We start from the raw sequence: 46,652 nt of genomic DNA, 5'->3' as shown, positions 1-46,652 counted from the left end.
GTCTCATTGAGACAACGGCATATCAGTACTTTCAAGACTTTTCTACATCACTAAGCGTGGGGGCTAAGAACTGTTTAAGACTTATCTAGCAGCCTTGCAGCTTTCTTGATCAATCAGCTCTAAAGACAGAGTGTTGGCGTTCAGCTTGGATTTTTCCACGTTATAATAAGTACCCATGAACTGGTCATCGTATATTCCCCCTAGCGTGTCAGTAGAGTGAAGACCCTCAGAACAATGTTCACCGAGAACCAACAGCAAGACACAGACCGGCTTTCTTGCATCTTTGCCGATCAGTGTTGCGCTTTAGAGAAGCTTTTCGTGAGGTCTAGCCAATTTTAGCTTGCTGCTACCACTGGGTCGGAAGTTTGCTGCTAAGCAAGCGACACTTAGGTCAATTTGCATCATGGATGTCGCAAAGCTGAGCTGCATAAAGCATGCAGTGTTGAAGCTGGTCTTGAGCATCACGTACCCGTAAGCGGTTGCGGGAGCGGCGGTTTAGTTGTTGGTAGATAGGTGCAATGGCCATCCACTGGATGCTGGTGTTAGGGCTCAATTTGGTTTTCAGGAAGGTGATGCTGTCGTGGTAGCCCCATACTGCCAGGTATCTCGCGAAAGCCTTTTGTCAAACACCATTTGATCGTCAAACAGCAGCCGGTCGCGTACAGAGTTTTCCAAGTGAAGGGGTGAAGTGATGGGACGAATTTTTCTCTGGGCTGAACAAGGAAGCCCCATTGATGGCGACATTGATACAGCCTTCTTGGCGCGGCTGCATCACCAGAGCGCTGGAGAGCTAAAAGGTCAAGGCTTTTCGGTTTTAGAAGTGCCGGTGGGACTGAGTTTGCCAAAGGCGATCGCCTGGATTAATGTGCGAGCACAACCCGGCGATGTGGCTTTAGCGCTTGAAACCGCGACCTTCCCCAGTGCGAATGTGCGAGGCACCAGCGTTTTTTATCTCGCTAACAACACGGAACGGCGGACTCAAGCCGAACACCTTTTGCAAGCGCTGGCGCAGCAAGTGCCAGCGCTGGTCAGTCGTGGGGTGCAACCCGATACAGCCACGGCAAGCGGCAGCTTGGCTTTCACTCGCCAGATCAGCATTCCTTCACTAGTTTTAAGTCTCGGCTTTGTCACCAATTTGAAAGACCGGGATCTCATGTTTGAGCGCTTCAACGAATTAGCGCACGGTCTTTTCAAAGGTTTGTTGCAGTGGAGTCGCCGTTTAGCCGAGCCGCGCACCGGTTTGCCCTTGCCGCCCATTCCAGTCAGTATCAACGGACAAATGTACAGCGAGCAGGGCATCCTGGTCGAAGGCAATGCCTATGTGCCTGCTGAGCTGATTGATCAATATGCCATTGCCATACCCCGTGCGACAACAGCGGGATGGCGTCACTATGGCGGTGTCACTTACATCCGCGCCATTGAACTGCGTGAAGCTGGCGTGCTGGTTGGTTGGGAGTCCGAAACAAGTACAGCACTGCTACAGACGCTCCTGTCCTTTCAGCCAGAAGCGTTGGGCGACATTATTGGTCCTGGCTATCTCCTGCCCTCAGACTATGAGGTGTTTCTCAAGCAGGTAAACCCCGAAGGGTTGCAGAAGTTGCCTGACATCGCCCAACTTTATCAAGCAGAGGCGTCGATCGAAGGTGTCAATCCTGATGTCGCCTTTGCGCAAGCTTTGTTAGAAACTAATTGCTTTGCCTTTAGCAGTTTGTTGCCACCGACTCAAAACAATTTTGGTGGTCTCGGCGCAATTGGTGGGAGTCGCGAATCGGCTAGCTTTCCGAATGCCCAGATTGGAGTGCGCGCTCATATTCAGCACCTAAAAGCCTACGCCAATGAGGCACCGTTGGTGCAGGCAGTGGTTGATCCACGTTTTTCCTTTGTGACCCGAGGCGTCGCTCCCAGAGTCGAGCAACTCAGTCGGCGCTGGTCAGCCGAGGCTGACTATGGTGCCAAGATTCTCGCGTTGCTCAGACGCTTGTATGGGTCGGCAGGCTTACTCTAGGGGCGCGATCGTCGGTATCAAGTGCCCCTCTGCCAGTGCAAAAAACACTCTTGGCTGAACAACCGCTTTCAGTCGTTGGCAATCTCGATGGCAGCAGTACGCCTTTATTGCTGCAGATGGGCATGATGACCAAGGGGGATGCTTGTGCCAGACTCGATGAGGCAAGCGACTAAATTTTCTTATGAGTGCCACGCAAGCAACGCCAGAGCAGGGACAACTGGTGAGAGTCCGGCAGCGACAGTATGTCGTGACGGCTGTCCGTCAAACCACGCTGCCCGCCAGTCCCCTCCTGCCAACAGCAACACCACCCCAAAGCCTAGTCCTGCTCTCCTCGATTGAGGATGATGGACTGGGGGAAGAACTGCAGGTGATTTGGGAATTAGAGCCTGGGACGCAGGTGTATGAGCGGGTAGAGTTACCGCAACCGACTGGTTTTGATGATCCGGCTCGCTTGGATGCCTTCCTTGATGCTGTGCGCTGGGGTGCGGCATCTTCGGCAGATATTCGCACACTGCAAGCTCCCTTTCGCAGTGGGATTGATATTGAGGATTATCAACTTGACCCAGTGGTACGGGCCATTCAAATGCCCCGGGTCAACTTGCTGATTGCAGATGATGTGGGACTGGGGAAAACGATCGAAGCGGGATTGGTCGCCCAAGAACTGATCATTCGTCATCGCTGTCGCCGGATGCTGATTGTGTGTCCGTCATCGCTGCAAGTGCAGTGGCGCGATCAGATGCGGGACAAGTTTGGGCTAGAGTTTCGGCTTGTCGATAGTACGTTGATGAAGTCACTACGACGGCAACGGGGCATTCATGTGAATCCCTGGGTGCATTTCCCGCGACTCATTACCTCGATCGACTTCCTCAAGCGCGATCGCCCCCTGCGACTGTTTCGAGAAGTGCTGCCAGCCGAAGGGGAATCGCTTTATCCACGTCGCTTTGATCTGCTGATTGTGGATGAAGCCCATAACGTGGCTCCTTCAGGCAGTGGGCAATATGCGATCGACTCACAGCGAACGGCGACTATTCGCTTGCTGGTGCCGCACTTTGAGCACAAGCTCTTTCTCACTGCCACCCCTCATAATGGTTATCCCGAAAGCTTTACAGCCTTGCTCGAACTGTTGGATGCTCAGCGGTTTGCGAGAGGGGTCGAACCGGATCGCAACCAACTGCAAGTGGTGATGGTGCGGCGCTTGAAGCAGGAGATGAAAAATTGGGATGATTCCCCGATGTTTCCCGAACGGAAGTTGGTGGCGATCGCGGTCGACTATCCGCAGGCAGAGCGTCAGGCGCATGCGTCCCTGAAGCGGTATACCGAACTGCGAACAAAGGGCGCTCACGACAACCTGGAAAAGTACGCCACGGAGTTTGTCTTAAAGCTGCTCAAGAAACGGCTGTTTTCCTGTCCACAGGCATTCCTCACAACCCTGACGCAGCACCAAGAGTCCTTAACGACCGCACGGCGGCGGCAAACCAGTAGCCTATCGAAACCAACGGAAGGGCTATTGCGGCGACAACTAGAGCAGGTGGAAGAAGAATTTGCTGACGATGCCGTGTATGAAGCGGTGACAGATGAGTCGATCAGCCATACTAGCCGTTTATTTCGGACGTTGACAGCAGAAGAACAAGGCTTGCTGCGAGAGATGCTTCAGTGGGCGGAAGGGGCAGCCCAACAGCCCGACGCTAAGGCAACCCAACTGCTCGACTGGATCAACGCCACCATTCGTCCCCAAGGGCAGTGGTCAAACGAGCGCGTGATTATCTTCACCGAGTATCGAGCCACGCAGAAATGGCTCCATAACCTGCTAGCAGCCGAAGGGTTGGCGCAAGGCGATCGCCTGCTGACGCTTTATGGTGGGATGCAATCGGACGATCGCGAAGCGGTGAAAGCAGCCTTTCAAACGCATCCCGATGTGTCTCCCGTGCGGATTCTGCTGGCGACTGATGCGGCTTCCGAAGGTCTGGACTTACAAAACTTCTGTTCGCGGCTGATCCACTACGAAATTCCCTGGAACCCTAACCGGATGGAGCAGCGGAATGGGCGGATTGACCGTCATGGACAGCGAGCGCCTGAAGTACGGATTTACCATTTTGTGGGCAAGGGCTACCAGGAGCAAGCCACGAGCGGGATTCGTCCTGGTGATTTAGATGGGGATCTAGAGTTCCTGATGCGGGCGGCGCTCAAGGTAAACAATATTCGGGAAGACCTGGGCAAAGTCGGTCCGGTCATTGCAGCCCAGGTGGAAGAGGCGATGTTGGGGCGACGGGTGACACTCGACACTGCTAGGGCAGAGCAAGAATCGGCACCGGTGCGGCGGATGCTCAAGTTTGAACGCAAGGTGCGAGAGCAAATTGAGAAGCTGCGCGAGCAGTTACAGGAGACGCGGCAAAATCTGCGGCTGACACCAGAAAACGTGGAAGCAGTGGTGCGGATTGGCTTGGAGTTGGCCGATCAGCCCCCCTTAATCGAGACAACAGTTGAAGGGGTGAAGGGTCCAGTGTTTCATTTGCCACCCCTGAAGAGTAGCTGGGCTGTCTGCGCGGAGGGGTTAGAGCATCCTCACACCAAAGTAATGCGTCCGATCGTGTTTGATGCTGATGCGGCACATGGACGCGATGATGTGGTGCTGGCACACCTGAATCACCGTTTGGTGCAGATGTGTTTACGGTTGCTGCGGGCAGAGGTCTGGTCTACAGAGGGCAGAAAGCAACTGCATCGAGTGGCTGCCAGAGTGGTGTCCTCGAAGGCAGGGTTAGAAACGCCAGCAGTGGTGGCGTATGGGCGACTGGTGCTGCTAGGAAGTGACCAGCAACGGCTGCATGAAGAGGTGATTACGGCAGGTGGGGTGTTGAAGGAAGGGCGCTTTAGCCGTCTGGGTGTGATGCCGCTACAGGCGGCGTTAGGAGCAGTGGCTGCTGGTGAAGTGCCCGCAGCAATGCAGCAGCAGTTGGCGGCGCGGTGGGACAAATGCGCCGAGCCGCTGATGCAGGCACTCACAGTGCGGCAGGGCGAGCGAACCGTCAGCCTGCAACGGGATTTGCAGAACCGGGCAGAGAAGGAGATGGCTGACATTGCTGCCATCCTCACTGAATTGCGAACCAGCATTCTCAGGGAGTTGGACGAACCGCAGGTGGAGCAATTGACGCTCTTTAGCAACCCAGAACGAGAGCAGTTTGAGCGAAATATGAACAGCCTCAAAGCCAGAGCAGCCCAAATTCCACAGGAGATTGAACAGGAAACGAGTCTGATCCAGAAGCGGTTTGAAAACCCGACAGCACGGCTGTTCCCTTTGGCAGTTATGTTCCTAGTCCCACAGAAACTGGCAAGATAAATGCATATCATGGATTGTTTACCAAGCAGGTTGAGATATGTGGGTTGAGAGAATTGCGCTTGAAAATATTAAGCTTTTTAAGAAGCAGGAAATTTGCTTCGGCTCAAAATCAAAACCATCTTTGTGGATAAATTTGATTGGTACAAATGGAGTAGGAAAAAGTACGCTGCTTCAGGCTCTAGCTTTACTTCTTGCAGGACCAGAAGCTACCAGAAAGCTTTTACCGCAACCAAAATTCTGGGTTCGTGAGCCAACAATTCCAGGAAAAATAAAAATTACTTTACACAGAGATCCTGTTGACAAAGCTAATTCTGGTGAAAATTCAAAAGAAAAACAGTTTTCATATTCTTATCTCATTACTGGGAGTCAACAACTTGAGGTATCTAAAGAGTGGTATTCGCAACCAACAATCATACCTGGGAAGGAAAAAGGTTTGAATTGGCTTAGGAAAAATGCATTTAGTTTTTATGAACATGGATGGTTCTCAGCAGGATATGGTATTTTTCGCCGCATGTCTCGTAGTTCAGAAGTGGTAATTCCTGGAAAACTCGAGAAACCAAACCGTGCTGGCAATTTTATTTCTCTCTTCAATGACGACTATACGTTCAGTTCTTTTGAACAGTGGATGGTCTATTTAGATTTTCGACTTGCAAAAGCCCCAGATGATAATGAGGCGAAGCGTATGCGCGATCTGGGAGAGGCAGCAATAGAACGAGTTTTACCTGGCAATATAAAAATTGCTGAAGTTACACCTGATGGACTTATTCAGTTTGATGTCGATGGTAAGAGGGTTTCAGCTTTAGGACTGGCAGATGGTTACAGAAGCATGATTGCATTTGCTAGCGACTTGATTTGGCGAGTATTACAAGCATTTCCTGGGTTAGAGAACTTAAAGGAGGCAAGAGGAGTGGTTTTGATTGATGAATTGGAAAGCCATTTGCATCCAGCTTGGCAAAGGAAAATAGCTGATTGGTTAAGAGATGTATTTCCAAAAATTCAATTCATAGTTGCTACTCACAGCCCACTGATTGTCGCAGGTTCAGGAGATGATGCTTTAACTTTACTACTAGAGGTAATCGATGGTGAATCAAAGGTGACTCCAATCACAAACATGGAACTTTCTGCCCTTGATGCTGATCATCTTCTGAGAAGCCCTGCTTTTGGTTTGGAATCTACACATTCTCCAGAAACACAAAAGAAAATCGAGCAATATCACGAACTCTCTAGAAGAAAAGATAGATTGAACGAACATGAGAAAGAAGAGCTTAAAGAGCTTAGGGAATTCATGAAAGAAGCACAGCCAATAGGTGGGCCTCCTGAACCAAATAGTTTAGAAGCACGGATCAATGCTTTTCTTGAGGAGACTTTACCTCAATGATTCCTGTAACGCGAATACCTGAGCCTAAAGCAATCACAAGAAATGGTGTTAGATGGCTGAGGAAGGTGAAAGAGACAAGAGATAGCTTAAACAACGCACTTGCTGATCCTTCCAAGAAGAATGAGATCAATAAAGCTCGGAACAAGCTTAAACAGGCTATAGAAAAGTACAGACATGATGATATAAAAAAAGCCCTTGTAAAAATGTTTTTGGGTAAGTGTGCTTACTGCGAGAGTAGAATCCCCCACATCACCTACGGTGCAATTGAACACTTTCGACCCAAAAGTGATCCAGCTTTCGAACATCTAGCTTTTGAATGGACGAATCTTCTTCTCTCTTGTGATATCTGCAACGATGCTGGACATAAAGGAACAAAGTTTCCTGTTGATTCTAGTGGTAACCCCTTATTCATTGATCCAACAGATGGAGTGATAAATCCTAATACCCATCTTGACTTTTCCTGGGATGAAGTTGCTGAACTTGCAAGTATTTATGGTCGTGATGCTAAAGGACAAGAGGTTGAACGGGTTTTCGAGTTAAACCGTAAAGAGCTACTAAAAATTCGCAGTCAACACATCAAATTATTAATTGTCCTACTCGAACTTGCTAAAACTGGTCATCCAGGAGCAATAGCACTTTTGAAAGAGTCGTGTGAACCGGGTGCTGAGTATAGTGCTTTTGCTCTTATTCATATTTGTCCTCACCTCCCTTAATATTCATGTCTACTGCACGTCATCACGCTGAATGGTTGTCGCTGGTTGAAGCATCGGGTCCATTTCTGAGCTTGCCGGTGCTGCTCAAGGCGTTTCCAGCAGGGTTGGATGCCCATGAGCCGGAGCCTTTGAAGCTGTTGCGATCGGCTTACGAAGAATGGCAGGACAGCCAGTTTGGGTTGAAGCCGGAGCCAGCGATCCATCGGGCGTGGGTGGAGTTTGTGCTGAAGCAAACGCTGGAATTGCCGGAGGACGTGTTGCTGAGTGGGCAGCAGATGCCACCGGGGTTGAGCGTGGCCATTGCCGAACAAAACGAAACCCTACGTCCGGATTGGGTGATCGTGAATCCGGCAGGGACAGCGGAGGCGGGGAAGCCTCGGTTACTGGTGCAACTTGTGCCATCAGGGCAGGCTTTAGAGAAGCCGTTAAAGGGATCGCGGTGGGCGGCGAGTCCGGCGACTCGAATGATGGAGTTGCTGCACGCCTGTAATGCGCGGTTGGGACTGGTGACGAATGGCGAACACTGGATGCTGGTGAATGCGCCGAAGGGAGAGACAACGGGGTTTATTTCCTGGTACAGCATCCTGTGGGTAGAGGAGCATCTGACGCTGCGGGCGTTTCGGAGTTTGTTGGTGGCGCGACGGTTCTTTGGGGTCGAGGACTCCCAGACGCTGGAGGCGTTGCTGACCCAGAGCGTGGCGGATCAGCAGGAAGTGACCGACCAGTTGGGCTATCAGGTGCGGCGGGCTGTAGAGGTACTAGTGCAGGCGATCGCTCGTCTCGACCAGGATCAAAATGGAGCTTTGCTGAAAGACATTGCCGAGTCTCAGCTTTATGAGGCGGCTCTGACAGTGATGATGCGGCTGGTGTTTCTCTTTTGTGCGGAGGAGCGGGGGTTGTTGCTGTTGGGCGACCCGATTTATGACCAGCATTATGCGGTGTCTACGTTGCGGGAACAGTTGCGCTCGCACGCCGATTTGCATGGGGAAGAAGTGTTGGAGCGGCGATCGGATGCCTGGTGTCGCTTGTTGGCAACCTTTCGGGCAGTGTATGGCGGCATTTTTCACGATACATTGCAGCTTCCAGCCTATGGCGGCAGTTTGTTTGACCCCGATCGCTTTCCGTTTCTGGAGGGGCGGGGGCAGGGGACGCATTGGCAGGAAACAGGGGCTGATCCGCTGCGGATCAATAACCGGATTGTGTTGCACTTGCTAGAGGCGCTGCAAATCCTGCAAATTCGAGTACCGGGCGGTGGCGTGGAACCGCGTCGGCTGTCGTTTCGGGCGTTGGATATTGAGCAGATCGGGCACGTCTATGAGGGCTTGCTGGATCATACGGCGGTGCGGGCAACCTCGACGGTGTTGGGGCTGGTGGGCACGCGCTATGAGGAACCAGAGGTGGCACTGGCAGAATTAGAGCGGTTCCAGGCGCAAGGTGAAGCGGCGTTGCTGGCGTGGTTGAAGGAGCAGACGGGACGATCGCTCTCTGCGTTGAAGAAAGCCTTGGGTGCGGAGCTTGAGCCACGCGACCAGCAGCGTTTGCGATCGGCTTGCAACAATGACTCGGCACTGCTCGATCGCGTCCTTCCCTTCGCTGGGTTAATTCGGCAGGATACGCTGGGCTACCCGGTGGTGATTCCGGCAGGGGCGGTGTATATGACGGAGGGGGTCGATCGCCGTCAATCTGGGACGCACTACACGCCGCGCAATCTGACGGAGGAGATTGTGCAGTATACGCTGGAGCCGTTGGTGTATGAGGGCGTGGCAGAGGGCAAGCCGAAGGAAGAGTGGCGGTTGCGATCGGCGGCGGCATTGCTGCAACTGAAGATTTGCGATATGGCAATGGGCAGTGGGGCGTTTTTGGTGCAGACCTGTCGCTATCTGGCTGGAAAGCTGGTGGAGGCGTGGCAGCAGGCGGAGGCAGAGCATCCGGGGCAGGTGGTAATTGCGCCAGAGGGCACGCTGTCGGGGGCACGTCCAGAGGAGTGCCCGATTCCGAAGGATGCGGATGAGCGGTTGGCGGTGGCACGGCGGATTGTGGCGGATCGCTGTCTCTACGGAGTCGATAAAAACCCGTTGGCGGTAGAGATGGCGAAACTGTCGCTGTGGTTGGTGACGCTGGCGAAGGGGCGACCGTTTACGTTTGTGGATCATGCGCTGAAGTGGGGCGATTCGCTGCTGGGGATTACCAGACCAGAGCAAATCGAGTTTCTGAAACTGAATCCTGAAAAAGAAGCGGTACAACTGAGAACGGTGTCCGATCGCTGGAAACCCTTTGTGCAACGAGCGATCGCCAAACGGCAAGAGCTAGAAAACTTTAGCGTGTCCGATATTGCCGATATTCAGAAGAAGGAACAGCTCAACCGTGAGGCAGAAGCAGCGATCGCCCATGTGCGGCATGTGGGCGATTTTTTGGTGGCGGAGGCATTGGCGCAGGCGGGCAAAACCTCTGACCTGACGGATGAGGAAATTCAGGTGTTGGCGGAGGTGGTGATTGAGGCGTTGGATGAACCCGATGCGGAGAAGCAGAACCGGGAGATTGCTGCGATTCTGGCAAAGACTGAACGCATGATGAATCTGGGCAATCCAGCCAATCAACCGCTTCGCAAACCGTTTCATTGGCTGTTGGAGTTTCCTGAAGTGTTTTTGCAGGACGATGCACCGAGGGGTTTTTCCGCCATTGTGGGGAATCCACCATTTCAAGGCGGAAAGAAAATAACTGGAGCTGTGGGCACTGACTACCGAACACTCTTAGTGGAATATTTAGCAAAAGGTGCGCGAGGAAATGCCGATCTCTGCGCTTACTTCTTTTTGAATGCCGGGAACCTGATTGCATCCGGCGGCAATCTCGGACTCGTCGCTACCAATACCATCGCCCAAGGCGACACCCGCGAGGTGGGATTGGATCAATTGGTTGCCCAGGGCTACACGATCCCCCGTGCTGTGCCCAGCCGCCCATGGCCGGGAACCGCAGCGCTAGAAGTAGCCTATGTATGGTTGCATAAGGGGGACTGGCAACAGAACTTTGTGTTGAATGAAAACCCTGTAGACGGAATAACAGCATTTTTGACTGCTCCGGGGAAAGCGTTAGGTAGTCCCCATTGCTTATTAAGCAATGAAAATAAGTCTTTTATCGGTTCTTATATTTTAGGAATGGGCTTTGTGCTGGAACCGGAGGAGGCTCAAGCTTTGATAGCTAAAGACCTCAAAAACAAAGATGTTCTGTTTCCTTATCTCAATGGACAGGATTTGAACAGCAATGCTGAACAATCACCAAGCCGTTGGGTAATTAACTTTTTCGATTGGCCTCTGGATGCTGAGCATGATGATCCCAAAAAGCCTAAAGGTGCGCCCTATGCCGCTGATTATCCCGATTGTTTGATGATTGTCGAAGCGAAGGTTAAACCTGAGCGTACACGAAAGAAAGATGATGGAGACTTTGCCCTTAGAACTCCACTCCCCCAAAAATGGTGGATTTATGCAGATAAAAGACCAGCACTTTATGAGGCGATTTCAGAATGCGATCTGGTTTTGGTAGCAGCTAGAGTGAGTAAGTTGCTTATGTTTGCACTTGTACCAAAATTGCAGGTTTACAGTGAACAGTTAGTTGTGTTGGCAATTGCAAATAATGCTAGTTTTGCTCTTGCTCAATCATCGATTTATGTTTTCTGGGCTTGGGAATATTGCTCAACAATGAGAGATGCCGGAATTCGCTTTTCTCCGACTGATGGCTTTGAAAATTTTCCCTTCCCCACACCCGATCCTTCAGATCTCAGCATCCAATTCCCAACTCTCAACACGATCGGCGAAACCTACTACACCCATCGTCAGGCAGTCATGCGCGATCGGCAGGAAGGGCTGACCAAAACTTACAACCGCTTCCATGATGCCAACGAGACGGCAAGTGATATTCAGACATTGCGAGAGTTGCATGTTGAGATGGATCAGGCAGTAGCCGCTGCCTACGGTTGGCAAGACCTCGCCTTAGAGCACGGTTTTCATCAGACCAAACAGGGCGATCGCTTCACCATCAGCGAAGTGGCAAGACGGGAAGTGCTCGATCGGCTCTTGGAGTTAAACCATCAACGCTACGCCGAAGAAGTCGCCCAGGGTATGCACGATAAGAAGAAGGCAAAAGGGAAAGGGCAGAAGGCAAAGGGTAAAACCAGTAGCAAGCAAGAAGATGCTCAAGCTGACGATGGGCAGATGTCTTTGTTGTAGATTCGGTCTGTGACAGTGATTTCAGCGCTCGTAGATTCGGTCACTCACACGTAGATACTCTAAGAACTTCTCAATGCACTGCATCCCTCTACAACTCTACAACTCATATCTACCGCAATTTTATCTAAAGAATTATGAGCTAAAAAAGTAGACACTGTAGTTCTTATGTACTATATTCAAAAAGCAGGTTGCTCTATAGTGTTCAGCAAGGACTGCTAACTGTGCTTTGCTGAACTGTAATTCTTTCCAATTCAAACTTTCTAACAGTTCTTCTTCTTTCTACACAGTCAAATCTTGAGTTAGACCAACAGATTGTCCGGACTCAAGGTGAGCTTTTCGTATAGAAAAGAAAAGGCTTTGAGGAAAGTTTTATGCACGACTTGTCTAGTATCAGAAGCAAATTGAAATATATGCACCATCCAACCTTGCCATCCCTTCAAGATATCGAGAGACAGATGCAACCACATGTTGCTGATGTTGCAGAAGTTTTGCGCTTGTATACCGATGCAGTAGACAAGTATTACGAAATGAATAAGCCCTTCACCAGTAAAGATCCAGCTAAAGATCTCACCAGTTTTATCGAACTGGTTGGATTTTCTACAATTACTGGCAGTTACTACTTGCTAGAAAAATGGTGCATTCACAATTTGCAAGTGAGTAATCTAGCAAAACCATTGGCTTACTATGCGTCAAAGATAGAACAATTGGCGAAGAGTCCTACTGACTTTAAGTTAGAAGCTGGAGCTAAGCCTTACGCAGAGCACCTTGCTAAGCGTCTTAAGTCGCTAGTTTCAGTCGCTTAAAACGACAGTTTATTCTAACTCACCCTGTTAACGTCCTAGCATCAGCTTAAGCGTCTGTCTCCATAAGTTTTTCGGCTATGTCGGCAGCATTTTCAACAGTTTTAATGCCGGCATCAATTCGACTTGCAACGTCAGATGTAGAATCGATCTTGTGACGTATATCCTCGGCGAGTGTTGTCAGTTGATGGATGACAACACTCGCTTTATCACTACTCATTTGACCACCACTAGAATAGTGATTAATGCGTTCTTTTATTTCCTCAATTCTGTGATCAACGTCAAACAAGTAGCTGTTGGTATTAGAAACTAACCTTGTGTAATCCTTTCTCAAATCCTCTGCTTTTAGCTGCCACTCGTTTCTCTCTCGTTTAATCTTCCCGAGCCGCGATATACTTGATTTCGTCCAATAGCTGAACACTAAATATATTAGCAATACTATAAGAATCGTTGCGAACCATACAAGTACTCGTGCTTCTTGTGGTACTAGCGGAATCACTACAATTAAGAGCGCAAGTATTCCAACCAGTAAAGCGCCAATTAACTTTTCTCCGGGGCCTAATTCTTTAATGAAGTTCCCTAAACCATTGAGGTAACTTGCACTAGTTTCAGATGGCTTGTTATTTTCCAGTGGTTCAGTGGTCATGCTTTCTACCCTAATCTATTCTCTTTACATAAGTTAAGCTAAGAACACCCTGAGCACACAGTATCAATACCAGCTACTCGAAAAGCTAACTAGATACACATTTTGCACAAGCTTAGCCCTAAGGACAGTACTTTGTCTCCTCTTCCAAGATTGTTACAGTCAGTAGGCATGCAGAGGAGTTTAAAGCTGCCTAGGTATCATGCTTTGCCCTGCTGATATTCTTATACACTCCGTTCTGAGTACTGAATAATGGCTTCAAAAATTTTCACTTAAAACGTCAAACCTCACAATAAAGCCAATTTGGGGCGATCCCTATGCCTTGAGGCGAATACGAGTAGCCTTCAAAATGACTCGATTTTGCAATGCTTGGTAAAGCTCAATCTGCTCTGACTCATGCCAAAGCACAATCACCAAGCCATACCTTTGCAAGGAGTCATCCGCTGGAAAACGTTGCTGGCACCGCACTACAAAATGAAGAACAGATTCAGATTCGCCGTTAGGAACCGATAATGATGGTCTCCTTTGCCAAGTCTTGCTGCGAACCTGAAGCGTTGACCACTGGAGCTTACTCTTTGTTGGGCGCATGTCTATTTCTGCACCAGTGGGTAACGAAGATTCATCCTGTTCTTCCTGCCTTGCTCGGTAAAGCTCTACCTCCTCAGTAGTCAAACCCTGAAGCACTTCGACCAACATCGTGCGTGCCAAATACTCTCGACGACTAGCACGTACTGGCGGATCATACGCTAGAGCAACACTGATTCCTCGTTTACCCCGCGTAGCCAGAAAAATCTCAGGAACTTCAATTCGGTAAACGTGCAGTTTATTGTCTTCGATCGCATCCTCAGCAATGAGCCTTACCCGATTTTTGCGAGACCAAATTAAGTCTTCAGTTGAACAAACACCATAGCCAACCAGACGCAAAATATCGTTCTCGTCACCTAGCCATCCCTCTGGGCAAGACGGTAAGGTTGCTGCACTAGCGACTAAGGCACGGATTAAATTAGCTGAGGGCGTTCGTCCCAGAGAAGATTGAAGGCTTGCCATTGCGATCGCGGCTGCATGAGCACCATGAGGGGCCGCAAACGAAGTACCGACACTTGTCCCAATAAAGCGTCCATTTTGTCCTAAACAAAGCGTTGGTTCCCCCAAGTTCAGGTGAACTCTTGTCCATCTTGGATCGCCTCCAGCAATCGTTTGCAGTGCATAGTTGCCTCCGTAATCTACTAAATCTGGTTTGACTGGCGGAGAACTGGAATTAGACGCATAGCCAGGTCCAACACGAGTAAACGGAGGCGGGGCAGCCAGTGGTGCAGCTGCAAAAGCATCGCGCAACCTGACTCCACCTTCCGAATCATCCCGCCCAAGTGCATCTGAACTTGCGATCGCTCCTACTGTCAGAGCTAATGCTGCCGTTGCAGGGTTGCAAAGCCGTTGTTCTACATCATTTAGAAGGCGATCGCGCACCGCTTCCTGAAATTGCTCACGAGTCAGCGCATCTTCTGGAATAGGAGGATTGCGGCGATTTCCAGAAGAGACAACAATCACAATATCGAGTTCTCTTGCTAACTCATCTAATTTCTCTGCCCACGCAAACTGTCGTCCATCTGCATAGACCTCGTATTCCGTGCCCAATGAAAGGTTAAATATCTTGCACTGTCGCTCTTGAACGAAATAGCGAATCGCTTCTTCAGTAATTGCTTCAACACGCCGCTCATCGGGAAAAACTGGACAATTGAACTCATCGTTCCGCAAGACCTTGGCACTACAAATCCTGACCCTTGGCTCCCAGATTTGCGTTTCCAAACACTCCGCAATACTGCCATAGACTACCAATCCAGCAACCGCTGTACCATGACCATTTAGGTCTGTTGGGGTTTCTTCACCTGTACCAAAATCATGCTCTTCAATGACCCAATTAATTAGAAACGGATGCCCAGACAGGACACCACTATCAACCACACAAACCATTGGATCATCTTCAGTGGGCAGAGGCAGATTTGGTGGAGAAACTGTATTTAGAATCTCCGTATAAGCAGGTGACAGGCGCGGAGGCAAGTCTACCCGTGCGACAAGATCTAGATCGAGCAATGCCTCAGCTAGCTCTCGATTCGCTCGAATCTTCGCCAACAACAGACTTGAGGTACGCACCTCCTCAAGCACGCTACCGTTTAAGTTACGGCAAAGCGTCCGAACCTGATTTCTTAACTCCTGAGTTTCCTCGTTACTGGGAGGATGCCAAAAATCAACGTCAAGATAAAACGGCTCTTGTTCAGGAAATCCTTCTTGCCGTAAGCGAATACCAGTGCGCTCATCACGAGAGGGCTGGCGGGCCGGCAGTTGCAGTGCATCAAAAAAATTCCGCCTCATCCCTGGCGGTAACGTTACACTCTTTTCTGATTCGGTTGAGTAAAGTCGCAGATCATCAAGAAAGAGTTGACGCGATGTTTCTGTTGGAAACTGAATGAGAAAACGGTAGTTCTCATCCTCTCCATCTTTCGCAGAATACTCCTCAACTATCCAAGCTTGATAACGCTCAATAATTTCCCGTAGATCAAGGTTGACGCTATTAAACTCCAGCACGAAGAGACGACTGGGATCAATACCAACCCGCATTCGAGTAGCAGCAACTTGCTCATTTGCCTCAACAAACCCGACATTAACCTCCTGAGCATGGGTTACGCGATCGCTTGGAGTTGGAGGTCTACGAGGGGTAAAGCCACGAGTTCTGCGATTGGGTTGTAGATCGGGTACTCGTTCAAACCGTATATGAGAGAATTCGCCCTGGCCCGGCTCAATAGGCATTGCGACTAATTACTCCTTATCAATCGTTGGCATAGCCCCTGTCATTGAGTGGTCGAGAATGTTCCGTCGATAGGCATAACGGGAGAGCGCATCTGCGACATCCTGGTTGTGGACTTTGCGTATTCCCTGCATGGCGCAAGATTTACGAATATCGAGACACGTTCGCTCCGCGTCTGCGTAGGTTGCCCCACTGAGACCATCAGTTAACTCATTGATATGAGTATTATCAAACTGTAAAGGTTGTAACCGCTTTTTGATCAGAAGCTTAAGCTGCTCTGAAGACGGTTTTTCAAAGCGAATGATGTCATCAAATCGCCGCCATACAGCCGGGTCAATAGCCTGCTCAAAATTCGTTGCCGCTATGACGAGAGACCTCCCTCCAAAGTTGTCTAGGATTTGCAGAAAGGAGTTAACGACTCGTTTAATCTCACCATGCTCGGTCGGATCATCACGAGATCGCCCAATGGCATCAAATTCGTCAAAGAACATGACCCACTGTCCACGTTGGGCATAGTCAAACACTTTTCTCAGATTTGTAGCCGTTTCACCCAGTAGAGACGATACGACTGAATCAAAGCGCACATATAGCATTGGTAACCCAAGCTCTGAAGCGATCGCCTCGGCGGTTGCTGTTTTACCACACCCCGATGGTCCACAGAATAGAATACGCTGTGTGGGCTTTAAGCCATTTGCCTCCAAAATCTCCCAAGAGCGAAATTCCTCTACCAAGTGGTCAATTGCTTTGCGAATCGGCAATTCTAAAACTAGCTCTTCCAAGTAACGCTCTGGATTCCTTACCTCAAGCAGGGGAATTCCTTTATCGGAATCTTGGGGAGGGCGCTCAAGAGCATGAAGACCATTTGAACCGTTTACAGCCGAACCATTATTCAGAAGTTGCTCTAGCTCATTAGCCAGTACAGGGTGGTGCTTCTTCCGCTCCTCCTCAATAATTTGAGCCACAGTTTCTCGAAAGGCGAGATCGTCGCCCTTCTTGTGACTCAGAATCAATTTTTTGAGGACATCGGCTCTAGTCATGACCTACGATAATTAGCACACACCTTATACAAGCAGCAAATAAATAGCTTTTATTTATAGTTCAATTGTACTATCTACCAAGGCAGCGATCTCTCCTTCAGCAGCATACCCATGAACATTGTCAACTATTTGCTGGACATCCTAATAGCTGGCCAATAAATTAACGTGCTAAGTCTTTGATGCTAGTACGGATACCCTTTGAAGTCATCCATCAACCTACCTTCGGCAATCAACCCGTTGCCATCTTCAAGGAGCAAGCCATCCAGATTTTGGAGAAAACCAAGATTTTGCAAAATGACTCAAAACCCCACAGTAGTCTGAAGAAAAAACTGCTGTACGGTTAACCAAACTCTTTTTTTTGGTAATTGCTGCACTGCTGATTGTAGCTCTGTGTATCTAAAGCTACCCAGTAGATCAGGCTTAGCCTCGCAGTATAACGATGAGCATTGACATAGAAGCAGTTAAACGAGCAATGGGTCTTCCAAAGATCGAACAATGTGCAATCTTTGAAAATGCTTTATTGCACCCGTCATATATCTACGAAACAAACTTGCCAAGGCAAGTGCAGGACCTTAAAGAGAAAGAATACAGACGCTTGGCGCATCTTGGCGATGCTGTCATTGGTGCGATCGTGACCGATCACCTTTATAGTTCGTACCCTGACCTTAACCAGGGCGAGCTCACAGAGGTAAAACAGTGTCTTGTCGATAAAACTCAACTTGCCGAACTTGCTGATGAACTGAACCTCCATCAGCTTTGCAAACTTGGCAAAAGCCAACAAGGGCAAACACCAGAAACGCAGGTAAGGCTATTTGCTGAAATGTTTGAGGCAGTCTTTGGCGCACTTTATTTAGAGTTCGATCGTGACTTCGCGCGATCGCGCCATTGGCTAGTTGAACGGATTAGAGAAATTGCTGCGGACTTACTTGAGGATGAGGAAGATGATGAGTACGACGAAGCAGCGTTTAGCCATCAGGTAACGACCCGTCAGTATCTGGATATGATTGGCCTGTATGATTTTCCCGACATGTGGGCACCCGGTGATGACGACTATTAAGACTAGCCAGACGGCATTGCCTCTTCACTGAATGGTTAAGTTTGCGCCAGCCAGAAGTGGGCATGCTAGAAGGTGGCACTCAACAGGTATGGTTAATGGCTCGAAAATACCGTTTCTCTTGGGACGCGTTTGGTGAAGGGACGGTAAAAGCGATCGCCCATGCAAATGGCTACTCCTCTCATCTGGAGTCCGATCCACGAACCTGGCTGACCAATAAATATAGCCGCCCGGATGAATACTTCGTTGAGCGCATGAAGTCAACGTTAGAACAATGCTGGCTACCCGACTATGAGGGAACTCCTCAGCTTGTGGAGCAGTTAATTGACGCAGGCATCGGTCCACTTGGCAATCCCAAAACTCCAATGGATTGTGTTGCTTACGTTAGAAAATGTCGTAACTCCAAAACAGTGCGGCTGCGACTGTTGGAAGCCATGCTGCGCTACGGTGACCAGGATCGCCAACCGGATGATCCGCTTCTGTTTCCTACCGATGGCTCTGTGCCTCGGTTTGCCATTCTCGATCCGACGAAACAGCCTGTAGATTGCCGTCAGCCCTACGATTATCAAATCGAAGCTTGGGACAAACTATCGGTTCATTTCGCAGAGTCTGAAGTGACCAAAGTTTTTCAGGGTCTTTTGGTCATGCCTACGGGGTCAGGGAAAACCTTTACCAGCGCCCGTTGGTTGATGCAGAACGTGATTAATCGTGGCTATCGTTTAATCTGGCTGGCGCATCGGCATGAATTGCTAGAGCAAGCAGCACGAGAGTTTCACAATTTGGCGAGCTTCGCAACCCAACTCGAAAAGGTGAGAGTTCGGATTATTTCCGGCATTCACTGCTCGACCACCCAAATTGATCCGGCAGACCACATCCTGATTGCCTCAGTCAGCAGCCTTGCCCGTCGCCCTGACCTGATTGATCAAATTCTTGCTGACCCAAAGAGCTTTCTGGTCATCGACGAAGCGCATCACTCCACAGCAAAAAGCTACCAGGCTCTGATTAACCGACTTGGAACAATTGATCGTCGCCGTATTTTGGGCATCACTGCCACACCCACGCGCACAGCAGAAACTGAGCGAGGCACCCTTGCCAAACTCTTTGGCAACCGGATTCTTCACGACGTACCCATCACAACCCTGATTGAACGCCAGTTTCTGGCTCGTCCCTTACCGGTGCGGGTCGCAACGGAGGCTGATGTGGAGGCAGGAGTCACGTCGCAAGATGAGCAATTTCTCGCTCAATTCCATGACTTGAGTGAAGCTTGGCTCCAGCGCATTGGTCACCTGGAAGAACGGAACCGCCTCATTGTCGATCACTACCTGCAAAACCACGAGAAATATGGCAAGACCTTAATTTTCGCCATTGATGTGTCCCATGCCGCACTCCTGACGGAACGGTTGCAAGCCAAGGGTATCAAAGCAGACTATGTTGCTAGCTATCGGCTTGACGGGGAACCGACCAACAATCAGGAAAGGATGCATCGTTTCCGTGACAAAGATGGTGAAGACGCGATCGAGGTACTGGTGAATGTCCAGATTCTCACTGAAGGTGTTGATATTCCTGGCATCCAAACCGTCTTTTTGACTCGTCCAACGGTCAGTGAAATTTTGATGCGCCAGATGATTGGACGTGCATTGAGAGGTGAGAAAGCTGGCGGCACGAAGGATGCTTACATTGTCTCGTTTGAAGACCACTGGGAACGCTTCCGCGAATGGCAACGCCCACTGGCGCTAGTTCCAGATATTGTGCCTCCAGAGCCTGATGCTGAAAAATCTACAAAAGTGGTGCCGCCAACATTGGTTTCGATGCTGCCTTGGGATTTAATTCGAGCAGCAGCGGCTCAAGTGGCAACGCAAGGGCGGGGTTTTGAGGCAGATGTCTTTGAAGCAATTCCACATGGTTGGTACCTGCTCTCCCGCGACCAGGATGGTGAAGATGTTTATCAAGTGATTGCCGTTTACGAGCACCAACATTCATCCTGGGAAGCACTGCTGAAGTATCTATGGACACTGCCTCAAGCGGCGCTTGAAACGATGCCAGCAGACACTGCCTTTGATGAATTCTTTTGGGATTCTGATTATCCCCTCCCCTCGCAACATGACGTGCAAAAGGTCATCGCACATCGGCTGGCAGGTGGAGACTACCCAGAGTATAACGACCTCGCCGAGCGCGAAGCGTGCGATCCTTACCGCCTTGCAAACCAGATTTTTGAAGCCGACTTAGGAGCCAAAGCGCAGAATACTTTAACTGAGGACCGCTATACCGCTTTAGCTCAAGCGATTTACCCTTCGCTTCGAGACTTTCGAGCCGCGATCGAGGATGCTCTCTACGAAAGGCAACATCCAGACGCTAGCACTCGCGCTCAGCGTGCAGTGCCAATTTTCCACCCCAGACCCGAAGAAACACTACAACCAGGACCGCACCACAATTTAGATCATCTCATGATCAAAGTGCTGGAGTTGGCTTCCGGCTTGCTAGGGATCGATCAGCCACTGACGCAACGGCACTCTGTGGTGTGGACAAAGCGCTTAGTGAAAGGTTGGTATGGACAGGCTTACTGGGAACCCGGTCAGCCTCATGGGCAAGGTAAAATCCGGCTTAATCGCCTGCTTGATAGTCCTGATGTCAGTGAAGACGTGATTCAATACCTGCTCTGGCATGAGTACTTGCACCTCTATCTGCAACAGGGACACACCCAGACTTTTCGAGAGTACGAGCGTCGGTGGGCAACCTATCAAGAGTGCGATCGCTTTCTAGACAATCTGAATGAGCGCTTTGGCGTTCAGTTTTGGTAAAGAGCCGACTTAAACGAGCCACTCCTGAGACGTAGTGACGATTCACTGTGGAATGGCTTTACTAGAGAAGGGCAGTCTCAAAGCATGGGCGGAATCATCTTTGGAAGGATGTTGTGGCTGAACAAAAGAAGCTCAGAAGCCTCACAGACGACTGTTCATCTTTGAGAGCTTGATTCAGCGCGACAAACTTCCCCAACACCGTCTTCATTTATGCCCTTCGAGATCATCCACAAGCCTACTTTTACCAACCAACTGCTCGCCATTCCCAAGGAGCGAGTCATGCAGATTTTGGAAAAGATTGAGGTCTTGCGGGATGACCCCAAGCCCCACGGCAGTCTGAAGAAAAAACTGCATGGGTACAAAGGCGACATCTACCGCCTGCGTTCTGGCGATTTTCGCATCATCTACACCTACAGCGACGGTTGGGTGGCGCTCTTGGGGGTAGATGCCCGCAAGGATGTTTATAAAGGCGACAAATTGGTCGCGGAAGAGACTGAGGTTGATATCACCGCCCTTGCCAGGCTGGATAATCTGTTGACCCCAGAGCCGCCGCAGTCGCCTGAGCCCAAACCGTCTCAAGCCGAAGCTCTTTTACCCGTTGAGTTAACGGCAGTGCTACTTGAACGCCTACTCATTCCCAAAACCTGTTTCCCAGCACTGCTGACCTGCCGTACTTTCGATGACTTGTTAGAAGCCGATGTTGATGGTACTGTCCGCGATCGCCTTTTCGATTGCATTACAGCCCCAAATTTTGATCAAGTCCTCAATCAACCCAGTTTTGTCACGGGTAGCCCTGATGCACTGCTGCGTTTCAAAGAAGGGAATTTACTCGGCTTCCTGCTCAAGCTGAACCCTGAGCAAGAGAAATTTGTCACCTGGGCAAGCAATGCTACGGGTCCTACCTTGCTCAAAGGCGGTCCCGGTACAGGCAAAAGCACGGTGGCGCTTTACCGTACCCGCGAAATCCTGCAACAACTTCGAGCCAACGGTGTCAACCAGCCCCGGATTCTCTTTACCACCTACACGAACGCCCTTGTTACCTTCTCAGAGCAACTGCTGCAAGAGCTTTTGGGTCAAGACGCTCAGTTCGTGGCGGTGAAGACGGCCGATGCCTTGATCTACTCGTTGGTCTGTCACGCCACAGGAGCACCGAACCTTGCTGCCACCAAAGACCTGCTGAAGCTGGTGCAACAAGCCGTACCGCAGGCGATCGCAGCCTTAGAGGGCAATGCGTTGCAGCAGCAGGCACAACGGTTGATTCTGCAACGCCTGCAACCGGCATATCTGCTAGAAGAACTGACCGAGATGATTGATGCGAGAGGCATCGAAACGCTAGACGCTTACCGCGCCACCCCTCGCACCGGGCGCAGCCTGCCACTCAACAAAGTGCAGCGGCAGGCCATCTGGCAACTACGGCAGCACTGCGATCGTCTCCTGGCAGACCAGGGTATGGAAACCTGGGCACAGCTACGCAAGCGTGCATTAGCTTTACTGCAAGACGCGCCAGAGCCACTGCTATATGATGCGGTCATCATCGATGAAGCGCAGGACTTAAGTCCGACCGTGCTACGGTGCCTGATCCAACTGTGCAAGGCACCGAATCGCCTCTTCGTTACCGCCGATGCCAACCAGTCCATCTACGGTAGCAGTTTCCGCTGGAGTGAAATCCATGAGTCCCTCAAGTTTGTGGGGCGCACAGGCATCCTCAAAGTGAACCACCGCACCACCCAAGAAATTGGCGAAGCGGCCATTGCCTACCTGCAAGAAGGCATGCTGGATGAAGACGACAAGGAACAGCTCTATGTCCATACAGGACCACCGCCAGCGGTACGTGCCATCCCCGATCGCGCCTCTGAAGGCAGTCTGCTGGCTCAGTTCTGCCGTACCGCCGCCCATGAATTTCGTTTAGGGTTGGGAGCCTGTGCAATCCTGGTGCCAACTGAAAAAGCTGGTAAAAACATCACAGGACAACTAAACTATCTGAGCCTCGACGCGCGGTTTATGACGAGCAAAGACCTGGATCTTAACTACAAAGGAGTGAAGGTGTTACCACTCAAAGCGGCAAAGGGCTTGGAATTTCCGATCGTGGCGATCGCAGGCTTTTTAGAAGGTGCCTACCCGACGATCGCCAAAGGCACTGCGCCAGAGGCAGTCGCGGAAATAACAACCCGTGAGCGGCGCACGCTTTATGTGGCGATGACAAGAGCCATGCGTGCCCTGCTCGTGCTGGTGCCTGTCAAGCAGCCACCACTGCTGCTCCAAACGTTTGATCCGCGTCTCTGGAATCTTGGCAACGCATGAACATTATCAAACTCCCAGCCATACTTCCAGGTACTTTAGACCTGGCAGCGGTCAACCAACAGTTGCGTGAGCGCACGGCACAACTGGACTGGAGTGCTGTCGTTTTGGCCCCTGAGCCGCAGCTCGCGGTGCTGCTGGCAGGGCTGGATCTGTCCGATGATGCGGATGTACTCGACTGCGAAGACAGCACTCTATCAGACACGATCGCCAAGAAGGTGGTGCAGGCGCTGCAAGCCGCACCGAAACAGACCAAAAGAGTGAAAGCAGCAGCAGTCTCTGCTAAAGTAGCGCCTACGGTTTGGCAGCAACCCAGTCTGGTCGAACCTCAATTTGTGGCAAAGACCCAGGAAGGGGGTGCAGGACAAGGCAAGTTGATCGAGATGCAATTTGTGCCCGTGAACACTCAGGAAGCCCAGCAAACCGCTGCTGAGGCTGTTGGTAGCCAAGAACAACCGCTACCGTCCGATCCTCCACCCATCCTGAAGCCACCCTCTCACTATCAAATCCGAGCCGAGTTAGAACAGGCAGTACTAGCAGATTTATTGGGTCCGGCGGGCGGCGAATATGAAGAAGTAGATGAGGCACGCGTTAGCGATCGCTACCTGGTTGGTTTATTGGCTCCCCTCCACCGACGCAATCGTTCGGCTCCAACCAATGAGCAGGCAGAGCCAACAGACGCACTCGCTACCGCCCAAACTGGCACTGTGGATGAGGGCACCGAACAGCTGGATGAATTGGCTGTGGGTGGCACGGGAACGATCGACGACGGCACTACCGAAACGACCAATCCAGTCAGCGAAACCATGTTCCCCTCTTCGCTGGGCTTGAGCTTTTGTGTGAGCGGTACGGCTCAAGCCATCACCATCAAAGCGGGCTGGGGACAATACGAGCGTGCCAAAAGTGAAGCGTTAGAAACGCCCACTGGCACACCGAAAAAAGTTTGGCGTAGATATCCTGTCGTGGGGCAATCCCCACCGATACCGCTGCAAGCGGGTGGCATTGCACCCTGGCGCATTGACCCAGATCGCGAGGTTTATGTGCGCGGGCAAATCCGTGCCTGTGACGATGACTGGATTATCAGTTTGTTCCTGGTCAACGAACAGCGAGAACCAGAGCGTTCCCCCGATCAGGCATGGCTCTTTCAGCCTGAATTGAGTGTAGAAGCCGCAGACTCAAACCAGCGCGATATTTTCATCCGCAAAGCGCCGCAACGCTCGCTGGGCAAGCTCGATCCGGTGCAGTACGCCGAAGAACAGGCAATGGCCATGCTCTATCGGCATCAGGTTGAATTTGTTGTAGGACTCGGGACGGGTGTTCATGCGGAGTTGGCAGACGGCAGCACCGATCGCGCCGTGCGGCTATGCACACGGGTTGTGCCTACTTACGAAGTCCCTAAAACGGATGCGCCCACACTCGACGAGATCCCTGGATTAGCAGGACTCGTTTTGGACATGCAGGTGTTAGCCGAGGCTCCCTCGATCGCACTGCTGGAGCAACTGAAGCCCCTGGTCACGGCTTATGCCGCCTGGATTATTGAGCAGGCGGCTCGTGTCACTGACGCCAGTGCCCAACTGCAAGGCTATGAGACGATCGCCAACGACACGTTGGCAAACTGTACCCGCACCTTAGAGCGCATTCAGGCCGGGCTAACGTTATTGCAAGCGGACCCACAAGCCCTGGAAGCATTTCAGTTCGCCAACCGGGCGATGTGGCAGCAACGGGTGCATTCACTCTTTGCCGAGCAGAAGCGACGGGGCGAGGAGGTTGAACTAGACACTGTTGATGTACCAAAAAACCGCTCCTGGCGGCCGTTCCAGCTTGCCTTTATTCTGCTGAACTTACCCAGCATTACTGACTTACACCACCCCGATCGCAGCCACGAAACCGAAGCGATCGCCGATCTGCTCTGGTTCCCCACCGGGGGCGGTAAGACAGAAGCTTATTTAGGGCTGACCGCTTACATGATCGGGCTACGACGCTTACAAGGGACGATCGCCGGACGGTCTGGAGACGCGGGTGTGGCGGTGTTAATGCGCTACACCCTACGCTTGCTAACGTTGCAGCAATTCCAGCGAGCCACAGCTTTGATTTGTGCTTGTGAAGTGATCCGTCGAGAAGACACGGCCAAATGGGGCAATGAGCCATTTCGGATTGGCTTATGGGTCGGTCAGAAAACGACTCCTAATCGCACAGAGCAAAGCGAAGAATTCCTCAAGCAAAAGCTGGGGCAATATCAGCCGACCAGCAGTGGTTCTCCCCACCAACTCACGAATTGTCCCTGGTGCGGCACTAAAATCGACCCTGGTAAGCAACACATCAAGGTGGAGTCCTTTGCTAAAGGACAGGCGCGTACCTTGATTTACTGCGGTGATGCCCTCGGTCGCTGTCTGTTTACCCAGAAACAAGCCCCGACCGAAGGCTTGCCGATTGTAGTGGTGGACGAAGAAATCTACCGTCGTCTACCGACGCTGCTGATTGCGACCGTCGATAAGTTTGCCCAGATGCCCTGGAATGGGGCCGTGCAAATGTTATTTGGACAGGTCGACGGCTACTGTCAACGACATGGGTTTGTCTCGCCTGAAATTGAGGATTCGCCGAGCCATCCTGCCAAGTATGGTCAGCCGCTGGCTAAAACCCTCCCTTCCAATCCCTTGCGTCCCCCGGATCTGATTATTCAGGACGAATTGCACCTGATCAGTGGTCCTCTGGGAACGCTGGTGGGTCTCTATGAAACGGCAGTAGACAAACTCTGTTCCTGGACGGTGGATGGTAAAACCGTCCGTCCTAAGGTGATCGCTTCCACAGCAACCATTCGGCAAGCCCGCGACCAGATCCATCATCTCTTCCTGCGCCAGGTGCAGGTCTTTCCACCGCAAGGGTTAGATGTCACCGATAACTTCTTCTCCCTCCAGCGCGAGCCAGGTGAAGACTATCCGGGACGACGCTATTTAGGTATCTGTGCCACAGGGCGCAGGCTTAAAGCCGCCTTGATTCGGGTCTACACAGCCGTGCTGGCTGCCTCACAGGCACTTTACGGCAAATATGGTGAAGCGGCTGACCCCTGGATGACGTTGGTGGGCTACTTTAATTCCATGCGGGAACTCGGTGGTACACGCCGCCTGGTCGATGACGACATTCAGTCACGCCTGGGCAAGATGGATCAACGCGGACTGGCCAAGCGATCGCGCCTGGAAGTGAAAGAACTGACCTCTCGGGTTGCCTCCACCGATATCCCCGTTGTCCTGGATGCGCTGGAAGTGCCCTTTAGTCCCCATCGCGAGAAGAAAGCAGACACACGCAAACCTATTGATGTGCTGCTGGCAACTAACATGATTTCGGTGGGTGTGGATGTGCGGCGGTTAGGTGTCATGGTGGTGACAGGGCAGCCGAAAACAACAGCAGAGTATATTCAGGCCACGTCTCGTGTGGGACGTACGTTTCCGGGTCTTGTCTTCACCGTTTACAACTGGGCACGACCACGGGATTTATCCCACTATGAGCAGTTTGAACACTATCACACGACCTTCTACAAACACGTCGAAGCGCTGTCTGTCACGCCCTTTGCGCCTCGCGCCATTGATCGCGGGCTAGCAGCCTTGTTTGTCTCCCTGGTACGGTTGCAGGGCATCGAACTCAATCAGAATGAAAAAGCGGGGCGTATCGATCGCAATCATCCGTATGTTCAAGCCGCCATCGACACGATCGTGACGCGTGCCGCCAATGTCGATGGTCTGAAAACCAGGGATTTGGTCAGGCAGGCCTTAGAAGCAAAACTGGACTACTGGCTGGAGCAGTCAGACAACTTGCTGGGTGGAGCCGTGCTAGGCTACAAACCCAAAAAGGACGGCATCACGACGGGCTTATTGGCGCAACCGGGGCAGGGAGACTGGCAACCCTTCACCTGCTTGAATTCACTGCGTAATGTGGAGCCGACGATTGGGCTCATTTTGGACGATCGCATTCCAGAGGATGATTTCCGCGCCCCTCAGCCCATGCCCAGTTCGACCTGATTGAGAAGCTTCCATGGCACAAGCACAACCCCGCAGCAAAGTTGGTGAACTCCGTCCGAGCCAAATTCTCTTTTCGGCTGGCATTGGTGCCGTGATTGATTTGCCGAACCTCTCCACGATGGTGATGGGATTGGATGATTGGGATCTGACCCATGCGGCTGAACTGGGCGAAGAACGCTTATTGGCCGTCGTGCGGCGATCGCTTAGCTACTCGGTCAAGCGGTTACTCTCGCCGCCCGTGCCGCCAGAAGCCGAGACCCTGTCGCCGCTCTTAGACGAGAGCCAGCGTGTGGGCATTCCAGTCTCACCGTTCCCGACCTGGATGCTTTGCCCCAGTTGCCGCCTCCTGGCTCCACTTCAATCCGGACTCTTCGACCTCAAGACCGATCGCTTTCGCTCGGATCAAAACTGCTACCGCCACACCAACTGTCCTAAAGGCAAACACCCACCGACTGTCATTCCTGCCCGTTTTTTAGTGGCTTGCCGACACGGGCATCTGGATGATTTTCCCTGGCGCTACTTCGTCCATCGCGGGGCCGATTGCCAAAGGGGCACCTTGCGGCTGTATGAGTATGGTGTCTCTGGCTCGGCAGCTGATATTGAGGTCAAATGCGATGGCTGTGGTGCCAATCGTCGCATGTCGGATGCCTTTGGGGAGTTGGGTAAAAAATATCTGCCGCAATGTCGCGGTCGCCATGTCCACCTGCGTCATTTTGCTGACGGGGGTTGCGACCAGCAAATGGTGGGCATCTCCTTGGGAGCGTCCAATAGCTGGTTTCCGATTACCCTTTCTGTCCTCTCCATCCCCACGACGGTTGATCGACTGGCGCAACTGGTGGAGAAACACTGGACGGTGCTAGAAAAAGCCGTCAGTCTAGAAGTGCTGGCTGCTTTCCGGCTGATTGGTCAACTGAAAGAGTTTACGAAGTATACCGACGCCGAACTCTGGGTACAGATACAGCAGCGGCAATCGGCGGCAGCAGACAACGCGGAGGATGAAGCCAAAGACATCAAAACGCCCGAGTGGCAGGTTTTCTCTCAAGCAGATACCAGCCTTAATTCGGCTGATTTTTGGCTTGCGTCTGTGGCCGCACCCAAAGGCTACGAAGCTTATTTCAGCCAGGTCGTGTTGGTCGAACGCCTACGGGAAGTCCGTGCCTTGGTTGGTTTTACCCGCATTGAATCGCCTGGTGACTTTACGGAAACGGGCGAGTTGCCGGAATCTTACTGGGCACCTCTGAGCCGCCAAGAGCCCAAGTGGGTGCCAGCAACCGAAGTGCGCGGTGAAGGTCTCTTTCTTCAGTTCAACGAAGCGGCGATCGCGCAGTGGGAACACTTGCCACAACTGCAAGCCTACAAAAAGCAGAGTGTCGCAGCCCATCGCCGTTGGCGCACAGCGCGATCGCTGGATCCTGATGCCAACTATCCAGGTGTCCGCTACCTGCTGCTGCATTCGTTTGCTCATGCCTTGATGCGCCAGTTAGCCATTGAATGTGGCTATAGCGCCGCCAGTTTGAGGGAGCGTATTTATTCCAAGTCCCCGGATGACGAGAACGGACCGATGGCAGGCATTCTGCTCTACACAGCGGCACCCGATAGTGAAGGCACTTTGGGCGGCTTAGTGAGCCTGGGCGCACCAGCCACACTCGGTCGGCATGTTGACCAGGCTTTAGAGCAGATGCGGTTATGTGCCTCTGATCCGCTGTGTGCAGAGCATAGCCCGCTCCAATCCCTGAACGCCTTACATTGGGCTGCCTGTCATGCCTGCCTCTTCAGCCCAGAGACCTCCTGCGAACGGGGCAACAAATACCTCGACCGGACGCTCCTGATCCCAACGGTGAAGACTGAATTAGAGTCCCTTGCCTTCTTTCAGGCGGTGGTTTGACCTGTGGCTATCCTCTCTACCAAACTGCTGGAACAGCTGCGCTGGGTCGCTCAGGAAGTGCCAGCCTCCACCCTGGACTCCCTGCTGCGAGTGCTCATGACGGTCAGTTTGGGTGAGGTGTCCACGTTAAAGCACAAACTGCTGCCCTTACTGCCGAGAGCCTCATGGCGACAGTTAACCAGTGACTTGCTTGATGTGTGGCAGACCGAGGCAACTCTGTTAGATGGCAACGCGATCGCGACCGCCCTGGCAACTGCCGCACACTGCCAAAATAGGCTCCAACAGGAGCTAACCGCTGAACTGGTGTGGACTGGACCCAATCCAGACGCACTGCCGCTGCGGCGCACCGATCAAGCCTTGTTGCAATTGATTCGCGCTGCACGGCAGGATCTCCTGATTGTCAGCTTTGCCATTTACAATATTCCTGAAATTGTTCAAGCCTTAATTGCCGCGATCGAGAGCGGGGTTAACGTTCGCATTATTGCTGAAACCCCTGAATCTAGCGACGGTAAAATCTCTTTTGGCATGGCAGCTACTTTTGGATCTGAGCTTTTAGAGCGTTCTCGAGTCTATGTTTGGCCCAAAGGGAAACGGCCTGTGGATGAGCAAGGACGCTTTGGCTCTCTGCATGCCAAATGTGCAGTCTGCGATCAGCAACATCTCTTTATTTCCAGCGCTAATCTCACTGCCTATGCCATGTCACTCAATATCGAAATGGGTGTCCTGATTCATAATCGAAACCTCTCAGAACAGGTGACTCAGCAGATCAACAGCCTGATCTCATCTGGTGTCCTGACTCACTGAGAGCGCAATCTCACCTTCAACATTGCTGTTAGCAAAGGCAGACAACGTCTTAACGACTAGCTCTTTGACTCCATTCAGTGTGTTACTCGAAAGCGCTCCATTACCCTGTGGACGTCCAGCTTCTTTACGGTCGAAGTGTTGCCTCTCAAATTTGTCGTCTATTGCTTGAGTCAGGAAAGACCAAGCAGACTGAGAGTGACCAAAAACGTGGCGAGGAGATGGTCGTAGCATCAGGATATGGAACGCCAGCAAACGGTTGCAACCTTATTCTTCAGGCGCTCTAGTTCGAGAGACTGATGACCAAGCCAGGCATTTTCGGCTTCACGTTGCTCCAAGGTTTTCTGATGAACTTTCTCCTGTTGCTCTAGCAAGGTTTCGTACATGGAAATTGCTCTTGCAACCACCGCATCCACTCGCTCAAGTCTTTCACGAAAGGTCATACCAATAATTAATTTCATCAATATTCTCAAACGTTTTACTCAAAGATTCAACAAACTGTTCACAGCCGTTCTCGAAGACTTTGGCTCTGATATCGGCATCAATGCCTAAGACGCCACCGACACCAGTGCCGAACAAGCCACCAGCGACTAAGCTACCGACAGTGAGCAAGATGGGGCCAGCGAGGATGATCGCTGGTACAAAAACGGCAACGTCTAAGCCAGCTAGTCCCAGGTTTCCAAGAAAACCAAAGTCACCCAAAGCAGCACTATCATCCTTGTAAAACACCCAATTTGAAGACTGGCCTTGCTTCAAGACATCAATGCCTTCAATACCAGCCTGAATCGCGCTCAACTCTTTTTGGATTTCAGCATCAAGACCGTCTAGGGAAGGTTGCAGGATAACTTGCTTCAGCTGCTTTTCGATCCAATCATTTAGTTCCGCTGACAGATCATTATTAAACTGCTTGGCATAGTCAGCGATCAACTGATCCCGGCTCCAAAGGGCTGAATGTTCAGAAGACCACTGCTCCGCTTTCTCAACTAGACGCTCCTCAAGTCTCTCAATCCATTGTTCCCACGACTCATTAGTCTGCTCAATGACTGAATCCAACAACTGATCCCATAAAAGGCGAAGCTTGACATCTCTTCCACTGGCTTCGCCAATTTGCTCTAAAACTTTTTGACTTTCAGCCTTAGAAAGTGCAACTTCACCATCTGCAAAATTTCGCGGTAGCTCGGCACCAGATTCTCCGGATGCTTCGGGCTCATGGCAACTTTTGGTGATCCGATGTTGGGATGCTACCTGGACTAGCAGGAACTGATTCAACTGGCTAATACGGCGGTTTGCATTCAGATGGGGGACAATAAGGGATTGCAAAAGTAGGTAACGAATGCAGCCGTATTCCATCGACTTGCGAGAGCGAGTTGTCAGTGCCATTGAAAAAGGAGATGGCTCTTTCAGAGCAGTAGCGCAGCGCTTCTGTGTCAGCAAAAACTGCGTCGAGCGGTGGGTCACTCAGAAGCGGGCCCAAGGTCATGTGGTGCCACGCAAGCAGGGTGAGTCGGTGAGTTCGGTGATGGCGTATCAAGACCAGTTGATGGCCCTCTTCGAGCAGCAGACCGATGCGACCTTGGCAGAATATTGTGAGTTACTGTTTGCGGAGACTGGACTATGGGTGAGCCAAAGTACCCTGTGTCGGACATTCCAGCGACTAGAGTTACCGCGCAAAAAAAAGCTCCGTGCCAGCCAAGCGACGAGCGAACGAGTCCAACGCTTGAGAGTGGAGTATTGGACACAAGTGCAGGGGATAGACCTCAAGGACTTAGTGTTTCTCGATGAGATGGGCGTTTTACTGGGACTCATGCGAACGCATGCCCGTGCGGTGCCTGGAGCACGCGCTTACGACTTCAAACCCTTTTATCGAGGCAGTAAGGTCAGTGTCATTGGTGCGATCTCGGCCTCAAAAGTCTTAGCTGTGATGACAATGGATGCTTCGATGGATACGACTGCCTTTAAGGTCTATGTCTCCCAGTGTCTTGTCCCCCAACTCTGGCAAGGGGCTGTTGTGGTCATGGCTAATCTGCCTGCCCATAAGGTAGAAGCCATTACACTGTTGATTGAGGCCGTGGGGGCGAAGGTGCTGTACCTGTCTCCTTACTCGCCAGAATTTAATCCCATTGAGCATTGGTGGTCACAGTTAAAGGCTTTCCTCAGACAGTTTGCGCCAACAACCGCAAAAATGGTCGATACGCTCATTGCAACAGCGATAGATTTAATCGATCCGAAGCATTTTCGCAACTGATTTGCACACTGCTGTTACTGTCCCTCATGAAACTGCAATCCGCTGTATGTTCCCTACTTTAATCCACGCCTCCATAATACTGTCAGATAGTAATAGAATTTATGAGAAGCGACTAAAAATCGAGTCTAATTGCGATTGATTAAATATAGGCTTAGCTTGAAGGTTAGCATATCGTACTAAAGCTTTCGCTTCATCTAAGGAAACAGTGAAAGTATTTTTTGAATTAAGCTTCTCTAGATAAGAAACAACTTCTGTCTCAGTAGTTTTTCCATCAAAAAGACATAATAATAAATACATTTGTGGAGATAGCATGTACAGATTTTCCCGACGATTTAGACAACGTAACTCTAACTGATTATCTTGGTAGCTCACCTCAACGTCTAAATTCAAGTGCGGTAGGACAGGTTCTTCTAAGAAGGTAGATACACTGGCAGAGCTTCCTATAAGTCCTTCCGATAATTGCTCTCTCTGAGAGTCCAAAAGACTGTACTCTGCCCAAGGAAAAACCCTCCTTGAAAAGGCAACTATCTGCAATGCATGATCAAAAATTTTAGTGGGTACGTCATTTTGAATGGCACAATGAAGTTTAAGGAATGTTTGTACTGGATCTAGCCCATCGATTCGTCCAGGTATTTGCATATCCCAGTTTTTGGGTAAATCTTGTAATAAGCGAACTCTCCACTTTGGATAAGGGTTTGTACGGCGGTATCCTGCTAAAAGAGCATCAATTGTGTGTCCAAGTAACTCTTGTGCTGCAAATAACATTGAATAATGGTCGCCTACAGTTCTAAACCCATCTAAATCTACCTGAATAGTACTAGCAAAGTGTCTAGCGAAGTCTAATTTAAGACGAGCTAATTCAGTTGGGTTAACTTGGTTCCTTAACTGTCCAAATAGAGTTTCACCATATATTGGCTGTCCAGTTCGAAGTCGATGGAGAAGCATTCGTTCGGCTTCAGTGAATTGTTTTGCTCTCCGCGGTTCTCTAGGCTGTTTAGACCACTGATCAAAGTACATCAAAAGATATTCCAGTTCAGCAAACTGAATTACCCGAATATCAATGATGCAATCGCCTACTGTTACAGTAACGTCATTCAGGGATGTGTACTGAATGTCGTTTCGTTGAGTAATGAGGATTAGATCCAAATCTGACCTATAGTTCCCTAACCCTTCCACAACCGAACCGGCAGCAAACAATACATCTCCAGTCACAAGTTCTAGTGAAGCATTTGCTTGAGAAAAAACATCATCAAGAGAAATTTTATTCCACTCTAGAAATCGACTAAGATCCATCTTCCAGTTAATTAGATTACACAGTTAGTTCTCTAAGAACTACTGAAAATTTCCTCCATTCTCGGACGTATCACCTGCTTGAGTACTTGCTCAGTGATTGCTTGTTTTGAGCTAAGCGATAGATGACCATACTTCTCGAAGGAATCATATTCATCTTCTTCTACAGGTGAAGCATGTGTTACAGGTGAAGCATGTGTTATGGAGTGGATAAAGGCATCTCTCGCGATAGATCTTAATTCTGGGTATGCCTTGAGTATCCAGTGAACAGAACGCCAAGACAAATCCGCGTGCCTAGATTCATCTTTAGCAATACGTAGAATCACTGCACGGATATTGATGTCTTCAGTACGCTCGGAAGCTACTTTTGCACAAGCTGCTGAAATTGTTTCTCCAAAACATCCCTCAATAATCGCCAATTCTAAGATGGATTGGGGATCGTCTGCTTGTTCTAGAACATTCGAAAGATTCATTCGCCCCGGTCCAACTGCTTGACCTGTAAACTCTGAAGCTAATCCAAAGCATAGACGTGCGTGCTGAACTTCATCATCCATAGCTTTGATAGTATCTCTAATCAAGTCAGGAGGCGCTCCCAACCCGAGTAATTGCAATACAAAGCGAGAAAATGCAGCTACCGATGCATGTTCCCCTAGTCCCATTTTTAGCCAAGCGTTTCCCAGTCGTATCCGCTCTTCAGGTGTCATTGTCTAGAAGAATGTCTTGAATATCAACACACCAATTATTGTCTTGAACCAGTTCTGCCAAACGTATGCTTCCTCTAACACTGAAAGGACGTCCAACAACTGTTGAAAGTATTTGAGAACGTATGAAACTACTATTGAACTTTGGTAAGAGAGCTTTGCTCTCCCTACCTAGAGAGAGCACATGATGAAGATCTGCAAACCGAAGGTTATTAGCAAATTGTGGAGCAAGTTCGACAGCTTCATCTTGATTACCCGTAGCTAGATAAACCTGAGCTAATCTAGCAGGAGTGTAGTTACCCTGAGGATTAATTTTAATGGCAATTTTATAGGCTTCTATAGCATCTTCTAAGCGCTCGCTAGCGGCCAAAGCATCACCTAAAATTGTCATTGCAGAAACGACTTCGTCTGTAGTTTGAGCTCTAAATTCAAAGTTAGGATTACGCGCAGCCAAAACCATAGCATTCTTAAGTGCTGCTTCGACATATCCTGCCTTGAGCTGAGTTATTGCTAATCGAATAAGCGCATCATCCAAATCCCTGTCTAAGCTAAGAGCGTCACTAAAGCAATCAATCGCTTCCTCATGTAAACCGTATAAGGAGAATAGACGCCCTCTAGCTAAAGCCCCTCCTGCTGTCTGATCAGTCAAACTAGAATCTATTTCGTTAAGTGATTGAGATGTCCGTTCCTTAAGAAGAGATGCAAGCTCTACAAGATTCGTCTGGCTATAGCGTTTCATGTGCCCCCATGAATTAATTAAGATGGAAGATAAAAGTAACCAAGACTCATCAAGAAGCAAGAATGAAGAACTTTCTCGGAATGCTCATAATAGAAATTTGGTTAATTCTAGATACAAACAGAAAAATCCTTAAAGGGAATTACTCAAAATTTAATTGAATAGTAATCTAAAACTGCCATAAGAGGAAAATACAGTCCTAAAACGACACATTAGTATACAAAAGTTAATAATTTCATATATATATATATCGCTAAATATATTTGAATGAATTAGCAAACGGTTTCACTAGTTAATGGAATACTATCCTCTATGAAATCTGAAAATAGCTTCTACTTCTAAAACAGCTTCTATTTATGCCAACAGCTTTGATATGCATTTGATATGCAAAGGTTACTATTTACACCTGGTCCTACCAATGTACATCCGTTAGTACAGCGGGCTCTCCTAGTAGAAAACATGAGCCATCGTGAGCCTGTGTTTGCAGCTATCCTTGAACGTCTTTGTCAACGGCTAGAAGGGATTGTGGGAGGAACCGAAACGCATAGCTGTGTACCTTTTGCAGCTTCAGGCACAGGAGCAAATGAAGCGATTTTAGCAAGCCTAGAGGGAAAACTTCTACTCCTTGACAATGGGCGATATGCTAAACGAATTGGTGAGATTGCTCGACGCCATCAGCTTAATGTCCGAATAGTAGCTACATCACCAATGGAGCCAATCAACCTAGAGGCCATTCAGTTAGCACTGGATTCGGACCCATATATTAAATATATTTTTGTAGTTCATCTTCAGACGACTACTGGGTTTTTGGCTCCCCTTCAGAAGATAGGTGAAATAGCCGACCGCTACGGTTGTCAGCTATTAGTAGATGGAATAGCAAGTATTGGTGGGCACGAGTTTGACATAGTTGCTCATAATGTAGCTTTTTGCTCTCTTAATGCCAATAAGTGCTTAGAGGGCTTACCGGGAGTCTCCTTCGTAATAGGCCGTACTGATCTCATTTCGGCGAGTGCAGGTAAATCTCGTAGCTTCTATCTAGACATTCATGAACAATGGCGTGCGTGTAAAGAGAATCGCGCAACCCCTTATACTGCACCAGTCCAGTTACTGGCTGCGGCAGATATAGCTGTTGGATTGTTAGTAGAAGAAACTGTTCCAAAGCGAATCTGTCGTTACCAAACTCTCCGAGATCAGCTTCAACAAGGATTGTTAGATCTGGGTTTAGAGCTTGCCTTAGTGAGTCCCGATGTGCAGTCCAACATCCTTAGCTTGTTCCGTATTCCTCACAATGTAAACTATTCAGCTCTCCAACAAGAACTAAATCAGCGAGGTGCAATAGTACATACTCATCAGGAAATTGTGGATGCTGGCTACATGGCTATTGCTACTCTTGGACATATGAACTCAGAAAACGTAGCATGGTTCCTTACGCAGCTTTCAGAAGCCCTTCCTAAGGTAGGTAAGCGATGAACACAGTTTATCAAAATCCTCCTCCTATAGCTCTGATCCTCGCAGCAGGACTGGGAACACGGTTAGGACAGATCACCCATAATTGTCCTAAATGTTTAGTACAAGTAAATGATCAACCTATCCTTAGCCGAATTCTTCAATCTCTGGAGGATTGTGGTGTTAAAGAGATAGTAATAGTTTTAGGATATCGTCACGAGCAGGTTCAAGAGTTCCTTAAGAATCTTGAGAGCACTTTATCTATTAAAACTGTTGTTAACCAGCGTTTTGCTGAGACCGGCACTGCTATTTCTCTTCAAATGGGACTTACTCTAGTTCCGCGACAACGTGACGTACTGGTAATTGAAGGAGATATGGTATTTGAAAGTGAACTTGTGGCTCGTGTACTTGCAGTAGAACGTAAAAACTTAAGTGTGCTCGCCCCGTACTCACCGGAAATTGATACAAATGGGAGTTTTGCTAAGTGTTCTTCTGATGGATATGTAATTGGTTTATATCACGCGAGTGCCAGACCATTAGACTTCTCTTTTGAAAATGCTTGGAAGACAGTGAATCTGTACCTTTTACGCGAGGGGAATTGGGAAACCATTCTTCTAACTGCAATAGACACAACCCTCAAGCGATGGGATTCAACTGCTCCGCTGGAGTATGCGATGCAAACTTGGATTGAAGCCGGGAAGTTGCCTCTAATGGCATTTAATGTAGGTTTAAGCCAGTGGTTTGAGATTGATACTCCATCTGATTTAGCAGAGGCAGAGCGACACTTTATATGTTCTAATTAAGGTATGTGCGGAATCGCTGGCGTAGTAGCACTTGACCACCAAGTTCGGCTTGAACCAGAATTGGTTGTTGCAATCCTGAATGGGATGACATATAGAGGACCGGATGCTTCGAGGATTCAGCAGTTAGATGGTGCAGTTTTAGGGCATTTACGTCTGGCAATTTTGGATACTCACCCTCGCTCCAACCAACCAATGTCTGATGCTACAGGCACGGTTTGGGTTACGTACAATGGAGAAATTTTTAATTTCCTAGAGCTGAAGCATGAGCTTGAGATTTGTGGTCACCACTTTCGTACCAAAACAGATACTGAGGTTTTAGTTGAAGCTTACCGTGAATGGGGAATTAATTGCGTTTGCCGCTTTGAAGGACAATTTGCGTTTGCACTTTATGATCTAGAAAAGAGAAGGATTTACCTCGTTCGCGATCGCTTCGGAATTAAGCCCCTTTACTATGCATTCATTCGTAGTACCATCATTTTCTCTTCTGAGTTAACAGGAATTGCAAACTATCCTGGGTTTGAACGTCGTCTGAATCCTCTAGCTGTATCTTCTTTCCTCTCGTACCGCTATGCTATAGGCGAAGAGTCCTACTTCTATGGTGCCAACCGTGTGCCTCCGGCTACTATCTTAGAAATCGGAGAAGGCATACATCGCCGTCATTGCTATTGGCAGCTAAATCTTCACGAGTTACCACTTCTGGGTCGAGCTGACTTGCGTGCAGACTATATCTCCTCACTTATAAATAAATCTGTACGTCAGAACCTAATTGCAGATCACCCCGTATCCTTATTTCTTTCAGGAGGTCTCGACTCTTCCATTATAGCGTTGGAAGCGAGGCGAATTGCGTCTTGCCCGTTGTTATCGTTTACTGCCCAGCTTAAGGAAGACGCTTATAACGAGAGTGCATACGCACATGAAGTAGCAAGTGCTCTTGGGCTAAGCCATCACTTAGTTGATTTGGATGAACACGACCCTATTATGGTTGCGGAGGATTTGGTTGCTAGAAGAGGTGAGCCCACAGCAATGCATAACGAAGTAGGAATGTATCTTTTAGCGCGCGAAGCAGCACGCTACAGCAAAGTAGTGCTTTGTGGGGAGGGAGCTGATGAGCTCTTTGCTGGCTACAGTCGAATCTATCGTAGTTTATATGACTATCAGCGCGCTAAGTTTGCTGCAATGCTACCAACTCAATTCTCTAATGCTCTACGAGCGCGACTTAGTATAGAAAATGATGCTCATTGTTTGTCAGAAGTTGATTTCTTCTTAAGGCGCTATAGCTATTTCCCTATTTTAGAAAAGTTACTACTCTTTCGTCCAGAAATACGTGTACAGGTAGATACAGATGCTGCACTCAACGTTGAATTTGCTAAAGTTTTTGAGCGCAGTAGTCATCTCCAACCTGTTAACAGAATTATGTTGGTTTTTCTTGAGCTTCATTTACCAGGACTTCTTGCGATGCTAGATGCTACGACTATGGCTGCTGGAGTGGAAGCACGTGTTCCTTTTCTTAACCATCACCTTGTACAAGCGGCTGTAAATCTTCCGGTAGAAGATCGGTTGCGTTGGCGTAATCCTTTAGGATGTGCAATTGCTGCAATGAAGCCAGTCAGCTCTTTTAGCGAACGGTTTGACGAGACAAAAGTAATTTTAAGACGCGCTTATGGCTCATCTATTCCCATCTCGGTACTTCGTCGTAAGAAAATGGGGTTTCCTATGCCCTTAGGCCAGTGGCTAGGAGTGGAAAGACTAGGTCAAATTCGTGAGCGGCTTCTTTCACCTAAAGCGCGCACAGCTGAATTATTCGAACCTAATCATCTCAAAGCTTGGCTTGAGAAAGGAGCCGCATGCCCAAGTGATGCTTTTGGAAAACGTCTTTGGCTTCTCTTTAATCTCGAGCTTTTTCTTTCGCAATGGTAATCAAGCAGGTATAGCAGTAAGGTGATTTTTTGACGAGATTAAAGTTTTTTAAGAACAGGGAAAGAATTCTTTGGAGACACTTGAACTTGCGTACCTTTAAATTCTCAGCTAGCTCTAGGGATTACTTGACCAGTTTATTCAAGTTGAATGGCTTGAGTGTATTGAAGATTTGAAATAATTAGAATCTTATAGAGGTGAACCATGAAGTCTAATAGGGACGATCCTACTTATGAAAAAATTGGAAAGGGATATAATCTCACCCGTCAAGCAGATCCTTACCTTGTGAACTGTATTACCCAATTGCTTGACCCTCGTAACAGCAGTCATTACCTAGATATAGCTTGTGGTACTGGGAATTATACCCTTGCTCTTGCAACCAAAGCAGGTAAATGGACTGGGATTGATCACTCATCAGTAATGCTTAAAAAGGCATCAAGAAAATCGCTAGATATAACTTGGTGTGTTGCTGACGCAGAAGATCTACCTTTCGATAGTGAAAGCTTTGATGGAGTTATTATCACGTTAGCACTACATCACTTCGAAAATTCTGTGCGAGTTTTTCGTGAATCGGCACGTATTCTTAAAGTTGGCTCTCCTCTTGTACTGTTTACGTCTACGGCAGAGCAAATGGAAAATTATTGGCTGAATCACTATTTTCCGAAGGCAATGCAGCGATCAATTACGCAGATGCCAACACTACCCGATACATTAGATAGTCTCCAGCAAGGAGGCTTTTACATTGATAAGCTTGAGCCCTACTTTGTGTTGCCTGATCTTCAAGATTTCTTTCTTTACAGCGGAAAGCATCGACCCGAGATATACCTTGATGAACGTATACGTCGAGGATCATCGACCTTTGCTACTTTGGCGGATCAAGACGAGGTATCTGAAGGATGTGCAAAACTTTCTGATGATATTGTTTCAGGTCACTTTAAGCAAGTTTGCAATCAATATTATGATGATCAAATTGGTGACTACATTTTTATACGTGCAATCAAATCATAACTGGAACTGAATTTTAATTAGCAACTAAACAAATACGGGTAAAAAATATAGAAGAACAAGTAAATTCAAGGAAGCCTAAAGAAATGAAAAATTACAATGTTATTCAGCAAGCACTTCAAGAACTTTTCCCAAACTGCCCAGAAACCTTTGCTTTAAATTTCCTTGCACTGCTTGAAGCTCCAATTGAAGAACTTGCTACTCAATCTATTTTTATTTTGGAGAAACCCTATGGACGTAACCACATCCTTATAGACCAAGGAGATTTTGGGCTGTCCTGCGCTTGGCTGCTTCCTGGGCGCAGTACTAGTTTGCATTACCATAACACTCGAGAGGAATTCTTCTGTGTACGTGTGGGGAAAGTCACTCTAACTTCTGGTACTAGTGTCTGTAACTTACATTCACTTGAGCATGGAAAATCTATACCAGGCATTCCACACTCATTAGCAAACAGTGGTATTCAACCGGCAGAAGTTCTAGAAGTATTTGCACCAGCAATTTTAGATGACAAGTGCCGTATCTCAGATCCGTATGCCCGACGTATAGGAAAGGTTGGAGTATCTGAATGACTTTACTCTCTGTTGAGACAGAGCAGCATCTAATTACAACTGCTCGCCGTATCAGGAAAAATGTACTGACTGCAATTCATGCAGTAGGAACTGGACATGCGGGGAGTTCGCTCTCCTTAATTGAGATTCTTGTTATGCTCTATTTTCGGCATCTTAAGATTGATCCTAAATGCCCTAACTGGGAAGATCGAGACTGGTTCATTCTCAGTAAGGGGCATGGTTCACCAGCTCTGTACGCAACACTTGCTGCTGCTGGATACTTTTCCGAAGAGCGACTTCAGTCTTTGCGTCAATTTGGGAGTGGGCTTCACGGGCATCCAGTTGCTGGGCAACTTCCAGGAATCGACGTATCTACTGGTTCACTAGGACAAGGTCTTTCTATTGCTGTGGGACTTGCTCTAGGATTTATGCGACAAGGACGTACTAACCGTGTAGTTTGTATTCTCGGTGATGGTGAGCTTCAGGAGGGTCAGAATTGGGAGGCAGCAAATACTGCTTCTACCTTCGGGGTTGCCAATCTCTGCTGCATTGTAGATCGTAACGGACTTCAAAACGATGGAGATACTGAAACAATTATGCCTTTAGGCGATCTTTGCGCACGCTTTCGAGCTTTTGGGTGGCAGGCTATGGAGATAGATGGACACAACTTTCAGGCCATTGATAAAGCTCTATGGTATGCGCGCCAAAGTTCAGTTCCGTGTATTCTTGTGGCTAAGACAGTTAAAGGGCGGGGTGTCTCTTTTATGGAAGGAGTGGTAAAGTGGCATCACCATCCTATTGATAACAACCATCTTGTCCTTGCCCTATCTGAGCTTGATGGAGCCTTGATGTAATGTTAGAGCGTGCTACGAGGGATGCTTATGGCGAGGCCTTACTTGAACTTGGGAGTTGTGATCCACGTGTAGTGGTTCTAGATGCAGATCTATCCCGTTCTACGTATACTGACCGATTTGGAAAACGATTTCCAGAGCGTTTCTTCAATGTAGGAATAGCTGAGCAAAACCTTATTGGTGTTGCTGCTGGTTTATCCATGACAGGGCTGATTCCTTTTGCCACTACCTACGCAATTTTCATCGGTCGGGCGTTTGATCAAATTCGCCAATCAGTGTGCTTTGCTGGGACGAATGTGAAGATTGTTGCTACTCATGCTGGTCTCGCAGCCTCCCATGACGGTGGATCGCATCAAGGTGTACTGGATATTGCTCTAATGCGCTCACTGCCTGGAATGACAGTAATTTCGCCTGTTGATTACCATGCTGCTCGTCATGCAGTTTTTGCAGCAGTAGAACATAGTGGTCCGGTCTATATTCGTCTACAAAAAGAACCTGTTCCCATTCTTACGTCCCCTAATGAAACCTTCCAAATTGGTCCTGCTCGAAGATTAAGTGAAGGACGCGACGTAGCAATTTTTGCCACAGGATCAATGGTTCATCCAGCAATAATTGCAGCAGAATCATTGCTAAATCAAGGTATTGAATCCAGCTTAGTTGAAATTTGCACTCTAAAGCCCATTGATATAACTACTATACGAGAAGTATGTTCTTCCTGTGGATGTTTTGTCACTGCTGAGGAACACAGTCGATATGGAGGTCTTTATGATGCTATTCTCCATGCTTTAGCAGGGGAAGTACGCTGTCCAGGTACTCCTGTAGCACTTAACGATTGCTTTGGAGATACTGGTAGCTGGCAGGAGTTGCGTATCCACTTTGGACTCTCAAACATTGATATTGAACGAGCTGCTCTTCGAGCATTGGCACTGCGTGATTTCCCCCTTTCGTCCTCCCATCTATAAACTTCTCTCTATATTAATCTATGAGCAATCAATATTTAAGCTATGCCGGAATGTACATCGATTTGGAAGCTTCAGAAGATGTCTTAGAAGGGATTGCAAACCAAGTTGAGCCATTTTTCCAGTTCCGTAATGACAATGTTGGTTCATTAGTACTTAATCTGAAAGTACAGTTGACCGAACCGCCAGAACATATAGCTAAAACCATTAAGACTAAAGGGAAAGAGGTAGTTGTTGATACTAGCCTCTACGCTCATTTAGCATCTAAAGGAAGTCGTTGGAATATAGAGAATGGTTACATAGTATGTATTGACCTTACCAATACCCTTTTTCATTTTCACGCGAAGACTGCTACGGTAATACTTTACCAACAAAGACAAGAGCACGCCATATTGGATGCTGTGCGTGCAATTAAATCCTTTTTTACAGCATCAGTCGAACAGTCTGGGGGAGTACAATTGCATGCTGCAGCTGTGCGGCATGAGGAGCAAGCCACGATAATTATGGGAGATATGTGGCAGGGCAAAACGACGTTACTCCTTGAGTTGTTATCGGAGTTCGAGGTTGATCAGTTAAGCTGCGATACCACTGTCTTGCTTGCAAGTCAAAATGGACAGCTTCGAGCTTATGGTTGGCCGTCACCATTTAGTGTTTCTCATGGCACTATGGCAGATCATCAACCTTTGGCACCTTGGTTTCCAAAAGAACGTAGGGGTATTCCATACGAAACCTTGTGGAATGAGGGTAAAAAGGCAATATTAACATCTCAAAATGTTGTATCCGCCTTCAATCGGCGACTTGTTCCGTCTGCTGATCGAGTTTCTACTTGCATCTTTGTACACTTTGCACCGGATCTTCCAACACAGATTCAGCGTATCTTCGAAATAGTATCGCTTACAGAGTGTTTGCGAACTGTGTATCTAGGGAGCCGAGATCCTATTTATCATGATTGGCATGGCTATCTTCCCACTGGCAACGAACTTATTGACCAAAATATTGATGCTGTAGCCTGTAACCTCTTAGACCAATGCGAGTTTTTTGAGATGTGGTGGGCACCAAGTGCGAGCAGTTTAATGAAACGAATTCCATCTCTGGCTGCAGCTCATCCCTATCTTCGAGAAATAATTGCTGATTAAAAAAATAAGCAATGATAGACTACCGTTTCACTTACTTCAATCTTGATCTCAAGGTTCTTCTTCCTAACCTTGAAGGATCCCTTATTCCTTTTCTTAAGGCATACTTCGAACCATACATAAAAATAAGTCCATCACAAGGACAAGCAACTTACACACCTATTGCTTGTATTGGTGTTGAAGTGGGAATGCCGCCAATTGAGGTGCCAAACAAGAATGGAAGTATTGAAATCGATATTGATCGAAGCAAAGCATTCCTTCAGTGTACTGGTAAATATATAGATCAGGGAGAAATTCGCTGGGTCTGGATGCTGCCGAGTAAGGCAATTGTACGGATTGATCGAAATACATCTGAAATAAAAATTTGGGGACCTACTCAAGATTCACTACGTGTTCCTGTTCTACGAATAGTGGAAGATCTTTTGTCGAATGCGATTCAGCGCCGTGAGGGTGTTATTATCCACGCTAGCGGAGTTGTAGCAAATGGGCAAGCCGTCATAGCTATTGGTAATAAGGGTGCTGGTAAAACTTCTATACTTTGTCGGCTACTTCATAGCTTCAATGTAGCAAAGCTAGCTAATGACAATGTCTGCATCGCAGTACGTAAAGATCATCTCGTAGCACGTGGTTGGCCAGCTTTCTTCAAAGTTGAAGTAGCAACTGTATCTTCGTTGCGTGAGCTAGCGGTGGATTTTCCAGAAGAACATCGTGCAATTCTAAATAATAGTGATGCACTATGGAACGTCTATAACAAGGTAGCTCTATACCCATCACAAGGAGCATCACGCTTTAGTGCTGGAATTGAAGTAGAAGCCCCTCTTGGGGCTATTATTCTACCTAACTTCAGCAAGGATAAATCTCCAGAGTTGCATCAAGTAAATGTTGAAGAAGTTGCCTCGCAGCTTCCAGAATACCTTCAGGGGATTTTTAACCCTAATCACTCAGATTGGTTAGCAATCAACTCTGTTACTTCTAACTTGGTTCTAAAGACTCTTGATAGCGTAGTTGATGCAATAAAGTCCTTTAAAGTTCCATTGTATCGGCTGAACTGGTGTCCCTCATTGGATGACCTACTTGGACAGGTACCTGAGTTAAGAAAAACTCAATGGAGTCTAATTGACTGCCAAAAAGATTCTGAGAATCTGCACGACTACCCTCCCCTGCCTACCATTAGTCCAGATGATCGCTGTTAGTTTAAGAGCCACTGATGACGTACCTTGGTGCGATTTAGCAAAAACCACTGAAGAGCTAATAGTGTAGAAGCATTAGCACAGGATGCTTCTGTAAGAAGATTGGGAATTTTCTCACAAGATACAATACAGGGACGTACATTTTCCTGCTCATAAGCATTACCACGTTCAACCAGAGTTTTAGGAGCCTTGACACGAGCACAAAAAAGCTGCACTAGTGCTGCATTAGACGCTGGATCAGGCAAGTACTGAAAAATTTCAATAATATCCTCTGGTTCACATCCAATTTCTTCATTAAGTTCCAATCGGGCTAATGCTTCTGGCTTCTCACCATCTGTAAGTGTCCCCATTACAATCTCAGTTGTCCATCCTAAACCTTCCACTGAAGCCCTGGATACATAAGCTCCTACCCGAAATTGTTCAACAAGTACAACGCAATCGGATATTGGGTCATACGCAAGCACGCCCACAGCGCGTTTGCCTACCCCCACCACAAAATAATCTTGGGTGGTGCTCATATGACCATCAAATTTTTCGCAGCGTAGTTTCAGGTGATCCATTCCCGGACCAACGTTCGTAATTCGAGAGTGTTTCAAAATCTCAACTTTTCTACACATACGAGAAAGTTTCTATGACATTTATTGTGCGAACTCCCATCCGCCATTCACATAAACCACATTAATTTCTACATGCCTAACAAGGGAATTTATTAACTCATTAATTTCAATCAGTTGATTTGTATTCGAACTGAGACGGGTCAATTCTTCATAAAGTGCTTTTATGCCATGGCCACGGAAGCTCATAATTCCTGTCCACATACCATGAGTGCATTCATAAGATACCTCATGTCCTATTTTTAGGAGTTGCTTAGGAGTGTCAACAACACCTAAGCCTGATGAATTGGTACAATGCACACACCAAGAAGAAGGTATTTTTTCAGGACTTTGGGTCGCATTGACAAGGATGAGCGCTTCACAATGGTATGAGTAGATAAGATTAATTAGATAGTCTTCTAAAGCGGTAGCAGTCGTTAAGATAACAAATGCGTTCGTTGATGAAGCAATCCTAGCGAGAATACTTTGGATTTGCACGATACTGTTCTTGTCTAGACATAGAACGTGCTGATCGTTGAGTGAGGCTCTTGTGGACGTATTGATATTGCATATTTCAGATTCTCCAAAGCTTTTTAATTGCTTATTCCAACGGGTAATTACATCACTAGAAGTTAGTGGAGAAGTGTAAAAGTCTACTATGGGTGGACTAGGTAGATAGAGCAAGATAGTCTCCAATTTTGAAGATGTAACATAGCGATGTTCAGCAGATTGTAACTCCTCAACATTCTGAAGCCGCCACAACTCATTCAATGGTACTAACTGATTCTCTAATCCATGTGCATTGCCTTGTTCAAGGATATAACATGCAGTTTGCTGCATTGCCAGAAGTGATGCGCGAAGGAGGTGATTTGCCCAAATTACCGCTGAAATTCTAGCCTCTTGAATTACGTTGATGGGAGTATCAGCGTAAGTTGTAGGTACACAAATAATGGGAATATTACGATCCCACTCTTTCATAAAAGCAGCAATTTCATCAAATGACGATGCTCTTGAATGTACGAGAAGTGCATCCGCCCCTGCATCGCTGTAAGCTCGCCCCCTTAAAAGTGCCTCATCTAGACCAGATCCAATCACCAGTGCTTCAGTACGAGCGACTATGATCAAGTCATCAGTTCGTGTATCGCAACCAGCACGGATTTTTCCACAGAATTCATCTATCGAGATGAGTTTCTGTGATGTAGGATTGATGAAAGAATTAGTTTTTGGGAAAACCTTGTCTTCAATACAAACTCCACCCACTTTTCGTACGCAGAGACGTCGCACTAATCGTCGAAACTGATTAAAACCTCCATATCCTGTATCAGCATCTAATAAAACCGGAATATGTACGCGCTCAGTAATATACTCGATATTATCGAGTATATGTTCCACTGTAAGCTCATTACTATCACGTACTCCATATGCACAAGACATGGTGAGAGAGCTTAGCCAGATG

General features: G+C 48.4%; 34 protein-coding genes (1 of these 34 only partly in view). 24 read left to right on the top strand and 10 right to left on the bottom strand.

Annotated elements, in window-relative coordinates; genetic code table 11:
* Positions 1-691: 691 nt before the first annotated feature.
* From AC5JO6_RS25910 to AC5JO6_RS25880, 7 genes are all read left to right on the top strand, one after another.
* Positions 692-2,005 carry a glucosaminidase domain-containing protein gene (locus AC5JO6_RS25910; protein WP_496083923.1) on the top strand — a complete coding sequence of 438 codons (1,314 nt, stop codon included), beginning with the start codon at positions 692-694 and terminating at the stop codon, positions 2,003-2,005.
* Between the two features lie 35 nt (positions 2,006-2,040).
* Positions 2,041-2,178, top strand: coding sequence for a hypothetical protein (locus AC5JO6_RS25905; protein WP_496083922.1), 138 nt, complete (start codon positions 2,041-2,043; stop codon positions 2,176-2,178).
* An 8-nt stretch (positions 2,179-2,186) separates the two neighbouring features.
* Entirely contained in the window at positions 2,187-5,339 is a 3,153-nt protein-coding gene (drmD, locus tag AC5JO6_RS25900; protein WP_496083921.1) for a DISARM system SNF2-like helicase DrmD, read from the top strand.
* Between the two features lie 37 nt (positions 5,340-5,376).
* Positions 5,377-6,717, top strand: coding sequence for an AAA family ATPase (locus tag AC5JO6_RS25895; protein WP_496083920.1), 1,341 nt, complete (start codon positions 5,377-5,379; stop codon positions 6,715-6,717).
* Positions 6,714-7,430, top strand: a complete 717-nt coding sequence (locus AC5JO6_RS25890) for an HNH endonuclease (RefSeq protein ID WP_496083919.1) — start codon at positions 6,714-6,716, stop codon at positions 7,428-7,430. Before AC5JO6_RS25895 ends, AC5JO6_RS25890 begins: the two co-directional genes overlap by 4 nt.
* 5 nt (positions 7,431-7,435) lie before the next feature.
* On the top strand, positions 7,436-11,650 hold the full coding sequence (locus AC5JO6_RS25885) for an Eco57I restriction-modification methylase domain-containing protein (protein ID WP_496083918.1): 4,215 nt from the start codon (positions 7,436-7,438) through the stop codon (positions 11,648-11,650).
* Between the two features lie 371 nt (positions 11,651-12,021).
* Positions 12,022-12,453: a hypothetical protein gene (locus AC5JO6_RS25880; protein WP_496083917.1), complete on the top strand. Its 432-nt coding sequence runs from the start codon at positions 12,022-12,024 to the stop codon at positions 12,451-12,453.
* Positions 12,454-12,499: 46 nt separating this feature from the next.
* Here the strand turns inward: AC5JO6_RS25880 and AC5JO6_RS25875 are convergent, their stop codons facing one another.
* The 3 genes from AC5JO6_RS25875 to AC5JO6_RS25865 all read right to left on the bottom strand — a co-directional run bounded on the left by AC5JO6_RS25875 (position 12,500) and on the right by AC5JO6_RS25865 (position 16,933).
* Entirely contained in the window at positions 12,500-13,096 is a 597-nt protein-coding gene (locus AC5JO6_RS25875; RefSeq protein WP_496083916.1) for a hypothetical protein, read from the bottom strand.
* Between the two features lie 312 nt (positions 13,097-13,408).
* Positions 13,409-15,898: a S8 family peptidase gene (locus AC5JO6_RS25870; protein ID WP_496083915.1), complete on the bottom strand. Its 2,490-nt coding sequence runs from the start codon at positions 15,896-15,898 to the stop codon at positions 13,409-13,411.
* 9 nt (positions 15,899-15,907) lie between these two features.
* Positions 15,908-16,933 (bottom strand): AAA family ATPase, encoded by a 1,026-nt coding sequence (locus tag AC5JO6_RS25865; RefSeq protein WP_496083914.1) that lies wholly within the window; start codon positions 16,931-16,933, stop codon positions 15,908-15,910.
* A gap of 179 nt (positions 16,934-17,112) precedes the next feature.
* Between AC5JO6_RS25865 and AC5JO6_RS25860 the strand changes: the two genes are divergently transcribed.
* From AC5JO6_RS25860 to drmC, 7 genes are all read left to right on the top strand, one after another.
* On the top strand, positions 17,113-17,277 hold the full coding sequence (locus AC5JO6_RS25860; protein WP_496083913.1) for a hypothetical protein: 165 nt from the start codon (positions 17,113-17,115) through the stop codon (positions 17,275-17,277).
* A 128-nt stretch (positions 17,278-17,405) separates the two neighbouring features.
* Complete coding sequence (locus AC5JO6_RS25855; RefSeq protein WP_496083912.1) at positions 17,406-17,990, top strand: ribonuclease III domain-containing protein; 585 nt, start codon at positions 17,406-17,408, stop codon at positions 17,988-17,990.
* Between the two features lie 41 nt (positions 17,991-18,031).
* Positions 18,032-20,785: a DEAD/DEAH box helicase gene (locus AC5JO6_RS25850; RefSeq protein ID WP_496083911.1), complete on the top strand. Its 2,754-nt coding sequence runs from the start codon at positions 18,032-18,034 to the stop codon at positions 20,783-20,785.
* 210 nt (positions 20,786-20,995) lie between these two features.
* On the top strand, positions 20,996-23,086 hold the full coding sequence (locus AC5JO6_RS25845; protein ID WP_496083910.1) for a UvrD-helicase domain-containing protein: 2,091 nt from the start codon (positions 20,996-20,998) through the stop codon (positions 23,084-23,086).
* The gene (gene drmA, locus AC5JO6_RS25840) at positions 23,083-27,096 is read left to right on the top strand and encodes a DISARM system helicase DrmA (protein WP_496083909.1); all 4,014 of its coding nucleotides are present in this window, start codon (positions 23,083-23,085) and stop codon (positions 27,094-27,096) included. Before AC5JO6_RS25845 ends, drmA begins: the two co-directional genes overlap by 4 nt.
* Before the next feature lie 13 nt (positions 27,097-27,109).
* Positions 27,110-28,981, top strand: a complete 1,872-nt coding sequence (gene drmB, locus AC5JO6_RS25835; protein ID WP_496083908.1) for a DrmB family protein — start codon at positions 27,110-27,112, stop codon at positions 28,979-28,981.
* A 3-nt stretch (positions 28,982-28,984) separates the two neighbouring features.
* Positions 28,985-29,785 carry a DISARM system phospholipase D-like protein DrmC gene (gene drmC / locus AC5JO6_RS25830; RefSeq protein WP_496083907.1) on the top strand — a complete coding sequence of 267 codons (801 nt, stop codon included), beginning with the start codon at positions 28,985-28,987 and terminating at the stop codon, positions 29,783-29,785.
* A 230-nt stretch (positions 29,786-30,015) separates the two neighbouring features.
* Here drmC and AC5JO6_RS25825 read toward each other — a convergent pair whose 3' ends face one another.
* Positions 30,016-30,243 carry a hypothetical protein gene (locus AC5JO6_RS25825; RefSeq protein WP_496083906.1) on the bottom strand — a complete coding sequence of 76 codons (228 nt, stop codon included), beginning with the start codon at positions 30,241-30,243 and terminating at the stop codon, positions 30,016-30,018.
* Positions 30,212-31,162: a hypothetical protein gene (locus AC5JO6_RS25820; protein WP_496083933.1), complete on the bottom strand. Its 951-nt coding sequence runs from the start codon at positions 31,160-31,162 to the stop codon at positions 30,212-30,214. The genes AC5JO6_RS25825 and AC5JO6_RS25820 overlap by 32 nt, the downstream gene beginning before the upstream one ends.
* On the opposite strand from AC5JO6_RS25820, the gene AC5JO6_RS25815 reads away from it, so the two are divergent.
* A complete protein-coding gene (locus tag AC5JO6_RS25815) occupies positions 31,116-32,027 on the top strand; it encodes an IS630 family transposase (RefSeq protein ID WP_496083905.1) in 912 nt (303 codons plus the stop codon). The two genes, AC5JO6_RS25820 and AC5JO6_RS25815, sit on opposite strands and share 47 nt — an antisense overlap.
* Before the next feature lie 99 nt (positions 32,028-32,126).
* Here AC5JO6_RS25815 and AC5JO6_RS25810 read toward each other — a convergent pair whose 3' ends face one another.
* The 3 genes from AC5JO6_RS25810 to AC5JO6_RS25800 are packed head-to-tail and all read right to left on the bottom strand — an operon-like array spanning position 32,127 to position 34,757.
* The gene (locus AC5JO6_RS25810; protein ID WP_496083904.1) at positions 32,127-33,320 is read right to left on the bottom strand and encodes a hypothetical protein; all 1,194 of its coding nucleotides are present in this window, start codon (positions 33,318-33,320) and stop codon (positions 32,127-32,129) included.
* Between the two features lie 32 nt (positions 33,321-33,352).
* Positions 33,353-34,021 (bottom strand): ferritin-like domain-containing protein, encoded by a 669-nt coding sequence (locus AC5JO6_RS25805; protein ID WP_496083903.1) that lies wholly within the window; start codon positions 34,019-34,021, stop codon positions 33,353-33,355.
* Complete coding sequence (locus tag AC5JO6_RS25800) at positions 34,011-34,757, bottom strand: hypothetical protein (RefSeq protein WP_496083902.1); 747 nt, start codon at positions 34,755-34,757, stop codon at positions 34,011-34,013. The genes AC5JO6_RS25805 and AC5JO6_RS25800 overlap by 11 nt, the downstream gene beginning before the upstream one ends.
* Before the next feature lie 456 nt (positions 34,758-35,213).
* On the opposite strand from AC5JO6_RS25800, the gene AC5JO6_RS25795 reads away from it, so the two are divergent.
* The 9 genes from AC5JO6_RS25795 (at position 35,214) to AC5JO6_RS25755 (ending at position 44,606) form a co-directional block, all read left to right on the top strand.
* Positions 35,214-36,224: an aminotransferase class V-fold PLP-dependent enzyme gene (locus tag AC5JO6_RS25795; protein WP_496083901.1), complete on the top strand. Its 1,011-nt coding sequence runs from the start codon at positions 35,214-35,216 to the stop codon at positions 36,222-36,224.
* Positions 36,221-37,003 (top strand): phosphocholine cytidylyltransferase family protein, encoded by a 783-nt coding sequence (locus AC5JO6_RS25790; RefSeq protein WP_496083900.1) that lies wholly within the window; start codon positions 36,221-36,223, stop codon positions 37,001-37,003. Before AC5JO6_RS25795 ends, AC5JO6_RS25790 begins: the two co-directional genes overlap by 4 nt.
* 3 nt (positions 37,004-37,006) lie before the next feature.
* Positions 37,007-38,920 (top strand): asparagine synthase (glutamine-hydrolyzing), encoded by a 1,914-nt coding sequence (gene asnB / locus AC5JO6_RS25785; protein WP_496083899.1) that lies wholly within the window; start codon positions 37,007-37,009, stop codon positions 38,918-38,920.
* Positions 38,921-39,121: 201 nt separating this feature from the next.
* Positions 39,122-39,925, top strand: a complete 804-nt coding sequence (locus tag AC5JO6_RS25780; RefSeq protein WP_496083898.1) for a class I SAM-dependent methyltransferase — start codon at positions 39,122-39,124, stop codon at positions 39,923-39,925.
* Between the two features lie 83 nt (positions 39,926-40,008).
* Positions 40,009-40,491: a cupin domain-containing protein gene (locus tag AC5JO6_RS25775; protein WP_496083897.1), complete on the top strand. Its 483-nt coding sequence runs from the start codon at positions 40,009-40,011 to the stop codon at positions 40,489-40,491.
* Positions 40,488-41,324 carry a transketolase gene (locus AC5JO6_RS25770; protein WP_496083896.1) on the top strand — a complete coding sequence of 279 codons (837 nt, stop codon included), beginning with the start codon at positions 40,488-40,490 and terminating at the stop codon, positions 41,322-41,324. Before AC5JO6_RS25775 ends, AC5JO6_RS25770 begins: the two co-directional genes overlap by 4 nt.
* Complete coding sequence (locus AC5JO6_RS25765; protein WP_496083895.1) at positions 41,324-42,283, top strand: transketolase family protein; 960 nt, start codon at positions 41,324-41,326, stop codon at positions 42,281-42,283. Before AC5JO6_RS25770 ends, AC5JO6_RS25765 begins: the two co-directional genes overlap by 1 nt.
* A 20-nt stretch (positions 42,284-42,303) precedes the next feature.
* Positions 42,304-43,416, top strand: a complete 1,113-nt coding sequence (locus AC5JO6_RS25760; RefSeq protein WP_496083894.1) for a hypothetical protein — start codon at positions 42,304-42,306, stop codon at positions 43,414-43,416.
* Positions 43,417-43,427: 11 nt separating this feature from the next.
* A complete protein-coding gene (locus tag AC5JO6_RS25755; protein ID WP_496083893.1) occupies positions 43,428-44,606 on the top strand; it encodes a hypothetical protein in 1,179 nt (392 codons plus the stop codon).
* Here AC5JO6_RS25755 and AC5JO6_RS25750 read toward each other — a convergent pair.
* On the bottom strand, positions 44,603-45,163 hold the full coding sequence (locus AC5JO6_RS25750) for an NUDIX domain-containing protein (protein WP_496083892.1): 561 nt from the start codon (positions 45,161-45,163) through the stop codon (positions 44,603-44,605). The two genes, AC5JO6_RS25755 and AC5JO6_RS25750, sit on opposite strands and share 4 nt — an antisense overlap.
* Before the next feature lie 78 nt (positions 45,164-45,241).
* Positions 45,242-46,652, bottom strand: partial view of a phosphoenolpyruvate mutase gene (gene aepX, locus AC5JO6_RS25745; RefSeq protein ID WP_496083891.1) — the 3' portion only. 116 nt of this gene lie beyond the right edge of the window; only the last 1,411 of its 1,527 coding nucleotides appear in the window; its start codon lies off the right edge, out of view — the gene reads right to left on this strand; it ends in the stop codon at positions 45,242-45,244.

The organism is Tildeniella sp. (assembly GCF_059505325.1).
Note: the sequence above shows the minus strand (reverse complement) of the source record. Positions and strands in the feature narration are given on the sequence as shown.

Coding starts and splice junctions, on each gene's coding strand:
- AC5JO6_RS25755 (WP_496083893.1), top strand. CDS start 43,428: ATGATAGACTACCGTTTCACTTACTTCAATCTTGATCTCAAGGTTCTT.
- AC5JO6_RS25780 (WP_496083898.1), top strand. CDS start 39,122: ATGAAGTCTAATAGGGACGATCCTACTTATGAAAAAATTGGAAAGGGA.
- AC5JO6_RS25910 (WP_496083923.1), top strand. CDS start 692: ATGGGACGAATTTTTCTCTGGGCTGAACAAGGAAGCCCCATTGATGGC.
- AC5JO6_RS25880 (WP_496083917.1), top strand. CDS start 12,022: ATGCACGACTTGTCTAGTATCAGAAGCAAATTGAAATATATGCACCAT.
- AC5JO6_RS25790 (WP_496083900.1), top strand. CDS start 36,221: ATGAACACAGTTTATCAAAATCCTCCTCCTATAGCTCTGATCCTCGCA.
- AC5JO6_RS25805 (WP_496083903.1), bottom strand. CDS start 34,021: ATGACACCTGAAGAGCGGATACGACTGGGAAACGCTTGGCTAAAAATG.
- AC5JO6_RS25770 (WP_496083896.1), top strand. CDS start 40,488: ATGACTTTACTCTCTGTTGAGACAGAGCAGCATCTAATTACAACTGCT.
- AC5JO6_RS25855 (WP_496083912.1), top strand. CDS start 17,406: ATGGGTCTTCCAAAGATCGAACAATGTGCAATCTTTGAAAATGCTTTA.
- AC5JO6_RS25885 (WP_496083918.1), top strand. CDS start 7,436: ATGTCTACTGCACGTCATCACGCTGAATGGTTGTCGCTGGTTGAAGCA.
- AC5JO6_RS25795 (WP_496083901.1), top strand. CDS start 35,214: ATGAGCCATCGTGAGCCTGTGTTTGCAGCTATCCTTGAACGTCTTTGT.
- AC5JO6_RS25865 (WP_496083914.1), bottom strand. CDS start 16,933: ATGACTAGAGCCGATGTCCTCAAAAAATTGATTCTGAGTCACAAGAAG.
- AC5JO6_RS25775 (WP_496083897.1), top strand. CDS start 40,009: ATGAAAAATTACAATGTTATTCAGCAAGCACTTCAAGAACTTTTCCCA.
- drmD (WP_496083921.1), top strand. CDS start 2,187: ATGAGTGCCACGCAAGCAACGCCAGAGCAGGGACAACTGGTGAGAGTC.
- AC5JO6_RS25860 (WP_496083913.1), top strand. CDS start 17,113: ATGCTAGTACGGATACCCTTTGAAGTCATCCATCAACCTACCTTCGGC.
- AC5JO6_RS25890 (WP_496083919.1), top strand. CDS start 6,714: ATGATTCCTGTAACGCGAATACCTGAGCCTAAAGCAATCACAAGAAAT.
- AC5JO6_RS25765 (WP_496083895.1), top strand. CDS start 41,324: ATGTTAGAGCGTGCTACGAGGGATGCTTATGGCGAGGCCTTACTTGAA.
- AC5JO6_RS25845 (WP_496083910.1), top strand. CDS start 20,996: ATGCCCTTCGAGATCATCCACAAGCCTACTTTTACCAACCAACTGCTC.
- drmB (WP_496083908.1), top strand. CDS start 27,110: ATGGCACAAGCACAACCCCGCAGCAAAGTTGGTGAACTCCGTCCGAGC.
- AC5JO6_RS25895 (WP_496083920.1), top strand. CDS start 5,377: ATGTGGGTTGAGAGAATTGCGCTTGAAAATATTAAGCTTTTTAAGAAG.
- AC5JO6_RS25825 (WP_496083906.1), bottom strand. CDS start 30,243: ATGAAATTAATTATTGGTATGACCTTTCGTGAAAGACTTGAGCGAGTG.
- AC5JO6_RS25800 (WP_496083902.1), bottom strand. CDS start 34,757: ATGAAACGCTATAGCCAGACGAATCTTGTAGAGCTTGCATCTCTTCTT.
- AC5JO6_RS25875 (WP_496083916.1), bottom strand. CDS start 13,096: ATGACCACTGAACCACTGGAAAATAACAAGCCATCTGAAACTAGTGCA.
- AC5JO6_RS25810 (WP_496083904.1), bottom strand. CDS start 33,320: ATGGATCTTAGTCGATTTCTAGAGTGGAATAAAATTTCTCTTGATGAT.
- AC5JO6_RS25815 (WP_496083905.1), top strand. CDS start 31,116: ATGCAGCCGTATTCCATCGACTTGCGAGAGCGAGTTGTCAGTGCCATT.
- AC5JO6_RS25870 (WP_496083915.1), bottom strand. CDS start 15,898: ATGCCTATTGAGCCGGGCCAGGGCGAATTCTCTCATATACGGTTTGAA.
- drmA (WP_496083909.1), top strand. CDS start 23,083: ATGAACATTATCAAACTCCCAGCCATACTTCCAGGTACTTTAGACCTG.
- AC5JO6_RS25750 (WP_496083892.1), bottom strand. CDS start 45,163: ATGGATCACCTGAAACTACGCTGCGAAAAATTTGATGGTCATATGAGC.
- AC5JO6_RS25760 (WP_496083894.1), top strand. CDS start 42,304: ATGAGCAATCAATATTTAAGCTATGCCGGAATGTACATCGATTTGGAA.
- AC5JO6_RS25820 (WP_496083933.1), bottom strand. CDS start 31,162: ATGGCACTGACAACTCGCTCTCGCAAGTCGATGGAATACGGCTGCATT.
- asnB (WP_496083899.1), top strand. CDS start 37,007: ATGTGCGGAATCGCTGGCGTAGTAGCACTTGACCACCAAGTTCGGCTT.